General features: G+C 70.1%; 52 protein-coding genes (2 of these 52 only partly in view). 35 read left to right on the forward strand and 17 right to left on the reverse strand.

The features are described from left to right. Positions 1-420 carry the 5' portion of a peptidylprolyl isomerase gene (locus OG226_RS39420; protein WP_328684502.1) on the reverse strand. 408 nt of this gene lie to the left of the window's left edge, so the window shows 420 of its 828 coding nt (coding positions 1-420); its start codon is at positions 418-420; its stop codon lies off the left edge, out of view. A gap of 179 nt (positions 421-599) precedes the next feature. Between OG226_RS39420 and OG226_RS39425 the strand changes: the two genes are divergently transcribed. After that, the gene (locus tag OG226_RS39425; protein WP_329351615.1) at positions 600-1310 is read left to right on the forward strand and encodes an MBL fold metallo-hydrolase; all 711 of its coding nucleotides are present in this window, start codon (positions 600-602) and stop codon (positions 1308-1310) included. Positions 1311-1322: 12 nt separating this feature from the next. After that, positions 1323-2585, forward strand: coding sequence for a histidine--tRNA ligase (gene hisS / locus OG226_RS39430; RefSeq protein WP_329351616.1), 1263 nt, complete (start codon positions 1323-1325; stop codon positions 2583-2585). A 205-nt stretch (positions 2586-2790) separates the two neighbouring features. On the opposite strand, the gene OG226_RS39435 is transcribed toward hisS, so the two are convergent. From OG226_RS39435 to OG226_RS39450, 4 genes are read right to left on the reverse strand one after another with little or no spacing between them, the layout of a single operon-like run. Then, positions 2791-3414, reverse strand: a complete 624-nt coding sequence (locus tag OG226_RS39435; protein WP_328684505.1) for a response regulator transcription factor — start codon at positions 3412-3414, stop codon at positions 2791-2793. Next, positions 3411-4646 (reverse strand): sensor histidine kinase, encoded by a 1236-nt coding sequence (locus tag OG226_RS39440; protein ID WP_328684506.1) that lies wholly within the window; start codon positions 4644-4646, stop codon positions 3411-3413. Before OG226_RS39440 ends, OG226_RS39435 begins: the two co-directional genes overlap by 4 nt. Then, the gene (locus tag OG226_RS39445; RefSeq protein WP_328684507.1) at positions 4643-5494 is read right to left on the reverse strand and encodes an ABC transporter permease; all 852 of its coding nucleotides are present in this window, start codon (positions 5492-5494) and stop codon (positions 4643-4645) included. The genes OG226_RS39440 and OG226_RS39445 overlap by 4 nt, the downstream gene beginning before the upstream one ends. Next, positions 5491-6357, reverse strand: coding sequence for an ABC transporter ATP-binding protein (locus OG226_RS39450; RefSeq protein ID WP_329351619.1), 867 nt, complete (start codon positions 6355-6357; stop codon positions 5491-5493). The genes OG226_RS39445 and OG226_RS39450 overlap by 4 nt, the downstream gene beginning before the upstream one ends. 142 nt (positions 6358-6499) lie before the next feature. On the opposite strand from OG226_RS39450, the gene OG226_RS39455 reads away from it, so the two are divergent. The 3 genes from OG226_RS39455 to rpsD all read left to right on the forward strand — a co-directional run bounded on the left by OG226_RS39455 (position 6500) and on the right by rpsD (position 9473). Continuing rightward, positions 6500-7156 (forward strand): vitamin K epoxide reductase family protein, encoded by a 657-nt coding sequence (locus tag OG226_RS39455; protein ID WP_033282274.1) that lies wholly within the window; start codon positions 6500-6502, stop codon positions 7154-7156. A 46-nt stretch (positions 7157-7202) separates the two neighbouring features. Then, entirely contained in the window at positions 7203-8558 is a 1356-nt protein-coding gene (locus tag OG226_RS39460; RefSeq protein ID WP_328684509.1) for a replication-associated recombination protein A, read from the forward strand. Between the two features lie 300 nt (positions 8559-8858). After that, the gene (gene rpsD / locus OG226_RS39465) at positions 8859-9473 is read left to right on the forward strand and encodes a 30S ribosomal protein S4 (protein WP_019066381.1); all 615 of its coding nucleotides are present in this window, start codon (positions 8859-8861) and stop codon (positions 9471-9473) included. A gap of 30 nt (positions 9474-9503) precedes the next feature. Here the strand turns inward: rpsD and OG226_RS39470 are convergent, their stop codons facing one another. Next, complete coding sequence (locus tag OG226_RS39470; protein WP_328684510.1) at positions 9504-11675, reverse strand: ATP-binding protein; 2172 nt, start codon at positions 11673-11675, stop codon at positions 9504-9506. 152 nt (positions 11676-11827) lie between these two features. Here OG226_RS39470 and OG226_RS39475 point away from each other — a divergent pair, with 152 nt between their 5' ends. The 13 genes from OG226_RS39475 to nusB all read left to right on the forward strand — a co-directional run bounded on the left by OG226_RS39475 (position 11828) and on the right by nusB (position 25273). After that, positions 11828-12274 carry a DUF948 domain-containing protein gene (locus OG226_RS39475; protein WP_063739143.1) on the forward strand — a complete coding sequence of 149 codons (447 nt, stop codon included), beginning with the start codon at positions 11828-11830 and terminating at the stop codon, positions 12272-12274. A gap of 7 nt (positions 12275-12281) precedes the next feature. Continuing rightward, on the forward strand, positions 12282-12641 hold the full coding sequence (locus OG226_RS39480; RefSeq protein WP_328684511.1) for a hypothetical protein: 360 nt from the start codon (positions 12282-12284) through the stop codon (positions 12639-12641). Beyond that, positions 12641-15313 carry an alanine--tRNA ligase gene (gene alaS / locus OG226_RS39485; RefSeq protein WP_329351620.1) on the forward strand — a complete coding sequence of 891 codons (2673 nt, stop codon included), beginning with the start codon at positions 12641-12643 and terminating at the stop codon, positions 15311-15313. Before OG226_RS39480 ends, alaS begins: the two co-directional genes overlap by 1 nt. A 15-nt stretch (positions 15314-15328) precedes the next feature. Then, the gene (gene ruvX, locus OG226_RS39490) at positions 15329-15793 is read left to right on the forward strand and encodes a Holliday junction resolvase RuvX (RefSeq protein WP_328684513.1); all 465 of its coding nucleotides are present in this window, start codon (positions 15329-15331) and stop codon (positions 15791-15793) included. A gap of 122 nt (positions 15794-15915) precedes the next feature. Further along, positions 15916-17664 (forward strand): endolytic transglycosylase MltG, encoded by a 1749-nt coding sequence (mltG, locus tag OG226_RS39495; RefSeq protein WP_328684514.1) that lies wholly within the window; start codon positions 15916-15918, stop codon positions 17662-17664. Continuing rightward, entirely contained in the window at positions 17645-18484 is an 840-nt protein-coding gene (locus OG226_RS39500; protein ID WP_329351622.1) for a shikimate dehydrogenase, read from the forward strand. Before mltG ends, OG226_RS39500 begins: the two co-directional genes overlap by 20 nt. 611 nt (positions 18485-19095) lie before the next feature. Continuing rightward, positions 19096-20280 (forward strand): chorismate synthase, encoded by a 1185-nt coding sequence (aroC, locus tag OG226_RS39505; RefSeq protein ID WP_328684516.1) that lies wholly within the window; start codon positions 19096-19098, stop codon positions 20278-20280. Then, entirely contained in the window at positions 20277-20795 is a 519-nt protein-coding gene (locus OG226_RS39510) for a shikimate kinase (protein ID WP_329351624.1), read from the forward strand. Before aroC ends, OG226_RS39510 begins: the two co-directional genes overlap by 4 nt. After that, positions 20792-21883 (forward strand): 3-dehydroquinate synthase, encoded by a 1092-nt coding sequence (aroB, locus tag OG226_RS39515; protein WP_329351625.1) that lies wholly within the window; start codon positions 20792-20794, stop codon positions 21881-21883. The genes OG226_RS39510 and aroB overlap by 4 nt, the downstream gene beginning before the upstream one ends. Positions 21884-22113: 230 nt before the next feature. Continuing rightward, positions 22114-22950: a Pro-rich N-terminal domain-containing protein gene (locus OG226_RS39520; protein ID WP_328684519.1), complete on the forward strand. Its 837-nt coding sequence runs from the start codon at positions 22114-22116 to the stop codon at positions 22948-22950. A 151-nt stretch (positions 22951-23101) separates the two neighbouring features. Further along, positions 23102-24208, forward strand: a complete 1107-nt coding sequence (locus tag OG226_RS39525) for an aminopeptidase P family protein (RefSeq protein ID WP_328684520.1) — start codon at positions 23102-23104, stop codon at positions 24206-24208. 61 nt (positions 24209-24269) lie between these two features. Continuing rightward, positions 24270-24836 carry an elongation factor P gene (efp, locus tag OG226_RS39530; protein ID WP_019059745.1) on the forward strand — a complete coding sequence of 189 codons (567 nt, stop codon included), beginning with the start codon at positions 24270-24272 and terminating at the stop codon, positions 24834-24836. A gap of 2 nt (positions 24837-24838) precedes the next feature. Further along, complete coding sequence (nusB, locus tag OG226_RS39535; protein WP_328684521.1) at positions 24839-25273, forward strand: transcription antitermination factor NusB; 435 nt, start codon at positions 24839-24841, stop codon at positions 25271-25273. A 214-nt stretch (positions 25274-25487) separates the two neighbouring features. Here the strand turns inward: nusB and bldD are convergent, their stop codons facing one another. Then, on the reverse strand, positions 25488-25988 hold the full coding sequence (gene bldD / locus OG226_RS39540; protein WP_019059743.1) for a transcriptional regulator BldD: 501 nt from the start codon (positions 25986-25988) through the stop codon (positions 25488-25490). Positions 25989-26240: 252 nt separating this feature from the next. On the opposite strand from bldD, the gene pyrR reads away from it, so the two are divergent. From pyrR to metK, 13 genes are all read left to right on the forward strand, one after another. After that, positions 26241-26804, forward strand: a complete 564-nt coding sequence (pyrR, locus tag OG226_RS39545) for a bifunctional pyr operon transcriptional regulator/uracil phosphoribosyltransferase PyrR (protein ID WP_019059742.1) — start codon at positions 26241-26243, stop codon at positions 26802-26804. Between the two features lie 117 nt (positions 26805-26921). Next, on the forward strand, positions 26922-27899 hold the full coding sequence (locus OG226_RS39550; RefSeq protein WP_329351626.1) for an aspartate carbamoyltransferase catalytic subunit: 978 nt from the start codon (positions 26922-26924) through the stop codon (positions 27897-27899). A gap of 5 nt (positions 27900-27904) precedes the next feature. Then, entirely contained in the window at positions 27905-29191 is a 1287-nt protein-coding gene (locus OG226_RS39555; protein WP_329351628.1) for a dihydroorotase, read from the forward strand. After that, a complete protein-coding gene (locus tag OG226_RS39560) occupies positions 29188-29772 on the forward strand; it encodes a PH-like domain-containing protein (RefSeq protein WP_329351629.1) in 585 nt (194 codons plus the stop codon). The genes OG226_RS39555 and OG226_RS39560 overlap by 4 nt, the downstream gene beginning before the upstream one ends. Then, positions 29769-30911 carry a glutamine-hydrolyzing carbamoyl-phosphate synthase small subunit gene (gene carA, locus OG226_RS39565; protein ID WP_328684525.1) on the forward strand — a complete coding sequence of 381 codons (1143 nt, stop codon included), beginning with the start codon at positions 29769-29771 and terminating at the stop codon, positions 30909-30911. Before OG226_RS39560 ends, carA begins: the two co-directional genes overlap by 4 nt. Continuing rightward, entirely contained in the window at positions 30904-34212 is a 3309-nt protein-coding gene (gene carB, locus OG226_RS39570; RefSeq protein WP_329351630.1) for a carbamoyl-phosphate synthase large subunit, read from the forward strand. Before carA ends, carB begins: the two co-directional genes overlap by 8 nt. A 54-nt stretch (positions 34213-34266) precedes the next feature. Next, positions 34267-35373, forward strand: coding sequence for a quinone-dependent dihydroorotate dehydrogenase (locus OG226_RS39575; protein ID WP_329351631.1), 1107 nt, complete (start codon positions 34267-34269; stop codon positions 35371-35373). Then, a complete protein-coding gene (gene pyrF, locus OG226_RS39580; RefSeq protein WP_328684528.1) occupies positions 35370-36215 on the forward strand; it encodes an orotidine-5'-phosphate decarboxylase in 846 nt (281 codons plus the stop codon). The genes OG226_RS39575 and pyrF overlap by 4 nt, the downstream gene beginning before the upstream one ends. Before the next feature lie 289 nt (positions 36216-36504). Continuing rightward, positions 36505-36828, forward strand: coding sequence for an integration host factor (locus OG226_RS39585; protein ID WP_019059734.1), 324 nt, complete (start codon positions 36505-36507; stop codon positions 36826-36828). Between the two features lie 59 nt (positions 36829-36887). Next, a complete protein-coding gene (gene gmk / locus OG226_RS39590; protein WP_327405439.1) occupies positions 36888-37481 on the forward strand; it encodes a guanylate kinase in 594 nt (197 codons plus the stop codon). Between the two features lie 40 nt (positions 37482-37521). After that, positions 37522-37794: a DNA-directed RNA polymerase subunit omega gene (rpoZ, locus tag OG226_RS39595; protein ID WP_019059732.1), complete on the forward strand. Its 273-nt coding sequence runs from the start codon at positions 37522-37524 to the stop codon at positions 37792-37794. A 112-nt stretch (positions 37795-37906) separates the two neighbouring features. Beyond that, on the forward strand, positions 37907-39109 hold the full coding sequence (gene coaBC, locus OG226_RS39600; RefSeq protein ID WP_329351632.1) for a bifunctional phosphopantothenoylcysteine decarboxylase/phosphopantothenate--cysteine ligase CoaBC: 1203 nt from the start codon (positions 37907-37909) through the stop codon (positions 39107-39109). A gap of 249 nt (positions 39110-39358) precedes the next feature. After that, positions 39359-40567, forward strand: coding sequence for a methionine adenosyltransferase (gene metK, locus OG226_RS39605; RefSeq protein WP_328684530.1), 1209 nt, complete (start codon positions 39359-39361; stop codon positions 40565-40567). Between the two features lie 77 nt (positions 40568-40644). Here metK and OG226_RS39610 read toward each other — a convergent pair whose 3' ends face one another. From OG226_RS39610 to OG226_RS39635, 6 genes are all read right to left on the reverse strand, one after another. Beyond that, positions 40645-41742, reverse strand: coding sequence for a hypothetical protein (locus OG226_RS39610; protein WP_329351633.1), 1098 nt, complete (start codon positions 41740-41742; stop codon positions 40645-40647). 47 nt (positions 41743-41789) lie between these two features. Further along, the gene (locus OG226_RS39615) at positions 41790-43724 is read right to left on the reverse strand and encodes a hypothetical protein (RefSeq protein ID WP_328684532.1); all 1935 of its coding nucleotides are present in this window, start codon (positions 43722-43724) and stop codon (positions 41790-41792) included. Further along, on the reverse strand, positions 43721-44476 hold the full coding sequence (locus tag OG226_RS39620) for a TIR domain-containing protein (protein WP_328684533.1): 756 nt from the start codon (positions 44474-44476) through the stop codon (positions 43721-43723). The genes OG226_RS39615 and OG226_RS39620 overlap by 4 nt, the downstream gene beginning before the upstream one ends. Positions 44477-44489: 13 nt before the next feature. Further along, positions 44490-45779 carry a helix-turn-helix transcriptional regulator gene (locus tag OG226_RS39625; RefSeq protein ID WP_329351635.1) on the reverse strand — a complete coding sequence of 430 codons (1290 nt, stop codon included), beginning with the start codon at positions 45777-45779 and terminating at the stop codon, positions 44490-44492. A 200-nt stretch (positions 45780-45979) separates the two neighbouring features. Next, the gene (locus OG226_RS39630) at positions 45980-46732 is read right to left on the reverse strand and encodes an ABC transporter permease (protein WP_329351636.1); all 753 of its coding nucleotides are present in this window, start codon (positions 46730-46732) and stop codon (positions 45980-45982) included. After that, positions 46722-47636: an ABC transporter ATP-binding protein gene (locus OG226_RS39635; RefSeq protein ID WP_328684536.1), complete on the reverse strand. Its 915-nt coding sequence runs from the start codon at positions 47634-47636 to the stop codon at positions 46722-46724. The genes OG226_RS39630 and OG226_RS39635 overlap by 11 nt, the downstream gene beginning before the upstream one ends. A 68-nt stretch (positions 47637-47704) precedes the next feature. On the opposite strand from OG226_RS39635, the gene OG226_RS39640 reads away from it, so the two are divergent. After that, complete coding sequence (locus OG226_RS39640) at positions 47705-48235, forward strand: TetR/AcrR family transcriptional regulator (RefSeq protein WP_328684537.1); 531 nt, start codon at positions 47705-47707, stop codon at positions 48233-48235. Between the two features lie 61 nt (positions 48236-48296). Next, on the forward strand, positions 48297-50444 hold the full coding sequence (locus tag OG226_RS39645; protein WP_329351639.1) for a primosomal protein N': 2148 nt from the start codon (positions 48297-48299) through the stop codon (positions 50442-50444). A gap of 455 nt (positions 50445-50899) precedes the next feature. On the opposite strand, the gene OG226_RS39650 is transcribed toward OG226_RS39645, so the two are convergent. Further along, complete coding sequence (locus OG226_RS39650) at positions 50900-51460, reverse strand: hypothetical protein (RefSeq protein WP_328684539.1); 561 nt, start codon at positions 51458-51460, stop codon at positions 50900-50902. A 287-nt stretch (positions 51461-51747) separates the two neighbouring features. On the opposite strand from OG226_RS39650, the gene fmt reads away from it, so the two are divergent. Together fmt and OG226_RS39660 are read left to right on the forward strand one after the other, a co-directional pair. After that, positions 51748-52692: a methionyl-tRNA formyltransferase gene (gene fmt, locus OG226_RS39655; protein ID WP_328684540.1), complete on the forward strand. Its 945-nt coding sequence runs from the start codon at positions 51748-51750 to the stop codon at positions 52690-52692. 766 nt (positions 52693-53458) lie between these two features. Continuing rightward, positions 53459-54877, forward strand: a complete 1419-nt coding sequence (locus OG226_RS39660) for an RsmB/NOP family class I SAM-dependent RNA methyltransferase (protein WP_329351641.1) — start codon at positions 53459-53461, stop codon at positions 54875-54877. Positions 54878-54941: 64 nt separating this feature from the next. Here the strand turns inward: OG226_RS39660 and OG226_RS39665 are convergent, their stop codons facing one another. From OG226_RS39665 to OG226_RS39675, 3 genes are all read right to left on the reverse strand, one after another. Further along, positions 54942-55508, reverse strand: coding sequence for a dihydrofolate reductase family protein (locus tag OG226_RS39665; RefSeq protein WP_329351643.1), 567 nt, complete (start codon positions 55506-55508; stop codon positions 54942-54944). Positions 55509-55632: 124 nt separating this feature from the next. Beyond that, positions 55633-56805, reverse strand: coding sequence for an alpha-hydroxy-acid oxidizing protein (locus OG226_RS39670; RefSeq protein ID WP_329351645.1), 1173 nt, complete (start codon positions 56803-56805; stop codon positions 55633-55635). Between the two features lie 132 nt (positions 56806-56937). Next, a protein-coding gene (locus OG226_RS39675) for a cytochrome P450 family protein (RefSeq protein ID WP_329351647.1) crosses the window boundary here: on the reverse strand, positions 56938-57671 show its 3' portion. 508 nt of this gene lie beyond the right edge of the window; the window shows 734 of its 1242 coding nt (coding positions 509-1242); its start codon lies off the right edge, out of view; its stop codon occupies positions 56938-56940.

Below are 57671 nucleotides of genomic sequence, written 5' to 3' on the forward strand. Positions count from 1 at the left end.
GAACGAGTTCACGGTGTGCGGCGCGGCCGACGTCTTCAGCGCGATGTCGATGTCACCGCAGGTCGTCGCCAACTTCATCGTGTACTTCGCCGACTTGTCGATCGTGACCGCCGGCTCCTTCTTCCAGGTCTCCGTCTTGATCTTGCCCGCCGCCGGCTTCGCGCACGGGTCCGGCGCCTTCTTCGTCGCCGAGGCGCTGGGCGTGGGCGTCACGTCCGCACTCGCGTTGGACTTGTCGTCGTCGTTCTTCAGGACGCCGGTCGTGTAGAGCGCGACACTGCCGATCACGATCACGCCGAGCACCGACGCGATCACCGAGTTGCGCATGCGCGCCTTGCGTCGAGCGGACGTACGCCGCTGCTGCTGCCGCAAGAACTTCTCCCGCGCGAGCTGCCGCTTCCGCTGTTCCTGGGTGACCACCGGATTCTCTCCTCATGCGTCTCGTACGTCGACTGGGACGCGTGCGTCTTGTGAGCCGACCGCCTGCGTGTGCCCCGTACCGTATATGGGTTCGCTGAGGATTCGGCAGCGCCGGTAGGCTCTGACCACTGACGCAGGGATCCTTATCCCCACCCGTATCGACACAACGAAGGACGATCGTGCTCATTGCCGGGTTCCCCGCCGGGGCCTGGGGGACGAACTGTTATCTCGTCGCCCCCGCCGCCGGTGAGGAGTGCGTGATCATCGACCCGGGCCATCAGGCCGCCCAGGGAGTCGAGGAAGCGCTCAGGAAGCATCGGCTCAAGCCCGTCGCGGTCGTCCTCACCCATGGCCACATCGACCATGTGGCCTCGGTCGTCCCGGTGTGCGGTGCGCACGACGTGCCGGCCTGGATCCACCCCGAGGACCGCTACATGATGAGCGACCCCGAGAAGGCGCTCGGCCGCTCGATCGGGATGCCGCTGATGGGCGAGCTGACCGTGGGGGAGCCGGACGACGTCAAGGAGCTGACCGACGGAGCGCGGCTCGCGCTCGCGGGACTGGAGTTCTCGGTCGCGCACGCGCCGGGCCATACGAAGGGGTCGGTGACGTTCCGGATGCCCGAGACCACGGAGATCCCGTCCGTGTTCTTCTCCGGGGATCTGCTCTTCGCCGGCTCCATCGGACGCACCGACCTGCCCGGCGGCTCCCACGCCGAGATCCTCGACTCGCTGGCCCGTGTGTGCCTGCCGCTCGACGACTCGACCGTGGTGCTGTCCGGCCACGGCCCCCAGACGACCATCGGCCAGGAGCGCGCCACCAACCCGTATCTGCGGGAGGTTGCCTCCGGCGGCCAGGGAGCCCAGGACGCTCCCCGACGAGGAATGTGACGAGAGATTTTCGTGAGCACCTTTCAGGCCCCCAAGGGCACGTACGACCTGATTCCGCCGGAGTCGGCCAAGTACCTCGCTGTGCGCGAGGCGATCGCCGCTCCGCTGCGCAACTCCGGCTACGGCTACATCGAGACGCCCGGCTTCGAGAACGTCGAGCTCTTCGCGCGCGGTGTCGGTGAGTCCACCGACATCGTGACCAAGGAGATGTACGCCTTCGAGACCAAGGGCGGCGACCAGCTCGCCCTGCGCCCCGAGGGAACGGCCTCCGTACTGCGCGCGGCACTTGAGGCCAACCTGCACAAGCTCGGCAACCTCCCGGTGAAGCTCTGGTACTCGGGCTCCTACTACCGCTACGAGCGCCCCCAGAAGGGCCGTTACCGCCACTTCTCCCAGGTCGGCGCCGAGGCGATCGGTGCCGAGGACCCGGCGCTGGACGCCGAGTTGATCATCCTCGCGGACCAGGCGTACCGCTCCCTGGGCCTGCGGAACTTCCGCATCCTCCTCAACAGCCTGGGCGACAAGGAGTGCCGTCCGGTGTATCGGGAGGCGCTGCAGACCTTCCTCCGGGGCCTGGACCTCGACGAGGAGACCCTGCGCCGCGCGGACATCAACCCGCTCCGGGTCCTCGACGACAAGCGCCCGGACGTCCAGAAGCAGTTGACGGACGCCCCGTTGCTCCGCGACTACCTTTGCGACGCGTGCAAGGCGTACCACGAGGAGGTCCGCGAGCTGATCACGGCCGCGGGCGTCTCCTTCGAGGACGACCCGAAGCTGGTCCGCGGCCTGGACTACTACACCCGAACGACCTTCGAGTTCGTCCACGACGGTCTGGGTTCCCAGTCCGCGGTGGGCGGCGGCGGCCGTTACGACGGCCTCTCCGAGATGATCGGCGGTCCCGCGCTGCCCTCCGTGGGCTGGGCGTTGGGCGTCGACCGTACGGTGCTGGCCCTGGAGGCGGAGGGCGTCGAGCTCGAACTCCCCGCGTCCACCAGCGTGTTCGCCGTTCCGCTCGGCGACGAGGCCCGCCGCGTCCTCTTCACCAAGGTCACCGAACTCCGCAAGCTCGGTATCGCGGCGGACTTCTCCTACGGCTCCAAGGGGCTCAAGGGTGCGATGAAGAGCGCCAACCGCAGCGGGGCGCGCTACACGATCGTCGCCGGCGAGCGTGATCTCGCCGAGGGTGTCGTGCAGCTGAAGGACATGGAGTCCGGGGACCAGCGGGCGGTCGGGGTGAACGAGATCGTGGCGGAACTGGAGTCGAAGCTGGGCTGAGGCCTGGCTTCTTCGCCCCCGCCAGGGGGCTCTGCCCCCTGGACCCCCGCTCCTCAGACGCCGGAGGGGCTGAGTTTTCGCCGGCCACGCTTGATCTTCTTAGCCCGTCCGGCGTCTGAGGACGAGGCCGTTCAGGCCGAAGCGGGGGTCTGGGGGCGGCAGCCCCCAGCGATGGGTCGGGTAGGGGCGGCGGGGGCGAGAATCCTCAGTCCAGCAACCCGTACCGCATCGCACTCGTCACAGCCGCGGTCCGGTCATCCACCCCCAACTTCCCGAAGACCCGCAGCAGATGGGTCTTCACCGTCGACTCCCCGATGTACAACCGCCGCCCGATCTCCGCGTTGGTGCACCCTTCTGCCACCAACCGCAGCACTGCCGTCTCCCGCTCGGACAACCGAGGCCGCTCCGGCCTGGTCCGCAACTGGTCCACCAACCGCGCGGCCACAGACGGCGCCAACACGGTCTCGCCCCGCGCGGCGGCCCGTACCGCGTCCGCGAGCTCACCCCGCGGCAGATCCTTCAGCAGGTAACCCGCCGCCCCCGCCTCCACGGCTCGCAGAATGTCCCGGTCGGTCTCATACGTGGTGAGGACGATCACCCGGCACGCCAACCCGGCCGCACTCATCCGCACGATGGAGTCGACACCGCCACCGCCCGGCATCCGCAGGTCCATCAGCACGATGTCCGGCCTCAACTCGGCGGCCAGCGCCTCCGCCTGCGGCCCGCTCGACGCGTCGGCGACGACATCGAGGTCCGGTTCGGCGCTGAGCATGGCGCGCAGGCCCTCCCGTACGACGGGATGGTCGTCGGCCAGGATGATCCGGATCATCGGGAACTCCTCCGAGGCGATACAGGCGATACGGGCGATACCTGTGATGAGGGCGATACCGGCAGCCGTACCGTCACCGTCGTCCCCTCGCCCACCGCGCTCCGTACCACCGCCGTCCCACCCACCTCCGCCGCCCGGGTCCGCAGCCCCGCCAGACCGTAGCCACCGGACACCGCACCAGGATCGAAGCCGCACCCGTCGTCCCGTACCGACACGGTGAGTTGATCGTCGGAGTACGTAAGCGTGAGGCTCACCCGCGCCGAACTCCCCGCGTGCTTACGGGTGTTGGCGAGCGCCTCCTGGCAGGAGCGCAGGGCCACGACCTCGGGGCCGGCCGGCAACACCCGTACCGGGCCGGTGACTTGGAGGGTCGCGTCATGGCGGGCGGCGAGCCGGCGCAGGGCGTCCGAGAGGGACGCGCCCTCCAGGTCGGCCGGTGTGCCGCCGGCGACCAGGGCGCGGGCCTCGGCGAGGTTCTGCCGGGCCGTCTCGTCCATCAGGGCCAAGTGCCGCCTGGCCTGCGGGAGATCGTCGTCCAGCTCCGCCTCCACCGCCTGGGCCAGCATCAGCAGGCTGGTGAAGCCCTGGGCGAGGGTGTCGTGGATCTCGCGGGCCATACGCTCCCGTTCGGCCAACGCGCCGTGGGCCGACGACAGTCGGGAGACCTCGTGGCGACTGGCGTCCAGCTCGGCTATCAACTCCGCGCGCTCCTGGCTCTGTTCGATGACGCGGATGATCCAGGTGCCGAGGGCCATCGAGAAGACCAGAGTCACCACCGCGAAGACTGAGTTGAAGAACACGTCCTGCGCGCCCGGCCACCACAGCAGCGCCCAGCCGATCACGGGCGCGATGTTGATCACGGTCACCGCGATCAGCGCCCAGCGCAGCCGCAGCACCATGAAGCAGGGCGGGACGAGGGCGAAGGCCAGCAGCCGGGTCTCGCCGACCAGGACCGCGGAGGGCAGGAACAGCGCCATCTCCGCGATGAGGTAGCCGACGGCCCGGCGTTCGTCCGGGGGGTCGCCCTGAAGGACCGGGCGTCCGACCCAGACGTAGAGCGGGATCAGCGGGACGAGCAGTGCGGCCGCCGTGACGCGTACCGGCCACCCCGGTTGGCTCGTGCCGAGCACGAACACCAGGGTGGCCAGCCAGATCAGGGCGAAGTACGTGTCCCAGAGGCGGAACGAACGGTCCCAGGTGTACGAACCCGACGCCCCGTGCGGAGCGGTCATCCGTCGCGCCGGTTCTTCCACCGGAAGGTCAGCAGGCACAGCAGCAATCCTCCGACGCACCACGCCCCGAGCACCAGCGCGATCTTCCCGAACTCCCAGCTCCCGGCCTGCTCCAGCACCTGTGCCGACGAGGGCAGGAACACCCCGCGCAGCCCCTGGCACATCCACTTCAGCGGGAACAGGGCACCGATGTTGAGCATCCAGTCCGGGATGGTGTCGATGGAGATGTACACCCCGGAGATGAACTGCAGGACCAGGAAGGGGAGTACGACCACGGAGGTCGCGCTCTTGCCGGACTTCGGGACCGAGCTGACCGCGATGCCGAGCAGTGCGCACGCCGTCAGACCGAGCACGAAGATCCACCCGAAGTCCAGCCACTTCACGGCGGACGAGGGCAGGTCCACGTCGTAGAGCGTGGTGCCGACGAGGAGCAGGATCGCCGTCTCCATGAGGCCCGTGACCAGAACCAGCCAGATCTTGCCGAGGAAGTACGCGGCCGGTGGCATCGGCGTGCCGCGCAGCCGGCGCAGCACCTTCTCGTCGCGTTCGATCGCGATCGAGATGCCGAGGGACTGGAAACTCGTCGACATGATGCCGGCGGCCATCATCGCCGGGACGTAGAGCTGCGAGGCGTTGATGCCCGCGCCCCGGACGTCGTCCTTGAAGATCGACGCGAAGAGGAAGAGGAAGACGACCGGGAAGGCGAAGGTGAACACCACCTGGTCGCGCTGCCGGAAGAACTGCTTGAGTTCCAGCACACCTCGCTGCAGGCCGAGTCCCCAGGCACCGGGAAGTCGCTCTCCGGTGGTCTTCGTCCGGGCCTGCGCAACCGTCGTGGTCGTGGTCATCGCGCGTCCGCCTGTCCGGTCAGCCGGAGGTAGACGTCCTCCAGGGTGGGGCGGCTCACCAGCAGCCCGGGGATCTCGCCGTCGAAGCGGTGCGTGAGTTCGGCTACGACCTTGGTCGGAGTCTCCGTGTGCTCCGCGCGCGGGGTGCCGTCCAGGTCCGTCCACTCCACCGTGGCTCCGGTGCCGTGGCGTTCGCGCAGGGCGGCCGGTTCGCCCTCGGCGACCACGCGGCCCTTGGCGACGATGGCGAGGCGGTCGGCGAGGTTCTCCGCCTCCTCCAGGTAGTGCGTGGTGAGGAGGATCGTGGTGCCCTCGTCGGCGAGTTTGCGGATCAGGTCCCAGAACTGGCGCCGGGCCGCCGGGTCGAAACCGGTCGTCGGCTCGTCCAGGAGGAGGAGGTCGGGGCCACCTATCACCCCGAGGGCCACGTCGAGACGCCTGCGCTGGCCGCCCGACAGGGCCTTGATGCGGCTGTCCGCCTTGGCCTCAAGACCGACCAGGCCGATGACCTCCTCGGGGTCGCGCGGGCGGGGGTAGTAGCGCGCGAAATGCCGTACGGTCTCGCCGACCGTCAACTCGGCGGGTGCCGATTCGTCCTGCCAGACGATTCCGACCCGCGATCGCCACGCGCGCGTGCCCGTCGCCGGGTCCGAACCGAGCACCGACACCTCGCCCGCGTCCCGGCCGCGGTTGCCCTGGAGGATCTCGACCGTGGTGCTTTTGCCCGCCCCGTTGGGTCCGAGCAGGCCGAACACCTCTCCCGTGCGGATCTGGAGGTCGATTCCGTCCACGGCGGTCACGTCCCCGTACTGCTTGCGCAGCCCCCGCACATCCACTGCGAGTTCGTTCGCCTGTGTTGTCATGCGACGAGCATCGTCCGGAATCGAGCGCTCAGGGACGACCGTGCGTACTTCCTTATGTCCATCGAACGGTGGACAGAGGTGCGCGTGCGGCACAATGGCCCTGCCCGAAGAAGGTCCAACTCTCAAGTGACGGATCGGCGTGATGAGCAAGACGACAGTGAAGGACGTCTCCACCGACTCCGAGCCGGAACACACGGCCGCGGAGCCGCGCACGGTCGGCGGCAGCCGGGCCTTCGCCCTGTTGCTGGTGATCACCGGTGCGGCCGGACTGCTCGCCGCCTGGGTCATCACGATCGACAAGTTCAAGATCCTTGAAGGCAAGGTCGCCGGGAAGACGTTCACCCCGAGCTGCAGCATCAACCCGATCGTCTCCTGCGGCAGCGTCATGGAGAGCAAGCAGGCCGCAGCCTTCGGCTTCCCGAACCCGATGCTCGGCCTGGTCGCCTACGGCATCGTCATCTGCGTCGGCGTCAGCCTGCTGACCCGGGTCCAGTTCCCGCGCTGGTACTGGCTGACCTTCAACTTCGGCACGCTCTTCGGGGTGGCCTTCTGCACCTGGCTGCAGTTCCAGTCGCTGTACCGGATCAACGCGCTGTGCCTGTGGTGCTCGCTGGCCTGGGTCGCCACGATCACCATGTTCTGGTACGTCACGTCGTTCAACATCCGCAACGACTTCCTGAAGGCCCCGCGCCCGGTCAAGAACTTCCTGGGCGAGTTCACCTGGGTCCTCCCGGTCACTCACGTCGGCATCATCGCCATGCTGATCCTGACCCGCTGGGGCACCCAGCTCTGGGCGTAACCCCGCCCCGACCGGATTGTCAGTGGCGTGACATAGGGTTTTGGACGTGGAGCCCGACCTTTTCACCGCCGCAGCCGAAGAACGCCAGGAGAAGGACCCGTCCAGCAGTCCCCTGGCGGTACGGATGCGCCCGCGCACCCTCGACGAGGTCGTGGGCCAGCAGCACCTGCTGAAGCCGGGCTCACCCCTGCGCAGACTGGTCGGCGAGGGGGCGGGCGGCCCGGCCGGACCCTCCTCGGTGATCCTCTGGGGCCCGCCCGGCACCGGAAAGACGACCCTCGCGTACGTCGTCTCGAAGGCGACCAACAAGCGGTTCGTGGAGTTGTCCGCGATCACCGCAGGGGTCAAGGAGGTCCGCGCCGTCATCGACGGCGCCCGCCGCGCCACCGGGGGCTTCGGCAAGGAGACCGTCCTCTTCCTCGACGAGATCCACCGCTTCAGCAAGGCCCAGCAGGACTCCCTGCTCCCGGCCGTCGAGAACCGCTGGATCACCCTGATCGCGGCGACCACGGAGAACCCGTACTTCTCGGTGATCTCCCCGCTCCTGTCCCGCTCCCTCCTCCTCACCCTCGAACCCCTCACGGACGACGACCTGCGCGCCCTGATCCGCCGCGCGCTGTCCGACGAGCGCGGCCTGAAGGACGCGGTCACCCTCCCCGAGGACAGCGAGAACCACCTGCTGCGCATCGCCGGCGGCGACGCCCGCCGCGCGCTCACCGCCCTGGAGGCCGCCGCCGGAGCCGCCCTCGACAAGGGCGAGCCGGGCATCACCCTGCAGACCCTGGAGGAGACGGTCGACCGGGCCGCCGTGAAGTACGACCGCGACGGCGACCAGCACTACGACGTGGCCAGCGCCCTCATCAAGTCGATTCGCGGCTCCGACGTCGACGCGGCCCTGCACTACCTGGCCCGCATGATCGAGGCCGGCGAGGACCCCCGCTTCATCGCCCGCCGCCTGATGATCTCCGCGAGCGAGGACATCGGCCTCGCCGATCCCAACGCGCTGCCGATCGCGGTCGCCGCCGCCCAGGCCGTGGCGATGATCGGTTTCCCGGAGGCCGCGCTCACCCTCAGCCACGCCACCATCGCCCTCGCCCTCGCGCCCAAGTCGAACGCGGCGACCACGGCGATCGGCGCCGCCATGGAGGACGTACGCAAGGGGCACGCCGGCCCGGTGCCGATGCACCTGCGGGACGGGCACTACAAGGGCGCGGCCAAGCTCGGGCACGCGCAGGGGTACGTCTACCCGCACGACCTGCCCGAGGGCATCGCCGAGCAGCAGTACGCCCCGGAGGAGCTGAAGGACCGTACGTACTACGAACCGACCCGGCACGGCGCCGAGGCCCGGTACGCGGACGCGGTCGAGTGGACCAGGAAACGCCTCGGTCGAAAGCGGTCCTGAGCACCCTGTAGAATCCTGCGCAGTGCTGCGTCCCGTGTCCGACTCCGGTCGGCGCCTCAGGCGGGACATCCAGCCGGATCTTCGGATCCAGGAGCGTCGCGCACCTTCGTAGGTGTCGCGGGCAGCCCACCACCACCCGGGGTTCCGGGACCGGCCGGTGGGCCGTTCGTGTGCTGCACGTATGTGCCCAGATCAGGGGAACGGCTGCCTGACAAGTCCTTCGGGGCCTGTCGGGATTTCCCCGGCTGCGGATGCGACCTCCCGTAACCCTGAGGCAGCCGAAGAGAAAAAGGATAAGAAGTGGCGAATCAGTCCCGCCCCAAGGTCAAGAAGTCGCGTGCCCTCGGCATCGCGCTGACCCCGAAGGCCGTCAAGTACTTCGAGGCCCGTCCCTACCCGCCGGGTGAGCACGGTCGTGGCCGCAAGCAGAACTCGGACTACAAGGTCCGTCTGCTGGAGAAGCAGCGTCTGCGCGCGCAGTACGACGTGTCCGAGCGCCAGCTCGTCCGCGCCTACGAGCGTGCCTCCAAGGTCCAGGGCAAGACCGGTGAGGCCCTGATCATCGAGCTGGAGCGTCGTCTCGACGCGCTGGTCCTTCGTTCGGGCATCGCCCGCACGATCTACCAGGCCCGCCAGATGGTCGTCCACGGCCACATCGAGGTCAACGGCCAGAAGGTCGACAAGCCGTCCTTCCGCGTCAAGCCCGACGACGTCGTCATGGTCCGCGAGCGCAGCCGCAGCAAGACGCTGTTCGAGGTCTCCCGCGCCGGTGGCTTCGCCCCCGACGGCGAGACCCCGCGCTACCTCCAGGTGAACCTCGGCGCCCTGGCGTTCCGCCTGGACCGCGAGCCGAACCGCAAGGAGATCCCGGTGATCTGCGACGAGCAGCTCGTCGTCGAGTACTACGCCCGCTGATCATTCAACGGTCGTAGCGCCTTTTCCCTGTCAGCCCGCCGTCTCCCCGCCCTTCCGGGTGGGCGAGGCGGCGGGCTTTCGCGTGTCCACGTTGACCGTCGCGGGCCGCACCGGGCCGCGCGGCACCGGCACGGCGTCGAGCGACCGCTCCTGTCCCAGCGCCCGGGCCACGGCCGCCTCCCGGCCCAGCCGCGCTCCGTCCCGTACGCACTCCGCGTACCGCTCGTCGCCGAGGCGTTCGCGGGCCATCGCCTCGCACAGCTCGTGCGGCGCGTTGTAGTACGCCGAACCGAACAGGGGCAGCCCCACCGACGGCCACATCCCGCCCGCGGCGCCCTGCAGCAGCGCGGCCTCGGCGGCATCGCCCTCCGCCGCCGTGACCAGGGCCAGCAGCTCGACCGCGAGGACCGAGCCGAGCAGGTCGCGGAAGCCGTGCGCGCTGCCCAGGCAGTCCGCCAACAGGTCGCGCGCGAGCGGGAGTTCACCGTCGCTCCAGGCGACGTAGGCCAGGACGTACAGCGCGTACGCCCGGGTCCAGCGTTCGCCGTGGTCCTCGCACACGCGGCGGACGTCCTCGCACAGCTTCACCGCGTCCGCCAGATCGCCCTGGAACGCGCGGGTCATCGCCAGTTCGACCTGGCCCATCAGCACGTTGCTGTTCAGTTCGCCGATCTGCTGGTAGCGGTCGAGCGCCGAGCGCAGCAGGGTCTCCGCGCGCGGCATGTCGTCCGTGACCAACGCCAGGCAGCCGGTGCGGTGTTCGGCGTAGGCGACCGCCGTGGGGTTCGCGGCCTCGTCCGCCTCCTCGCGGCACTCCTGGAGCGCGGCCAGCGCGGGCACGGTGTCGCCCTGGAGGATCGCCACATAGCCGAGCACCCAGAGGGCCTTCAGGCGTGACTGGTCGTTCGCCGTGTCCTCGGCGCCCAGCCGCACGGCCTGCTCCAGCCAGTGCCGGCCCTCCGCGAGCCGCCCGCAGCCCGCCCAGTAGAACCACAGGGAACCCGCGAGGTACTGGCCCAGGTGCGTCTCGTCCGGCTCGGTCAGGCAGTACTCCAGGGCGCCGCGCAGATTCGGCAGCTCCGCCTCGACCCGCGCGGCGACCTCACCCTGGCGCGGCGAGAACCAGTCCAGCTCGCACCACGTGGCCAGCCCCAGATACCAGTCGCGGTGCCTGCGCCGCAGCCGGGCCGCGTCCCCGGTCGCCTCCAGCCAGTCGGCGCCGTAGGCCCGGATCGTGTCGAGCATCCGGTAGCGCACGCCCGTCGGCGTCTGTTCGCCGACGACCACGGACTGCGCGAGGAGTTCGGAGAGCACGTCGAGGACGCCGTCCGAGGTCAGTCCGTCGCCGCCGCACACGTACTCGGCGGCCTCCAGGTCGAAGCGCCCGGCGAACACCGACAGCCGCGCCCACAGCAACCGCTCCTCGGGCGTGCACAGTTCATGGCTCCAGCCGATCGCCGTCCGCAGCGTCTGGTGCCGGGGTAACGCGTCCCTGCGCCCGCCGGCCAGCAGCCGGAACCGGTCGTCGAACCGTGCCAGCAACTCCCCGGGCGCCAGCGCCCGCAGCCGCCCCGCCGCCAGCTCGACGGCGAGCGGAATCCCGTCGAGCCGACGGCACAACTCCCGTACGTCCGGATCGTCTTCGCCGAGGGTGACGCCCTGCTGCGCGGCCCGGTCGGCGAACAGCTCCACCGCCTCGTCCTCGCCCAACGGCGCCACCGCGACGACCCGTTCACCCGCCAGCTCCAACGGCCGCCGCCCCACCGCGAGCACCCGCAACCCCGGCACCCGCCCGAGCAGCTCGGCCACCAGCTCGGCACACATCTCCACCAGATGCTCGAACCCGTCCAGCACCAAGAGGAGTTGACGATCCGTCAGATGTACGAGCAGCGCCTCACGCGGCAACCGCGCGGTGTGATCCGTCAGCCCCAGCGCCTCCACGACCGCGAAGTCGACGAGTTCCGGGTCGCGCACCGGCGCCAGTTCCACCCGCCACACCCCGTCCGGGGGCGCGGAGAGGGCCGCCGCGTGGGCCGCGAGCCGGGACTTGCCGACCCCGCCGGGACCGGTCAGCGTGACCAGACGTGAGGCATCGAGCGCCCGGGCCAGCTCGGTGAGTTCGGCCGAGCGGCCCACGAACCGGTCGGGTTCGAGGGGCAGATTGCCGTCCGCGGTGGCGTCGCCGCCATGGGAAGCTCGCATGGAACACGGAGCGTACTGAACCGTATTCAGTCCGTACAATCGCTTCGCGCGACTCCACCGCGCGCGGGGCGGTAATGCGGTACGGAGCGCCACCCCCGGCGCGATAGGCTCGGTTCCAGTCATCAACAGGTGTTTACGAGAGCGGGTGTCAGGTGTCCGGTGGAGAGGTGGCCGGGATCCTGGTGGCCGTCTTCTGGGCGATCCTGGTCTCGTTCCTCGCCGTCGCACTGGTGAGGCTGGCCCAGACGCTCAAGGCGACCACCAAGCTGGTCGCGGACGTGACCGACCAGGCCGTGCCGCTGCTGGCCGACGCCTCCGCGGCGGTGCGCTCCGCGCAGACCCAGATCGACCGGGTCGACGCGATCGCCTCCGACGTCCAGGAAGTCACCTCGAACGCCTCCGCACTGTCCACCACCGTCGCCTCCACCTTCGGCGGGCCCCTCGTGAAGGTCGCGGCCTTCGGCTACGGCGTCCGCCGGGCTCTGGGCGGCCGTCGCGAGGACGTGCCCGCGCCGTCCGGGGCCTCCCGTCGTACGGTGATCGTGGGCCGTACCGTCCCGGCCGGACGGCGGGGCAAGCGCACCCGGAAGAAGGACTGACCGAGCGATGTTCCGCCGTACGTTCTGGTTCGGCACGGGCGTGGCCGCCGGTGTCTGGGCGACCACCAAGGTCAATCGCAAGCTGAAGCAGCTGACCCCCGAGCACCTCGCCGTCGCCGCGGCCAACAAGGCGCTCGAAGCGGGCCACAAGCTCAAGGACAGCGCGGTGCACTTCGCGCTCGACGTCCGCGCGGGCATGGCCCAGCGCGAGGCCGAACTCGGCGACGCGCTGGGGATCAACGCCCCGGTCGACCCCGAACTCCCGGCACCCCGGCAGCAGATCGCCATCGAGAACCGCAACACCCCCCTGTCCGTCGAAACAACCGACAGGACGACGTACTCGTACAACCGGAATGAGGACCACTGATGGAGTCGGCTGAAATCCGCCGCCGCTGGCTGAGCTTCTACGAGGAGCGCGGCCACACCGTCGTCCCCTCGGCGTCGCTCATCGCGGACGACCCGACTCTGCTCCTGGTCCCCGCCGGCATGGTCCCCTTCAAGCCGTACTTCCTCGGCGAGGTCAAGCCGCCGTGGCCGCGCGCCACCAGCGTGCAGAAGTGCGTGCGCACGCCCGACATCGAAGAGGTCGGCAAGACCACCCGGCACGGCACGTTCTTCCAGATGTGCGGCAACTTCTCCTTCGGCGACTACTTCAAGGAAGGCGCCATCACCTACGCCTGGGAGCTGCTCACCTCGCCCCAGGACAAGGGTGGTTACGGCCTCGACCCCGAGCGCCTGTGGATCACGGTCTACCTCGACGACGACGAGGCCGAGACCATCTGGCGGGAGAAGATCGGCGTCCCGGCCGAGCGCATCCAGCGCCTCGGCAAGAAGGACAACTACTGGTCGATGGGCGTCCCGGGTCCGTGTGGCCCGTGCTCCGAGATCAACTACGACCGTGGTCCCGAGTTCGGTGTCGAGGGCGGCCCGGCCGTCAACGACGAGCGGTACGTGGAGATCTGGAACCTCGTCTTCATGCAGTACGAGCGCGGCGAGGGGATCGGCAAGGAGGACTTCGAGATCCTCGGCGAGCTGCCCAGCAAGAACATCGACACGGGCCTCGGCCTGGAGCGCCTCGCGATGATCCTGCAGGGCGTGCAGAACATGTACGAGATCGACACCTCCATGGCCGTCATCAAGAAGGCCACCGAGCTGACCGGCGTCGAGTACGGCGAATCGCACGAGTCCGACGTCTCCCTGCGCGTGGTCACCGACCACATGCGCACGTCCGTGATGCTCATCGGCGACGGCGTGACCCCCGGCAACGAGGGCCGCGGTTACGTCCTGCGCCGGATCATGCGCCGCGCCATCCGCAACATGCGGCTGCTCGGTGCCACGGGTCTGGTCGTCAAGGACCTCATCGACACCGTCATCACGATGATGGGTCAGCAGTACCCCGAGCTCGTCACCGACCGCCGGCGCATCGAGACCGTGGCCCTCGCCGAGGAGGCCGCCTTCGTCAAGACGCTGAAGGCCGGGACCAACATCCTCGACTCGGCCATCGCCGACACCAAGCAGTCGGGCGGCAAGATCCTCGCCGGCGACAAGGCGTTCCTGCTCCACGACACCTGGGGCTTCCCGATCGACCTCACCCTCGAAATGGCCGCCGAGCAGGGCCTTTCCGTGGACGAGGACGGTTTCCGGCGCCTGATGAAGCAGCAGCGCGACCAGGCCAAGGCCGACGCGCAGGCCAAGAAGACCGGCCACGCGGGCGTCGGTGCCTACCGCGAGATCGCCGACAAGGCCGGCGAGACCGAGTTCATCGGCTACTCGGACACCCAGGGCGAGTCCACCGTCGTCGGCATCCTCGTCGACGGCGTCTCCTCCCCGGCCGCGACCGAGGGCGACGAGGTCGAGATCGTCCTCGACCGCACCCCCTTCTACGCCGAGGGCGGCGGCCAGATCGGCGACACCGGCCGCATCAAGGTCGAGTCCGGCGCCGTGATCGAGATCCGCGACTGCCAGAAGCCGGTGCCCGGGGTCTACGTGCACAAGGGCGTCGTCCAGTACGGCGAGGTCACCGTCGGCGCCAAGGCCGAGGCCGCGATCGACATCCGCCGCCGCACCGCCATCGCCCGCGCCCACTCCGCCACCCACCTCACCCACCAGGCGCTGCGTGACGCCCTCGGTCCGACGGCCGCGCAGGCCGGTTCCGAGAACCAGCCGGGCCGTTTCCGCTTCGACTTCGGATCGCCGTCCGCGGTTCCCACGACCGTGATGAGCGACGTCGAGCAGAAGATCAACGAGGTGCTCGCCCGCGACCTGGACGTGCACGCCGAGATCCTCAGCCTGGACGAGGCCAAGAAGCAGGGCGCCATCGCCGAGTTCGGCGAGAAGTACGGCGAGCGGGTCCGGGTCGTCACCATCGGCGACTTCTCCAAGGAGCTGTGCGGCGGCACCCACGTCCACAACACCTCCCAGCTCGGCCTGGTGAAGCTGCTCGGCGAGTCGTCGATCGGCTCCGGAGTGCGCCGTATCGAAGCGCTCGTCGGTGTCGACGCCTACAACTTCCTGGCCCGTGAGCACACGGTCGTCGCCCAGCTCCAGGAGCTGATCAAGGGGCGCCCGGAGGAGCTGCCGGAGAAGGTCTCCGCCATGCTCGGCAAGCTGAAGGACGCCGAGAAGGAGATCGAGAAGTTCCGGGGCGAGAAGGTGCTGCAGGCCGCGGCCGGTCTCGTCGAGTCCGCCAAGGACGTGCACGGCGTCGCGCTGGTCACCGGCCAGGTGCCGGACGGCACGAGCGCCGACGACCTGCGCAAGCTGGTCCTCGACGTGCGCGGCCGCATCCAGGGCGGCCGGGCCGCCGTAGTCGCCCTCTTCACGGTCAACAACGGCAAGCCGCTCACGGTCATCGCCACCAACGAAGCCGCCCGCGAGCGCGGTCTCAAGGCCGGCGACCTGGTCCGCGCGGCCGCCAAGACCCTCGGCGGCGGCGGTGGCGGCAAGCCGGACGTGGCCCAGGGCGGTGGCCAGAACCCGACCGCCGTCGGCGAGGCCGTGGACGCCGTCGAACGCCTCGTCGCCGACACGGCCAAGTAAGAAACGGCCGCGAACATGCGAAGAGGACGTCGACTCGCGATCGACGTCGGGGACGCCCGGATCGGGGTCGCCTCGTGCGACCCCGACGGGATCCTCGCCACTCCCGTCGAGACCGTCCCCGGCCGCGACATCCCGGCAGCACACCGCCGGCTGCAGCAGCTCGCCGAGGAGTACGAACCGATCGAAGTCGTCGTCGGTCTGCCACGCTCCCTCAAGGGGGGCGAGGGACCGGCCGCGGTGAAGGTCCGGGCCTTCGCGCAGGAACTCGCGAAGGGCATCGCACCGGTACCGATCAGACTGTTGGACGAACGGATGACCACGGTGACGGCCAGTCAGGGACTGCGCGCCTCAGGGGTGAAGTCCAAGAAGGGCCGGTCGGTCATCGACCAGGCGGCCGCGGTCATCATCCTCCAGCAGGCGCTGGAATCCGAACGGGTGTCAGGTAAACCACCCGGCGAGGGCGTCGAAGTGGTCATCTGATCGCGATACGGTAACGTTCCGCGCGATGCGATGGTGTTCGAACAGCCATGGCACAGCAAGAGGCGGGACGGGAGCCGGAGCCGCAAGCGCCGCGACCGCCGCCTCGCGGCTCTAGGGGATCGATGACTGAGTATGGCCGGGGCCCAGGCTCCGAACCGTGGCATCCGGAGGACCCGTTGTTCGGGGACGTCGGATGGGAAGGGCAGCAGGCCCAGCCGGGCCAGCAGTCCTCCTACGGCGGCCAGCCGCAGCACTATCCGGAACAGCCGCAGCAGCCGCAGTACGGCGACTGGGGCCATGGCCAGCAGGCCGATTACGGTCAGGCGCCGCAGCAGTACCAGGTCTACGACGAGCAGGGCAACCCGCAGTACCCCGACCAGCAGCAGTGGGCTGACCAACAGCAGTACGCCGATCAGAGCCATCAGCAGTACGCCGGTCAGCAGCAGCAATATCAGCAGGGCGGCTGGGACGGCACCGGCGCGCCCGCGCAGGTCCCGTACGCCGCGGACCCTGTCGACCCCTACGGGCAACAGGCCGCCGCCTATGGCGAACAGCAGCCCGATTTCTACGGCACGCCCGACGCGTTCCCGCCGCCGGAGCCGCCGAGCAGGCGACGCACCGAGCCGGAACCGGAGCAGGCCGACTGGGACCCGGGACCCGATCAGGGCGAACACGCGTTCTTCGCGGGCGGCGGTGACGATGACGATGACGACGAGGCCGACGACGAGCCGGACGGGCGCCGGCGGGCCAAGGGCGGCAAAGGCAAGGGCAAGGACAAAGGCGGCAAGGAGCGGAAGCGCCGCAACGGCTGCGCCTGCCTCGTGGTCGTCATGGTGTTCGGCGGCGGCCTGGCCACGGTCGGCTACTTCGGCTGGCAGTTCTACCAGAACCGTTTCGGCTCGGCGCCGGACTACGCGGGCGACGGCACCGGTTCGGTGAGTGTCAGCATCCCGAAGGGGGCGGGCGGCTACACCATCGGTCAGGAGCTGAAGAAACAGGGCGTCGTGAAGAGCGTCGACGCGTTCGTCGCCGCCCAGTCCCAGAATCCCGACGGGAAGAAGATCCAGGCCGGGGTCTTTCTGCTGAAGAAGGAAATGTCCGCGGCGAGCGCCGTCAAGCTGATGCTCGACCCCAAGAGCCAGGACAACTTGATCGTCCCCACGGGCTGGCGGAATTCCAAGATCTACGCGGCGATCGACAAGAAACTCCAGCTTTCCGACGGCACGACCAAGGCCGTCGCCAAGAAGGACTACAAGTCGCTCGGACTCCCCAGCTGGGCGAACAACAACAAGGACATCAAGGACCCGCTGGAGGGCTTCCTCTACCCCGGCACATACGGCGCCGCAAAGGGTATGAAACCCGAAGCGGTCCTCAAGCAGATGGTCGCCCAGGCCAGCGACAAATACGGCGCGATCGACCTCGAAGCGAAGGCGAAAGCGCTCAATCTGGACGACCCGTTGCAGGTCATCACGGTCGCGAGCCTCGTCCAGGCCGAAGGCAAGACGCACGAGGACTTCCGCAAGATGGCGGAAGTCGTCTATAACCGTCTCAAGACCACGAACACCGAGACGAACCGGTACCTGCAATTCGACTCGACCTTCAATTACCTGAAGGGTCAGAGCAACATCCACATCAGCGAGTCCGAGATCAACAGCAACAAGGACCCGTACAACACCTACACGCAAAAGGGCCTGCCGCCCGGTCCCATCGACAACCCCGGTGACGAGGCGCTCGCCGCCGCGCTGAATCCGACGCACGACGGCTGGATCTACTTCGTGGCGACCGACGGCGAGAACAAGACCGAATTCGCCAAGACGTATGCCGAGTTCCAGGCACTCAAGGATAAATTCAATGCCAGTTCGGGCAACTGACGCCCGCCGTGCCGCCGTGCTCGGTTCCCCCATCGCCCACTCCCTCTCCCCGGTGCTGCATCGCGCGGCATACGGGGAGCTGGGGCTGGACGGTTGGTCCTACGACCGCTTCGATGTGGACGAGGCGGCCCTGCCGGGGTTCTTCAAGGACCTCGGCCCGGAGTGGGCGGGCCTGTCCCTGACCATGCCGCTCAAGCGGGCGGTGATACCGCTGCTCGACGAGATCAGCGAGACGGCGGCGTCGGTGGACGCGGTCAATACGGTCGTCGTCACGGAGGACGGCCGCCGAGTCGGCGACAACACGGACATCCCCGGCATGGTGGCCGCCCTGCGCGAACACGGCATCGAACAGGTCGACTCGGCCGCGATCCTGGGCGCCGGCGCGACCGCCTCCTCCGCCCTCGCCGCCCTCGCCCGCATCTGTACGGGTGAGGTCGTCGCGTACGTCCGCAGCGAGGCGCGCGCGGCGGAGATGCGGCAGTGGGGCAAGCGGCTGGACGTAGAGGTCCGCACCGCGGACTGGGCGGACGCGGCGGAAGGCCTGCGCGCGCCCCTGGTCTTCGCGACCACCCCGGCCGGCACGACAGACGCCCTTTCGTCCACGGTGCCGGAACGCCCCGCCACCCTCTTCGACGTCCTCTACGACCCCTGGCCCACGGACCTCGCGGCCCGCTGGTCCGGCTATGGGGGTGCGGTCGTGAGCGGCCTCGATCTGTTGGTGCACCAGGCGGTGCTTCAGGTGGAACAGATGACGGGGTGTCGTCCGGCGCCGGTGGACGCGATGCGGAGGGCGGGGGAGAGGGCGTTGGCGGGGCGGTGAGGTGGGTTCGGGCGCGGCCGGCTGCTTGCTGGTCCTGGGGCGGCGGGGATGGAGCGGGCTGGATGGCGTTGGCTGGGTGTCTGCGTGGACCTCGTGGGGTGGGCGAGCAAGCGATCGTCGGCCGATTCCTGACGTCGACCTGGTACGGCTGCCGAGGAGGCGCAGGCGGACCGCCGATCCGGACCTGGGCAGGTGCGCGAGCGATCGTCTGCAGACTCCTGACGTCGACCCGGTAAGGCTCCCGAGGGGGCGCCGACATGCCGCTGGCCCGGGCTCGTCAGGGCGGGCAAGTGGGCGTCGGCAGACTCCCGACCCGCCCCGGCAAGGCTCTCAAGAAGCCGCCGTCCGACTGCTGACCCCGCCCCCGCAAGGCGGCTGAGCGGTGCGTCGGTCGACCTCTGACCTCGGCCCAACCGAGCGGGGAGAGAAGGCGTCCCCCGGTCGTCACGCCCACCACCACCCGTCCGCCCCCTGGACCGTAGGCCAGGTCCGTGTCCCGGACGTGGGAGGATCGGGGGCGGCGGGCCAGGGCCGCGCACCCGGTCGCGCCGTTGGCGTATGCGAGGACGCGCGTACGCAGCAGTACCAGGGCGCGAGCATGAGGAGCACCGTTGAGCAGGTTGCGCTGGCTGACCGCGGGGGAGTCCCACGGTCCCGCACTCGTGGCGACGCTGGAGGGTCTTCCCGCCGGTGTGCCGATCACCACGGACATGGTGGCGGACCACCTGGCCCGGCGCCGGCTCGGCTATGGACGCGGCGCGCGCATGAAGTTCGAGCGCGACGAGGTCACCTTCCTCGGCGGTGTGCGGCACGGTCTGACCCTCGGTTCGCCGGTCGCCATCATGGTCGGCAACACGGAGTGGCCCAAGTGGGAGCAGGTCATGGCGGCCGACCCGGTCGACCCCGAGATCCTGGCGGGGCTCGCCCGTAACGCGCCGCTGACCCGGCCCCGTCCCGGCCACGCCGACCTCGCCGGTATGCAGAAGTACGGCTTCGACGAGGCCCGGCCGATCCTGGAGCGCGCCTCCGCGCGGGAGACAGCCGCCCGTGTCGCGCTGGGCGCGGTCGCCCGGTCGTACATCAAGGAGACGGCCGGGATCGAGATCGTCTCGCACGTCGTCGAGCTGGCCTCCGCCAAGGCGCCGCAGGGTGTGCTGCCCACGCCGGCCGATGTCGAGAAGCTGGACGCCGACCCCGTGCGCTGCCTGGACGCGGACGCGTCGAAGGCGATGGTCGCGGAGATCGACCAGGCCCACAAGGACGGCGACACGCTCGGCGGGGTCGTCGAGATCCTTGCCTACGGCGTTCCCGTCGGCCTCGGTTCGCACGTGCACTGGGACCGCAAGCTGGACGCCCGCCTCGCCGGTGCCCTCATGGGTATCCAGGCGATCAAGGGTGTCGAGATCGGTGACGGGTTCGAGCTGGCGCGGGTGCCCGGTTCGCAGGCGCACGACGAGATCGTGAACACCGATGAGGGTATTCGGCGCGTCTCCGGGCGCTCCGGTGGCACCGAAGGCGGGCTGTCCACGGGCGAGTTGCTGCGCGTGCGTGCTGCCATGAAGCCGATCGCGACCGTGCCGCGCGCCCTGCAGACCGTCGACGTGGTCACCGGTGAGGCCACGCAGGCCCACCACCAGCGTTCCGACGTCTCCGCGGTCCCGGCCGCCGGCATCGTCGCCGAGGCGATGGTCGCGCTCGTCCTCGCGGACGCCGTGGCCGAGAAGTTCGGCGGCGACTCGGTGCCCGAGACCCGCCGCAACGTCCGTTCGTACCTTGAGAACCTGGTCGTCCGGTGACCGCGACCCCGCTCGTCGTCCTGGTCGGTCCCATGGGCGTCGGCAAGTCCACCGTCGGACAGCAGCTCGCCGAGCGGCTCGGCGTCGCCTACCGGGACACCGACGACGACATCGTGACCACCGAGGGCCGCACCATCGCCGAGATCTTCGTCGACGAGGGCGAGCCGGTCTTCCGCGCGATCGAGAAGCGCGCCGTGCACCAGGCACTCGCCGGACACGACGGCGTCCTCGCGCTCGGCGGCGGCTCGATCCTCGACGAGGACACGCGCACGCTGCTCGCCGGACACCGGGTCGTCTACCTCTCCATGGACGTGGACGAAGCGGTCAAGCGCACCGGCCTCAACGCGGCCCGCCCGCTGCTCACGATCAACCCGCGCAAGCAGTGGCGCGAACTGATGGAAGCCAGGCGGCACTTGTACGCCGAGGTCGCGCAGGCCGTCGTACCCACGGACGGCCGCACCCCCGAGGACGTCACCCAAGCCGTCCTGGACGCACTGGAGTTGAAGGAAGCATGAGCGAGTCAGTGACGCGGATCCAGGTCGGCGGCACGGCGGGCAGCGACCCGTACGAAGTCCTGGTGGGCCGTCAACTCCTGGGCGAACTGGGCGGGTTGGTCGGCGACAAGGCCAAGCGGGTCGCCATCATCCACCCCGAGGCGCTCGACGAGACGGGTGAGGCGCTGCGCGCCGACCTGGCCGGGCAGGGTTTCGAGGCCGTCGCCATCCAGGTGCCCAACGCGGAGGAGGCCAAGACCGCCGAGGTCGCCGCCTACTGCTGGAAGGCCCTGGGCCAGTCCGGCTTCACCCGCTCCGACGTCATCGTCGGTGTCGGCGGCGGCTCCACCACCGACCTGGCCGGCTTCGTCGCCGCGACCTGGCTGCGCGGGGTCCGCTGGATCGCCGTACCGACGACCGTGCTCGCCATGGTCGACGCGGCCGTCGGCGGCAAGACCGGCATCAACACCGTCGAGGGCAAGAACCTGGTCGGCTCCTTCCACCCGCCGGCCGGCGTGCTCTGCGACCTCGCCGCGCTGGACTCCCTCCCGGTCAACGACTACGTCTCCGGGCTCGCCGAGATCATCAAGGCCGGCTTCATCGCCGACCCGGTGATCCTCGACCTCATCGAGTCCGACCCGGAGTCCGCCCGCACCCCGGCGGGCCCGCACACCGCCGAGCTCATCGAGCGCTCCATCAAGGTCAAGGCCGAGGTCGTCTCGGCCGACCTCAAGGAGTCGGGTCTGCGCGAGATCCTCAACTACGGCCACACCCTCGCGCACGCCATCGAGAAGAACGAGCGCTACAAGTGGCGGCACGGCGCCGCGGTGGCCGTAGGCATGCACTTCGCGGCCGAACTCGGCCGTCTCGCGGGCCGGTTGGACGACGCGACGGCGGACCGGCACCGCACGGTCCTCGAATCGGTCGGCCTGCCGCTCAGCTACCGCTACGACCAGTGGCCCAAGCTGCTGGAGACCATGAAGGTCGACAAGAAGTCCCGCGGCGACATGCTGCGCTTCATCGTCCTCGACGGCCTCGCCAAGCCGACGGTCCTGGAGGGCCCCGACCCGGCCGTCCTGCTCGCCGCGTACGGCGAAGTGGGCGAGTAAGTACCGCCAAGGCCCTTCCGCCCGAATCGCCTTGCGCGGACGGGCACTTCGGCCTCTCCCCGGCCGTTCACCAAATGGCGGCCGGGGAAGGTACCGTTCGGTAGGCAGCGGGCTCGGGCCCGCTGCCAGCGCCCATTGCCTTCTGCGAGCGAGCCGAAGGGACGCGCCGGTACCGGCTTCAGCGCCCCGGAGGTGACCGAGCCGGAAAAGACGAGACGGAGTGGCACCGGATGCAGCACGCAGTGGGGTCTCCGCTGCCGCCGCCCCACCAGCCGGGGCAGGGACCGACCACCGGTTGGTCCCCGGCCGGACAACACTCGGGACCGCCCCAACCGGGCCCGGCCCCCGTGCCACCCCCGCCACCGGCCCCGGGCTTCGCGCCCACCCCGCCGCTGCCGCACGCGGTCCCGCGCCGCGCCCCGGACACCACCGGCCACGTCCAGCTCCCGCCGGGCGGCCCCGTGCCCATGCCCAGCACGCCACCGGCGCAGGCCGCGGCCGACCCGACCTCCACGACCCTCGCGGTGCTGCTCATCGGCCCCGCCGGCGCGGGCAAGACGAGCGTCGCCAAGTACTGGGCGGACCACCGCCGGGTCCCCACGGCCCACATCAGCCTGGACGACGTCCGCGAATGGGTCCGCTCCGGCTTCGCCGACCCCCAGTCCGGCTGGAACGACCACTCCGAGGCCCAGTACCGCCTGGCCCGCCGCACCTGCGGCTTCTCCGCCCGCAACTTCCTCGCCAACGGCATCTCCTGCATCCTCGACGACGCGGTCTTCCCCGACCGCCCCGTCGTAGGCCTGGGTGGCTGGAAACGACACGTCGGCCCCGGCCTCCTCCCGGTGGTCCTGTTGCCCGGCCTGGAGATCGTCCTGGAACGCAACGCCAAACGCGCCGGCAACCGCCGCCTCACCGACGAGGAGGTCGCCCGCATCCACGGCCGCATGGCGGGTTGGTACGGCTCGGGCCTCCCGATCATCGACAACTCCCAGATGGACGTACAGCAGACGGCCCAGGTCCTCAACGACGTCCTGGCACGATCCATAGCGAGCCCGCCGAGCTGGTGACCAACGGGACTTGTGTCTTTTAGGGGCGCGGGGAACTGAGCGCCCAGCCCCCACCGGCGCGCACTCGGCACACGACCTTCGAACCCGCCCCGTCCCCCGAACGGCACTCTCCCAACCAGCACAATCCAGCCACCGCTCCTACGCTCGTCTCATGTCAGAGGTCTACGCAGCCCGCCGAGCAAGGCTCAGGGACCGAGCCCAAGCCGGCGGCAGCCAATCCGCGCTGGTCACCAACCCAGCCAACGTGCGCTACTTGGCCGGTCCAGCCCCGCAGGGCACCGTCCTGCTCCTGGGCAAGCGCGAGGACCTGCTGGTCTGCACGGTCCCGCTGGACGAGCGGCCGGCGGAGGGCCGTCCCGACGAGACCCTGCGCGTCCACACACTCCCCGGCCCCGACGGCGACCCCGCCGTATCCGCCGCGGACCTCGCGGCAGCGCACGGCGCCGACTCCATGGCCGTAGAGGAGCATCACCTCACGGTGGCCCGCCACCGCGCCCTCCGCTCGGTCGCCCCCACGCTCCGCCTCACCGACATCGGCGGCGCGGTCGAACAGCTGCGGGTGGTCAAGGACGAGGAGGAGATCTCCTGTCTGAGAATCGCCGCCGAGATCGCCGACCAGGCCCTCGGAGAGCTGCTGGAGTCGATCCTCGTCGGCCGCACCGAACGCCATCTCGCCCTCGAACTGGAGCGACGGCTCGTCGACCACGGGGCGGACGGCCCCGCGTTCGCGACCTCCGTCGCCACCGGCCCGCACTCCGGCCGACGCGGTCACCGGCCGACCGATCGCAGGGTCGAGGAGGGAGATTTCCTTTCTGTCTGCCTCGGTGCCATGTATCGCGGATACCGCTGTGAGATCGGCCGTACGTTCGTCATCGGGACCTCTCCCGCCGACTGGCAGATCGAGCTCTACGACCTCGTCTTCGCCGCCCAGAGGGCCGCACGGGAGTCCCTGACCCCCGGCGCCGCCTACCGCGACGTGGACCGCGCGGCCCGCCAGGTACTGGACTCCGCGGGGCACTCAGAAGGCCTCGCAGCGCTCACCGGGCATGGTGTCGGGCTCGAAATCGACGAGGAGCCGCAGCTGGCCCCCGCGGCCATGGGTAAACTGGACGCTTGCGTGCCGGTCACCGTCGAACCGGGGGTTCACCTCCCGGGCCGGGGCGGTGTCCGGATCGATGACACGCTCGTCGTACGCCCTGAGGCGGACGGCGGACCCGAGCTACTCACCATCACGACCAAGGAGCTGCTCGCGCTCTAGCTTTTCCGAGCTGTGCGCGTGTCCCGTGGTCGTCCACGTCAGTCCAGGAGATTCCGCAACCGTGGCTTCCACGAACGACCTCAAGAACGGCCTGGTGCTCAAGCTCGACGGGGGCCAGCTCTGGTCCGTCGTCGAGTTCCAGCACGTCAAGCCCGGCAAGGGCCCTGCCTTCGTGCGCACCAAGCTCAAGAACGTGCTCTCCGGCAAGGTCGTCGACAAGACGTTCAACGCCGGCGTCAAGGTCGAGACGGCCACTGTCGACAAGCGCGACATGCAGTTCTCGTACATGGACGGCGAGTACTTCGTCTTCATGGACATGGAGACCTACGACCAGCTCATGGTCGACCGCAAGGCCGTCGGCGACGCCGCCAACTTCCTGATCGAGGGCTTCACCGCCACGGTCGCGCAGCACGAGGGCGAGGTGCTCTTCGTCGAGCTGCCGGCCGCCGTCGAGCTCGTCATCCAGGAGACCGAGCCCGGCGTCCAGGGCGACCGCTCCACCGGTGGCACCAAGCCCGCCACCCTGGAGACCGGTTACCAGATCCAGGTCCCGCTCTTCATCACCACCGGTGAGAAGATCAAGGTCGACACCCGCTCCAGCGACTACCTCGGCCGGGTGAACAGCTAACCGTGGCTGCCCGCAATACGGCCCGCAAGCGCGCCTTCCAGATCCTCTTCGAGGGCGACCAGCGCGGAGTCGGCGTCACCACGGTCCTCGCGGACTGGATCCGGCTCTCCCGGGACGACACCCGGCAGCCCCCGGTCAGCGAGTACACGATGGAGCTGGTCGAGGGGTACGCGCAGCACGCGCGCCGCATCGACGAGCTGATCGCGCAGTACTCGGTCGGCTGGACGCTCGACCGCATGCCCGTGGTGGACCGCAACATCCTGCGCCTCGGCGCCTACGAGCTGATCTGGGCCGACGAGACCCCGGACGCCGTCGTCCTCGACGAGATGGTGCAGCTGGCGAAGGAGTTCTCCACGGACGAGTCGCCCTCGTTCGTGAACGGCCTGCTGGGCCGTTTCAAGGACCTGAAGCCCACACTGCGCCGCGACGAGGCGTAAGCAGTACGCGAGAGCGATACGCGAGCGAAACGCCGGAGGGCCCGCAGCACGACCGCTGCGGGCCCTCCGGCGTTCCCGTGGGCATGAGGGCGTTCCCGTACGCATGAGGCTCCTGAGGCCCGCAGAAAGCCGCCGGGGTGGCCGGAACGGTGAAGTTCCGGCCACCCCGGCGGCACGTTTCTGCTGAGACGGGAAGCGGCTCGGCGGGGGCGGCTCAGTTCTCCTCGTGGGAGACCGCGCGACGCGCGTCCGCGTCCAGTACGCCCCAGCTGATGAGCTGCTCGGTCAGGACCGAGGGGGACTGGTCGTAGATGACGGCGAGTGTGCGCAGGTCGTCCTGGCGGATCGAGAGCACCTTGCCGTTGTAGTCGCCGCGCTGGGACTGGATCGTCGCCGCGTAGCGCTGCAGCGGGCCGGCCTTCTCGGCGGGCACGTGGGCCAGCCGCTCCAGGTCCAGCACCAGCTTCGGCGGCGGCTCGGCGGCCCCGCCCGGCGTGGTGCCCGGCAGCAGCTCCTGCACCGGAACCCCGTAGAAGTCAGCCAACTCGGCGAGGCGCTGCACGGTGACGGCGCGGTCGCCGCGCTCGTACGACCCGACCACGACCGCCTTCCAGCGTCCCTGTGACTTCTCCTCGACACCGTGGAGGGAAAGGCCCTGCTGGGTGCGGATGGCCCGGAGCTTGGCCCCGAGCTGCTTGGCGTATTCGCTGGACATATAGCTCCCGGACACTGTGTCGACGCGGCTGCAGTGTTTCCGCGCCGCGCGGCTGGTAACTCACTGTGAGGTTACGCAGCGTTACGCTGCTGCGTCAAGCCGAATGGTCCGCACCGGCTCTTCCGTGGTAGCGGTGTCCGATTACTCCATAGGGGTGATCAGGGGTGTCGTCCCGGCCTGCTACCGTGGATGGCGCAAATCCGACGTCCTTTAAGGTCCGTCCCGTGAGGCGGAGAAGGAGGTCCGTTTCTTATGGACACCCAGCAGTACGAGTCCGATGCCCGGCCGGTTCTCGAAGCCCCCGACATCGCGCGGGTCCTGACCCGCATCGCCCACGAGATCGTCGAGCGCGCCAAGGGCGCCGACGACGTGGTGCTCCTCGGCATCCCGACCCGGGGCGTCTTCCTCGCCCAGCGGCTCGCCGTCAAGCTCGAAGAGATCACCGACCGCAAGATCCCGGTCGGCTCCCTCGACATCACCATGTACCGCGACGACCTGCGCATGCACCCGCCCCGCGCGCTGGCCCGCACCGACATCCCCGGTGACGGCATCGACGGCCGCCTGGTCGTCCTCGTCGACGACGTGCTCTTCTCCGGCCGCACCATCCGCGCCGCCCTCGACGCCCTGAACGACATCGGGCGCCCCCGCGCGGTGCAGCTCGCGGTCCTGGTCGACAGAGGCCACCGCGAACTGCCCATCCGCGCCGACTACGTCGGCAAGAACCTCCCCACGTCGCTGCGGGAGACGGTCAAGGTCCAGCTCGCCGAGGAGGACGGTCGCGACACCGTGCTGCTCGGCGTCAAGCAGACCCCTTAGCGGCCGGACGCCGTGCCCCTGTGGCACGCCGCGCCCCCGCATGCCCGGCCGCGCCTTCTGGGGGACCTCCCCCAGACCCCCGGATCCCGACCTGAACTGCCTTACGGAGCCTGACAGATGCAGCGTCATCTCATCTCGGCCGCCGACCTCACCCGCGACGACGCCGTCCTGATCCTCGACACCGCCGAGGAGATGGCCAGGGTCGCCGACCGGCCGATCAAGAAACTGCCGACCCTGCGCGGCCGTACCGTCGTCAACCTCTTCTTCGAGGACTCCACGCGCACGCGTATCTCCTTCGAAGCCGCCGAGAAGCGCCTCTCCGCCGACGTCATCAACTTCACCGCCAAGGGGTCGAGCGTCTCCAAGGGCGAGTCCCTGAAGGACACCGTGCAGACCCTGGAGGCCATGGGCGTCGACGCGGTCGTCATCCGGCACGGCGCCTCCGGAGCGCCGTACCGGCTCGCCACCTCCGGGTGGATCGACGCGGCCGTCATCAACGCCGGTGACGGCACCCACCAGCACCCGACGCAGGCCCTGCTGGACGCGTTCACCATGCGGCGCCGGCTGGTCGGCCGGGACGCCGGGCTCGGGCAGGACCTGGACGGCAAGCGGATCACGCTCGTCGGCGACATCCTGCACAGCCGGGTGGCCCGCTCGAACGTCGACCTGCTGCACACCCTCGGCGCCGAGGTCACCCTCGTCGCCCCGCCGACCCTGGTGCCGGTCGGCGTCGAGGCCTGGCCCTGCGAGGTCTCCTACGACCTCGACAGCACGCTCTCCAAGTCCGACGCGGTGATGCTCCTGCGCGTCCAGCGCGAGCGCATGAACGCGGCGTTCTTCCCGACCGAGCGCGAGTACTCGCGGCGCTACGGCCTCGACGGCGAGCGGATGGCGAAGATGCCGGAGCACGCCATCGTGATGCACCCGGGGCCGATGGTCCGGGGCATGGAGATCACCGCCGAGGTCGCCGACTCGGACCGCTGCACCGTCGTCGAGCAGGTCGCAAACGGAGTGTCCATCCGGATGGCCGTGCTCTATCTGCTTCTGGGCGGCAACGAACCCGCCGTCAGCCACGCCCGTATCGAGGAGAAGTAAGTCACATGAGCAAGATCCTGATCCGCGGTGCGAAGGTCCTCGGCGGCGAGCCGCAGGACGTGCTGATCGACGGGGACACCATCGCCGAGGTCGGCAGCGGACTGTCCGCCGAAGGCGCCGAGGTCGTCGAGGCCGAGGGCAAGGTGCTGCTGCCGGGCCTCGTCGACCTGCACACCCACCTGCGCGAGCCCGGCCGCGAGGACTCCGAGACCGTCCTGACCGGCACCCGAGCGGCAGCCAGCGGTGGCTACACGGCCGTGTTCGCCATGGCCAACACCTTCCCGGTCGCCGACACCGCCGGTGTCGTCGAGCAGGTCTACCGGCTCGGCCAGGAGCACGGCTACTGCGATGTGCAGCCCATCGGCGCCGTCACCGTCGGCCTGGAGGGCAAGAAGCTCGCCGAGCTGGGCGCGATGCACGAGTCGGCCGCCGGGGTCACCGTCTTCTCCGACGACGGCAAGTGCGTCGACGACGCGGTGATCATGCGCCGGGCGCTGGAGTACGTGAAGGCCTTCGGGGGAGTCGTCGCCCAGCACGCGCAGGAGCCGAGGCTGACCGAGGGCGCCCAGATGAACGAGGGTGTCGTCTCCGCCGAACTCGGGCTCGGGGGCTGGCCGGCGGTGGCCGAGGAATCGATCATCGCCCGCGATGTTCTGCTCGCCGAGCACGTCGGTTCCCGCGTCCACATCTGCCACCTGTCGACCGCCGGGTCCGTCGAGATCGTCCGCTGGGCCAAGTCCCGGGGCATCGACGTGACCGCCGAGGTCACCCCGCACCATCTCCTCCTCACGGATGAGCTGGTGCGCTCCTACAACCCCGTCTTCAAGGTCAACCCGCCGCTGCGCACCGAGCGCGATGTGCTGGCCCTGCGCGAGGCGCTCGCCGACGGCACGATCGACATCGTCGCCACCGACCACGCCCCGCACCCGCACGAGGACAAGGACTGCGAGTGGGCCGCCGCCGCCATGGGGATGGTCGGCCTGGAGACCGCGTTGTCAGTGGTGCAGGAGACCATGGTGGACACCGGGCTCCTCACCTGGACCGGGGTCGCCGAGCGCATGTCCGTCAAGCCCGCCGAGATCGGGCGGGCGGTGGGGCACGGCCGTCCTGTCTCGGCTGGTGAGCCCGCCAACCTCACGCTCGTCGACACGGAATACCGTGGGTCGGTGGACCCCGCGGGCTTCGCTTCGCGCAGTCGCAACACCCCGTACGAGGGGCGTGAGCTGCCGGGCCGTGTGACGCACACCTGGCTCCGGGGCAAGGCCACGCTCGTCGACGGGAAGCTCACGTGACACCTCTGGAACTGACCCACCTCGCGGCCGGGGAGAAGTCCGCCCCGGTGACCGACTGGGCCGCTCGTATCGGCTGGCTCGTCGGCCTCGCCCTCTTCATCGCGCTCGTCTACTGGCTGATGCGCGAGGGCTGGAAGTGGCGCGGCACGCTCCAGGGCGACGTCCCCGAGCTCCCCACCGCGCCGGACGAGCCCGGCGAGGCGAAACTAACGATGAGTGGCCGCTACCACGGCTCCACCACCGCCGGGCAGTGGCTCGACCGCATCGTGGCGCACGGCCTGGGCACCCGCAGCCGGGTCGAGCTGACCCTGACGGAGGCCGGCCTGGATGTCGTACGACCGGGAGCCACCGACTTCTTCATCCCGGCCGGGGCGCTGCGCGAGGCCCTGCTCGGCAAGGGCATCGCCGGGAAGGTCCTCAGCGAGGGCGGCCTGCTGGTCGTGACATGGGCGCACGGGGACCGGCTGATCGACTCCGGGTTCCGCTCCGACCACGCGGCCGAGCACACGGAGTGGGTCGACACCCTGAACAGCATGATCAACAAGAGTCTTGAGACGACCGACACGGAAGGCGCACGATGACCACCTCCACCAGGGGAGCCGCCAAGGTTCCCGCCGTACTCGTCCTGGAGGACGGCCGGATCTTCCGCGGCCGTGCCTACGGGTCCGTGGGGGTGACCTTCGGCGAGGCCGTGTTCTCCACCGGCATGACCGGCTACCAGGAGACCCTGACCGACCCGTCGTACCACCGCCAGGTCGTCGTGATGACCGCCCCGCACATCGGCAACACCGGTGTGAACGACGAGGACCCCGAGTCGCAGCGCATCTGGGTCGCCGGTTACGTGGTGCGCGACCCCGCGCGCGTGCCGTCCAACTGGCGCTCCCGCCGCTCCCTGGACGAGGAGCTGCGCAACCAGGGCGTCGTCGGGATCTCCGGCATCGACACGCGCGCGTTGACCCGCCATCTGCGCGAGCGCGGCGCCATGCGCGTCGGCATCTTCTCCGGGCCCACGCTGCCCGACGACGACACCATGCTCGCCGAGGTGCGCGAGGCCCCCGAGATGACGGGCGCGAACCTCTCCGCCGAGGTCGCCACCAAGGAGGCGTACGTCGTCCCCGCGATCGGTGAGAAGAAGTTCACCGTCGCCGCCGTCGACCTCGGCATCAAGGGCATGACCCCGCACCGCATGGCCGAGCGCGGCATCGAGGTGCACGTGCTCCCGGCCACCGCGACCGTCGAGGACGTCTACGCCGTACAGCCCGACGGGGTCTTCTTCTCCAACGGACCCGGCGACCCCGCCACCGCCGACCACCCGGTCGCCGTCATGCGGGCCGTCCTGGAGCGCGGCACCCCGCTCTTCGGCATCTGCTTCGGCAACCAGATCCTGGGCCGCGCGCTCGGCTTCGGCACGTACAAGCTGAAGTACGGCCACCGCGGCATCAACCAGCCCGTGCAGGACCGTACGACCGGCAAGGTCGAGGTCACCGCGCACAACCACGGCTTCGCCGTGGACGCGCCCCTCGACAAGGTCTCCGACACGCCGTACGGCCGCGCCGAGGTCTCGCACGTCTGCCTGAACGACCAGGTCGTCGAGGGGCTGCGGCTGCTCGACCGGCCGGCGTTCAGCGTCCAGTACCACCCCGAGGCGGCGGCCGGCCCGCACGACGCCGCCTACCTGTTCGACCGCTTCACGTCTTTGATGGAGGGCCAGCGTGCCTAAGCGCACCGATATCCAGTCCGTCCTGGTCATCGGCTCCGGCCCGATCGTCATCGGCCAGGCCGCCGAGTTCGACTACTCCGGCACCCAGGCCTGCCGCATCCTGCGCGCCGAGGGCCTCCGCGTCATCCTGGTCAACTCCAACCCGGCGACGATCATGACCGACCCGGAGATCGCCGACGCCACCTACGTCGAGCCGATCACCCCGGACTTCGTCGAGAAGATCATCGCCAAGGAGCGCCCCGACGCCCTCCTGCCCACCCTGGGCGGTCAGACGGCGCTCAACACCGCCATCTCGCTGCACGAGGCGGGCACCCTGGAGAAATACGGCGTCGAACTGATCGGCGCCAATGTCGAGGCCATCCACAAGGGTGAGGACCGCAACCTCTTCAAGGACGTCGTCGAGGCCGTCCGCCAGAAGATCGGCTACGGCGAGTCCGCCCGCTCGGTCATCTGCCACACCATGGACGACGTGATCGCCGGCGTCGACACCCTCGGCGGCTACCCGGTCGTCGTCCGCCCCTCCTTCACCATGGGCGGCGCCGGTTCCGGCTTCGCGCACGACGAGGAGGAACTGCGCCGCATCGCCGGCCAGGGCCTCACCCTGTCTCCCACCACCGAGGTCCTCCTGGAGGAGTCCATCCTCGGCTGGAAGGAGTACGAACTGGAGCTGATGCGCGACAAGAACGACAACGTGGTCGTCGTCTGCTCCATCGAGAACTTCGACCCCATGGGCGTGCACACCGGCGACTCGATCACCGTCGCCCCGGCGATGACGCTGACCGACCGCGAGTACCAGGTGCTGCGTGACGTGGGCATCGCGATCATCCGCGAGGTCGGCGTCGACACCGGCGGCTGCAACATCCAGTTCGCGATCGACCCGGTCGACGGCCGCGTCATCGTCATCGAGATGAACCCGCGCGTGTCCCGCTCCTCGGCCCTCGCCTCCAAGGCGACCGGCTTCCCGATCGCCAAGATCGCCGCCAAGCTGGCCGTCGGCTACACGCTCGACGAGATCCCGAACGACATCACGCGCGAGACCCCGGCCTCCTTCGAGCCGACCCTCGACTACGTCGTCGTGAAGGCCCCGCGTTTCGCCTTCGAGAAGTTCCCGAGCGCCGACTCGACCCTCACGACCACCATGAAGTCGGTCGGCGAGGCCATGGCCATCGGCCGCAACTTCACCGAGGCCTTCCAGAAGGCGCTGCGCTCCCTGGAGAAGAAGGGCAGCCAGTTCACCTTCGTCGGTGAGCCCGGCGACAGGGTCCAGCTCCTCGAAGAGGCCGTACGGCCCACCGACGGCCGGATCAACACCGTCATGGAGGCCATCCGCGCGGGCGCCACCCAGGAGGAGGTCTTCGAGTACACGAAGATCGACCCCTGGTTCGTCGACCAGCTCTTCCTCATCAAGGAGATCGCCGACGAGCTGGCCGCCGCCGACAAGCTGGACCCGGAGCTGCTCGCCGAGGCCAAGCGGCACGGCTTCTCCGACCAGCAGATCGGCGAGATCCGCGGCCTGCGCGAGGACGTCGTCCGCGAGGTCCGGCACGCGCTCGGCATCCGCCCGGTCTACAAGACGGTCGACACCTGCGCCGCCGAGTTCGCCGCGAAGACGCCGTACTTCTACTCGTCCTACGACGAGGAGAACGAGGTCGCCCCGCGAGAGAAGCCCGCGGTCATCATCCTGGGATCGGGCCCCAACCGCATCGGTCAGGGCATCGAGTTCGACTACTCCTGCGTCCACGCCTCCTTCGCGCTCAGCGACGCGGGCTACGAGACCGTGATGGTCAACTGCAACCCCGAGACCGTCTCCACGGACTACGACACCTCCGACCGCCTGTACTTCGAGCCGCTCACGCTCGAAGACGTGCTGGAGATCGTCCACGCCGAACAGCAGGCGGGCCCGGTCGCGGGCGTGATCGTGCAGCTCGGCGGCCAGACCCCGCTGGGCCTGGCGCAGGCTCTCAAGGACAACGGCGTCCCGATCGTCGGCACCCCGCCCGAGGCGATCCACGCCGCCGAGGACCGCGGCGCCTTCGGCCAGGTCCTCGCGGAGGCGGGCCTCCCCGCCCCCAAGCACGGCACCGCGACGACCTTCGTGGGCGCCAAGGCCATCGCCGACGAGATCGGCTACCCGGTCCTCGTCCGCCCGTCGTACGTCCTCGGCGGCCGGGGCATGGAGATCGTCTACGACGAGACCCGCCTGGAGTCGTACATCGCCGAGTCCACCGAGATCAGCCCCTCCCGGCCGGTCCTGGTCGACCGCTTCCTCGACGACGCCATCGAGATCGACGTCGACGCGCTCTACGACGGCCAGGAGCTGTACCTCGGCGGCGTCATGGAGCACATCGAGGAGGCCGGCATCCACTCCGGCGACTCGGCCTGCGCCCTGCCGCCGATCACCCTGGGCGGCTTCGACATCAAGCGCCTGCGGGCCTCAACCGAAGCCATCGCCAAGGGAGTCGGCGTCCGCGGACTGATCAACATCCAGTTCGCGATGGCCGGCGACATCCTCTACGTCCTGGAGGCCAACCCGCGCGCGTCCCGTACGGTCCCCTTCACCTCGAAGGCGACCGCGGTACCGCTCGCGAAGGCCGCCGCCCGCATCTCGCTGGGCGCGACCGTCGCCGAACTGCGCGCCGAGGGGCTGCTCCCGGCCCACGGCGACGGCGGCGAACTCCCGCTGGACGCGCCGATCTCCGTCAAGGAGGCCGTCATGCCGTGGTCGCGCTTCCGCGACATCCACGGGCGGGGCGTCGACACGGTGCTGGGCCCGGAGATGCGCTCCACCGGCGAGGTCATGGGCATCGACTCCGTCTTCGGCACGGCGTACGCCAAGTCCCAGGCGGGCGCCTACGGCCCGCTGCCCACCAAGGGCCGCGCGTTCATCTCGGTCGCCAACCGCGACAAGCGCTCGATGATCTTCCCGGCGCGTGAACTGGTCGCCCACGGCTTCGAGTTGCTCGCCACCTCCGGCACCGCCGAGGTCCTCCGCCGCAACGGCCTGAACGCGACGGTCGTCCGCAAGCAGTCCGAGGGCGTCGGCCCGAACGGCGAGAAGACCATCGTCCAGCTCATCCACGACGGCGAGGTCGACCTCATCGTCAACACGCCCTACGGCACCGGCGGCCGGCTCGACGGCTACGAGATCCGTACGGCGGCCGTGGCCCGGTCCGTGCCCTGCCTCACGACGGTCCAGGCGCTCGCCGCCGCCGTCCAGGGCATCGACGCCCTCAACCACGGTGACGTGGGAGTGCGTTCACTCCAGGAACACGCTCAACACCTGACCGCGGCCCGCGACTAGCAGCCCCGAGGGGGACACCGGAAACGGTGTCCCCCTTCTCGTGAGGACACTGAGATGTACAAGCTTTTCTTCCGTCTGGTCTTCAAACGGATGGACCCGGAGCAGGCCCACCACCTCGCCTTCCGCTGGATCCGGCTCGCCGTCCGCATCCCCGTACTGCGGACGTTCGTCGCGGCCGCCCTCGCGCCCCGGTACGAGGAGCTGCGCACGGAGGCCTTCGGGCTGCGGATGCACGGCCCGTTCGGGCTCGCCGCCGGCTTCGACAAGAACGCCGTCGCCATCGACGGCATGTCGATGCTCGGCTTCGACCACGTCGAGATCGGCACGGTCACGGGGGAGCCGCAGCCCGGCAACCCCAAGAAGCGGCTGTTCCGCCTGGTGCCGGACCGGGCGCTCATCAACCGCATGGGCTTCAACAACGAGGGCTCCGTGGCCGTGGCGGCCCGTCTGGAGGCGCGTGAGGCGGTCTTCCGGACCGTCGTCGGCGTCAACATCGGCAAGACCAAGGTTGTACCCGAGGAGGAGGCCGTCGGCGACTACGTGAAGTCGACCGAGCGGCTCGCCCGGCACGCCGACTACCTCGTCGTCAACGTGTCGTCGCCCAACACGCCCGGGCTGCGCAACCTCCAGGCGACCGAGGCGCTGCGCCCGCTGCTGAGCGCCGTCCGCGAGGCCGCCGACCGCGCGGTGACCGACCGCCGGGTGCCGCTCCTGGTGAAGATCGCCCCGGACCTCGCCGACGAGGACGTGGACGCCGTCGCCGACCTCGCCGTCGAACTCGGCCTGGACGGCATCATCGCCACGAACACGACCATCGCGCGCGAGGGCCTCGGTCTGACATCCGAACCCGAACTCGTCAAGGAGACCGGCGGACTGTCCGGGGCCCCGTTGAAGGCTCGTTCCCTGGAGGTACTGCGCCGCCTCCACGCGCGCGTGGGCGACCGCATCACCCTCGTGGGCGTCGGCGGCATCGAGGACGCCGAGGACGCCTGGCAGCGCATCCTCGCCGGCGCCACGCTCGTGCAGGGCTACAGCGCCTTCATCTACGAAGGGCCCTTCTGGGGCCGCGCCGTCCACAAGGGTCTCGCCGCACGCCTGCGGACGAGCCCGTACGCCACCCTCGCCGACGCGGTCGGTGCCGACGCAAGGAAGCCGGTATGAGCCCTCTCGAACCCTTCGGCGCACGTCTCCGCCGGGCCATGGACGAACGCGGCCCGCTCTGCGTCGGCATCGACCCGCACGCCTCGCTGCTCACCGAGTGGGGCCTGAACGACGACGTCGCCGGCCTGGAGCGGTTCAGCCGCACGGTCGTCGAGGCACTCGCCGACCGGGTCGCCGTCCTGAAGCCGCAGAGCGCCTTCTTCGAGCGCTTCGGCTCGCGCGGGATCGCCGTCCTGGAGAAGTCCGTCGAGGAGGCGCGGGCGGCCGGCGCGCTGGTCGTGATGGACGCCAAGCGCGGCGACATCGGCTCGACCATGGCCGCGTACGCCGAGTCCTTCCTCCGGAAGGACTCCCCGCTCTTCTCCGACGCCCTGACCGTCTCGCCGTATCTCGGCTACGGCTCGCTCGCCCCGGCGATCGAACTGGCGCGGGAGAGCGGAGCAGGCCTCTTCGTGCTCGCGCTGACCTCCAACCCGGAGGGCGGCGAGGTGCAGCACGCGGTCCGCGCGGACGGCCGGAACATCGGAGCGACCATGCTGGCCCACCTTGCCGCCGAGAACACGGGGGAGGAGCCGCTGGGCTCCTTCGGGGCCGTCGTCGGCGCCACCCTGGGCGACCTGTCGTCGTACGACCTCGCCGTCAACGGTCCGATCCTCGCGCCCGGGATCGGTGCGCAGGGGGCCACTCCGGCCGATCTTCCCGGAGTCTTCGGAGCGGTCCTGCGCAACGTCGTCCCGAACGTGAGCCGGAGTGTTCTACGTCACGGTCCCGACGTGGGAGCCCTGCGGACGGCCTCGGACGGCTTCGCGGAGGAGATTCGCGTCGCCTTTGCGACCGTCTGAGGTGTTCGAACGGGTCGATCGAGTCCTCCGATGAGTGGCTCGACGGGCGACTCCGGAGCGACTTGAGTCTGAATACATCCTCAAATCAGGGGCATTATGTCGGGAATGTCCGGCCTGGCGCAGGCTGACCAGGACTTTTCCTCTGTTCTCGCTGACTCTGGCGTCCCTGGCCGCTAGTCTCCGAGCAGAGTTAACGGGCAAGCGTGTTGCTCGTAGCTCCCCAGGTGTGGGGCGACTAGGTTCCTCACCGGTCCGTATCCGACAGTTCGACATCCGAGGTGACGTAGGCGTGGCTCTTCCGCCCCTTACCCCTGAACAGCGCGCAGCCGCGCTCGAAAAGGCCGCCGCGGCTCGCCGGGAGCGGGCCGAGGTCAAGAATCGACTCAAGCACTCCGGCGCCTCCCTGCATGACGTCATCAAGCAGGGCCAGGAGAACGACGTCATCGGCAAGATGAAGGTCTCCGCCCTGCTTGAGTCCCTGCCCGGCGTGGGCAAGGTCCGCGCCAAGCAGATCATGGAGCGACTCGGTATCTCCGAGAGCCGCCGTGTCCGTGGCCTTGGTTCCAACCAGATCGCCTCCCTGGAGCGTGAGTTCGGCAGCACTGGTTCCTGAGTCCGGTCACTCCGGACCAGGAGTCCCGGGCACACCGGGATTGCTGGAATAATCGCTGCATGGCTGCAACATTCCGGGGGACGACCCCCGAGCCCCCGGACGTACGTCCGCGGCTGACCGTGCTCTCCGGCCCCTCTGGGGTCGGCAAGAGCACGGTCGTCGCCCATATGCGCAAGCAACACCCCGAGGTGTGGCTCTCGGTGTCGGCGACGACCCGCAGGCCCCGCCCCGGCGAGAAGCACGGCGTCCACTACTTCTTCGTCTCCGACGAGGAGATGGACAAGCTGATCGCCAACGGCGAGCTGCTGGAGTGGGCCGAGTTCGCCGGCAACCGCTACGGCACGCCGCGTACGGCCGTGCTCGAACACCTGGAGTCCGGCGTGCCGGTCCTCCTGGAGATCGATCTCCAGGGCGCCCGGCAGGTCCGCGAGTCCATGTCCGAGGCGCACTCGGTGTTCCTGGCTCCTCCCTCCTGGGAGGAACTGGTGCGCCGGCTCACCGGACGGGGCACCGAGCCGCCCGAGGTGATCGAGCGCCGCCTGGACGCGGCCAAGATCGAGCTCGCGGCGGAGCCCGAGTTCGACGCGACCCTGGTCAACACCTCCGTCGAGGACGTAGCGCGCGAGCTGCTAGCCTTGATGGAAGTTGTGTGATCGTTTTTCCGATCTCATCCCATCTTTCGGAAGGCAGAGCGTGTCCTCTTCCATCACCGCTCCCGAGGGCATCATCAACCCTCCGATCGACGAGCTTCTTGAGGCCACCGATTCGAAGTACAGCCTCGTGATCTACGCCGCCAAGCGTGCCCGTCAGATCAACGCGTACTACTCGCAGCTCGGCGAGGGCCTGCTTGAGTACGTCGGTCCGCTCGTCGACACCCACGTCCACGAGAAGCCGCTCTCCATCGCCCTGCGCGAGATCAACGCGGGTCTGCTGACCTCCGAGGCCGTCGAGGGCCCCGCGACCTGAGACGCAGCAGCTTTATCCACAGGCCCGGCAGCGACTGTCGGGCCTGTGGTGTGTCATGGAGTCGTACAGGTCGTACGAGTCGCACGCAGGTTTCCGAGCTCGGGGAGAGACGGTGGACAAGCCCAAGGTCGTTCTGGGGGTCAGCGGTGGCATCGCCGCGTACAAGGCCTGTGAGCTGCTGCGCAGACTGACGGAGTCGGGCCATGACGTCCGTGTCGTCCCCACCGCGTCCGCCCTGCACTTCGTCGGTGCGGCCACCTGGTCCGCGCTCTCCGGGCATCCCGTCTCGACCGAGGTGTGGGACGACGTCCACGAGGTCCCGCACGTGCGCATCGGCCAGAGCGCCGACCTGGTGATCGTGGCACCGGCGACGACCGACATGCTGGCGAAGGCGGCCCACGGCCTGGCCGACGACCTCCTCACCAACACCCTTCTCACCGCCCGCTGTCCGGTCGTCTTCGCGCCCGCCATGCACACGGAGATGTGGGAACACCCGGCCACCCAGGAGAACGTGGCGACACTGCGTCGCCGCGGCGCCGTCGTCATCGAGCCCGCCGTCGGCCGCCTCACCGGCGTCGACACCGGCAAGGGGCGGCTGCCCGACCCCGCCGAGATCTTCGAGGTCTGCCGCCGGGTGCTCGCGCGGGGCGTCACCGAGCCCGACCTCAGGGGCCGGCACGTCGTCGTCAGCGCCGGCGGCACCCGCGAGCCCCTCGACCCGGTCCGCTTCCTCGGCAACCGCTCCTCCGGCAAGCAGGGTTACGCCCTCGCGCGCACCGCCGCCGCCCGGGGCGCCCGGGTCACGCTGATCGCCGCGAACACGGGACTGCCGGATCCGGCGGGCGTGGACGTCGTCCCGGTCGGGACCGCCGTACAACTGCGGGAAGCGGTGCTGAAGGCCGCCGCGGACGCGGACGCGGTCGTCATGGCCGCGGCGGTCGCGGACTTCCGACCGGCGGAGTACGCGACCGGGAAGATCAAGAAGAAGGACGACAAGGAACCCGACCCGATCGTCCTGGTGCGGAATCCGGACATCCTCGCGGAGATCTCCGCCGACCGGACCCGCCCCGGCCAGGTGGTCGTCGGGTTCGCCGCCGAGACGGACGACGTCCTCGCCAACGGCCGTACCAAACTGGCCCGCAAAGGGTGCGATCTGCTGGTGGTGAACGAGGTGGGGGAGCGCAAGACGTTCGGCTCCGAGGAGAACGAGGCGGTTGTACTGGGCGTCGACGGAAGCGAGACCGCCATTCCGTACGGTCCGAAGGAAGCCCTGGCCGAGACCGTGTGGGACCTGGTCGCACACCGTCTCGCCTGAATTGTTTCAGCCATCTGTCAGTCGTCTGTCGGTTCGCCGAAATCTGACATTGGTGCGTGGCGGCTCTGGCCAACAGCACCAGGCATTCGGCAAAATGCGCGTGCCGCAGGTCACAGCGTTTCCCGAGAAGCGAGACAGGTGGACCGTCTGTCGACCGCGACCGATAAACTGTTCTCGGACGATGTCGGGCGCAGCTCCCGTCCGTCCGCCAATGATCAGCCAGCAGCCGCTGCAACCTCAGGGAGCGTTGTGTCCCGTCGCCTTTTCACCTCGGAGTCCGTGACCGAAGGTCACCCCGACAAGATCGCTGACCAGATCAGCGACACCATTCTCGACGCGCTTCTGCGGGAGGACCCGAAGTCCCGGGTCGCCGTCGAGACGCTGATCACGACCGGCCTGGTGCACGTGGCAGGGGAGGTCACCACCAAGACCTACGCGCCCATCGCGCAGCTCGTCCGCGACAAGATCCTGGAGATCGGCTACGACTCCTCCAAGAAGGGCTTCGACGGCGCCTCCTGTGGCGTGTCGGTGTCCATCGGCGCGCAGTCCCCGGACATCGCGCAGGGTGTCGACACGGCGTACGAGAACCGTGTCGAGGGCGACGACGACGAGCTCGACAAGCAGGGCGCGGGCGACCAGGGCCTGATGTTCGGCTACGCGACGGACGAGACGCCGACGCTGATGCCCCTCCCGATCTTCCTGGCGCACCGCCTGTCGAAGCGCCTCTCGGAGGTCCGCAAGAACGGGACCATCCCGTACCTGCGCCCCGACGGCAAGACCCAGGTCACCATCGAGTACGACGGCGACAAGGCCGTCCGCCTCGACACCGTGGTCGTCTCCTCGCAGCACGCGTCGGACATCGACCTGGAGTCCCTCCTCGCCCCCGACATCCGCGAGTTCGTGGTCGAGGCCGAGCTGAAGGCGCTCGTCGAAGAGGGCATCAAGCTCGACACCGACGGCTACCGCCTCCTCGTGAACCCCACCGGCCGCTTCGAGATCGGCGGCCCGATGGGTGACGCGGGTCTGACCGGCCGCAAGATCATCATCGACACGTACGGCGGCATGGCCCGTCACGGTGGCGGCGCGTTCTCGGGCAAGGACCCGTCCAAGGTGGACCGTTCGGCGGCATACGCGATGCGCTGGGTCGCCAAGAACGTCGTCGCCGCGGGCCTCGCCTCGCGCTGCGAGGTGCAGGTGGCGTACGCGATCGGCAAGGCCGAGCCGGTGGGTCTGTTCGTCGAGACGTTCGGCACGGAGAAGGTCGACACGGACCGGATCGAGAAGGCGATCGACGAGGTCTTCGACCTGCGTCCGGCCGCCATCATCCGCGACCTGGACCTGCTGCGCCCGATCTACGCCCAGACCGCGGCCTACGGCCACTTCGGCCGCGAGATCCCCGACTTCACGTGGGAGCGCACCGACCGCGTGGACGCGCTGCGCAAGGCTGCTGGACTGTAGGTTCCGCGTCGTTCGTCAGGCTCTGCGAGGCCCGGTTTCCCTTGGGGGGAGCCGGGCCTCGGTGGTGCGTCAGAGAGTCAGGTCGAGGTTTCGTCGTCCGGGGGCGAAGCCGAGCCGTCCGGTCCGTCGTCCGTCTGTTCCGCTGGCTCGGGTTCGAAGCGGCGCTTGATCTCGTCCACGGCCTCGGTCTTGCCGTGTGCCGAGGCGAGGTTGATCAGACGTTCCGCGAACAGGTCCACATCCGCGTCGTCGGTGGAGAAGCCGAACCACTCCAGCAGTGAGTCAACGGTGAGACCGTCCCGGGTGCCGTTGTCGGACGCCGTCAAGTCCCCCGTCTCGTATGGCTGTTGCCAGTCGGCCGATGTCCCGGCGTCCGTGGTGCCGTCGGGGAAAACGGGCCTCGGCGGGGGCACCAAGTGCTCGAACGGTGGCGCGACCGTCTCGTTCTTGGCCGCGGCGGAGAGCCGGGCGAGCAGGCCGATGCGGTCGACCGCGCCTTCCACTTCCCTTTCGTTCCGGGAAAGCCACCACACCACGGCGCTGCCCGTGTCCTTGAGCACGTCCTCGCCGAGATAGGCGCGCTTGCTGCGCTCGTAGTTGCGTTCGTGCTCCCAGACGTCCTCGTCCTTGCGTACGTCGGAGAGCTTGGCGAGCCGCTCACGGTCGTGTTCCGGAAGGCTCAGCGAGACGTCCAGCGCCATCGCCAGGACCCGGCCGGTGGCATCGACGCGCATGGTGGCCAGAGCGCCGTCGAGTTGATGCTGTGCGAACGCGCCGCGGTGGGGCGGCTGTTGGGCCGCCACCCCACGAGCGCGCTGGAGTACGGCGTCGATCGCCAGGCCGGCGGGATTGATGTAGGGCGCGTCAGAGGGTGCGTCCAGCACCAGCCAGCGCACCGTCGCGCAGAACGAGAAGTCGTAGTCGGCCACCGAACTGGGCAGTGCCACATGGGTCACGCGCTGATCCTGCCGCGCGGCGTCCGGCAACGGGAGATCCGGTTCCGGAAGCAGCTCACGGGGGAACGGCTCGCGCTTCGGAGTGAGGACTCTGTTCGTCACCACCCCGATCACCACCAACAGCCCGGCGGACGCGGCCCAGGCCCAGCGCGGCCAGTCGGCGCACAGCCCGAGGATGACAAGGAGCAGGCCGAGGATGACGGTGACGAACAACGTCATCGCTTTGTGTCCAGAACTCATGGAAGGCCCCCGATGGGTGCTCGCGATCAGACGGCGAGTGGGTAGGACTCGATGCCCTGTGCGGTGTTGATCTTCCGCAGCAGGACGGAGACGGTCTCGGTACGGGTCGCGCTCGGGTCGGCGTACTGCCAGTGCAGGGCGGCGCGGTAGAGGCATCCGGAGACCCGGACGTCCGTGTCGCAGGCGGCGGATAGCACCCTGAGCACGAGGTCGCGGTGACGGAGGTTCTCGCAGGCGGTCAGCCAGCGTGCCAGAAGGGTGGTCCAGGATTCGACGGGGTGGCGCAGTACGCCGTTCCAGCAGACGATCAGCGACTCGCGGACGCTTCGGTGTCCCACGAGCCGTACGGGGTCCGCGAGTTCGAGGAAGAGGGCGCGGTCCTCGCCCCACTGGCCCTGGGCGATCCCGGCACCGAGCCGGTCCAGCATCCGCCGGTACAGACGGTGGTCCGACCGCGCCAGGTCCAGCAGCGCCTGGCGGGCGCCCGCGGCACCGTTCGTCCGCCGCGCCAGATGGTGCAGCCGGACGAGCGCCTGGTCCGGATGCGAGCGGGCCATCGTCCGGGAGCACACCAGGACGAGCACCCGCCTCAGCCCGTTGCCCGTCTCCGTCGACGTGCTCCAGTCGTAGACCTGCTGTCGGAAGTGACGGCCGTGCTGCTCGTCGTCCAGGCCGAGCGCGAGGACCTGGGCCGCGTCCGGGACGAGATGCGCCGGTGCCTTCTCCGACGTCCACCGGTGTGCCAGCCAGGACAGATCCTCGGGGCGCGCGGTGCGCAGGCTCTGGGCGGCGAACCTGGCTACGGCCTCCTTACGGTCGGACTGAGCGAGCGAGGGCTCGGCCAGGCATACGTCGAACCAGTCGCGCAACTGCCTGCGGATGTCCGGGAGGAACGTCCAGAAGTGGTCCCTCACAGCGAGGTCGTATCCCACGATGCGAAACCGCACCCGACCGTCCGACCGCACCTCCGCGCCGATGTCGGAGAGTTCGGCGTGCAGGTCCGCCCGGTTCAGCCGGGGACGCGGGTCCGGCGGATGGCTGAGGATGCCCAACAGGGCGTTCGCGCCCCGCAGTACCGTCCCCGGAGTCGTCCCGTGGAACAGGGCCACGGACAACAGCAGTGCTCTGCGCCGCCCGTCGCGCTGGGAGGCGAGATCCGCCGCCACCCGGGCGGTCTGGTCGTGCTCGTCGACCAGCGACTCGGCCAGCCAGTCGGAGAAACCCCGGTCGGCCGGCGAGACGTCCCGGCGGCGTCGGATCCGGTGGGCGAGTCCGGCGATGTCGCGCATCGGAGCCTGGGGCAGGTAGGACGTGAGCTGGGTGCCGCCCAGTTCGGACTGCGACGGCTCGATGGCTTCGTGCCGGAGATGGGTGATCAGCACACGCTGCGCCGAGGGACGGCCGATCTCTATCGTCAGGCGCTTCAGTTCGGCTCGGAGCAGATAGCCGAGGCGGTGGGGGAGGACCACGGCGAGATGGGCACCGTGGCGGACGAGGCTGTCGCGGAAGTCGGAGAGCGCGGTCTGGACCGCGATGTAACGGGACTCGTCCACCTCCGACAGGTCCAGCAGCAGCCGGTCGCCGTCGCCGATGTCCTGTGCGTCGAGAGCCAGTGTGGACGTGTCGTCGGAGGTGTCCGGCAGCTCGTGCAGACTGCCTCGGGCCTCGGACAGTTCGTGCAGCAGCATGAGCGCGGCGGTGCGCCGGCCGCTGCCCGGCAGCCCGTCGATCAGTACCGTGTTCGTTTCCTCCAGCCGGTTGCGTGCGTGCTGCATGCCGCGCGGCGGCACGAAGCGTCTGGCCAGATGCGCGCGATCCTCCTTCGCGACCGCCCATGGACGCCTGCTCGCCTGTTCGCGCAGCCGGGCCTCGGCCGCGTAGTAGATGTTGAACTGGGGCCCGTGGCCGCTGTTGACGGATCCGTGGGCTTCGTGGACGTACGAACCGAAGGTCTCGGTCACCGTTCCTCGCCCCCGCGCGGCGTCCGGCTGCCGAAACCTTGACGTATCCCGCCGTTGTTGTCGCCGGAGATGACGTTCGTGCCGTCGCCGTTGACCTGAGGCCCGTTGAACTGGCCACCGCTGCCCGTGTGCAGCGGACCGCGGGCGTCGTGCACATACGTTCCGACGGTGCCGCTCACCTGGCCTATCCCGCCGCTCTGGTGGTCGTTGCGGACGGTCGGGTCGGGTTCGGCGCGGGTGGATTCATCGGGCGGGGTGCCACTGCTGTCCAGTGCGGCGAGGGCCGGCACCAGCCGTACGAGACGGTCGCCGAGCCGACTGAGATCGGTCTCCAGGCTGTGCAGATCCACCCGCGTGTACTGGCATTCCGCCAATTCCGCCAACGACCTGGGGAGGCGTCGGGGATCGAGCTGCTCCACCCGGCGGCCGATGAACAGCGGCACGATCAACACCCCGGAGGCCAGCGCCTCCTCGATCTCACGCCGTACCCAGTCCTGGGGGTTGTCGAGGGCTCGCTTGCCCGGCCTGTTCCGGTCGGGTGCGTCGATCCACTCCTCGTCGACAAGGGCGAGCAGCACGTGACTGCGGCGGGCGGCCCGGACCAGGACGTCGATGTAGTTGTTGCCGGGCTCGATCGACTTCCGGGCGAGGAAGACGCTGTCGGGGCCGAACCTGGCCGACAGCACGCGGTCGCACGAATAGGCGACCTCTTTGCCGCCCCTGGTGCGGTAGTTGACGAAGATCTCATGCATGGTCGAAGCCCCTCTAGAAGGCGTTGGGGTGGGCGAGTGCGCCGGACAGGTCCGGGATCAGCGCTCGTACGGAGGCGTTGCGGGGGTGTCTGCCGAGGGTGTGGCTGAGGCGGCGCAGGTCGGCGGTGATGGTGGCGGAGTGGGTGAGCCGCACGGACGGCAGGACGTCGGTGGTGATGCGGCAGGCGTGGTCGATCTCGCCCGCCGCCGCGTGGGCCAGTGCGCGCCGGACGCCGTAGCGGGCCCGCGTCCGGAAGGCGTGCTCCGGGATGCGGGCGGTCTCCTGGTCCAGCAGGGCGGCGGCCTGCTTCGGGCGGCCCAGGTCGTAAAGGCACCAGCCGGTGAACATCGATACGACGTCGGGTACGTGGGAGGCGCCGAGGATCGGTTCGGCGGGGTCGGCCGCGTCCTGTTCGAGGAGTCCGCGCGCCCGGTCGAGGCTGTTCATGCAGGTGGCGTGGTCGCCGTCGGCGGCGGCGCCCTGGGCCAGATGCTGGGCGGCCAGGCCGCGGATGCGGAGGGGCGCGTCACTCTCCAGGGCGTGCGTGGCCAGTTGCACGGCCTCCGCGATGTCTCCGCGGTACAGACTGATCAGGGAGCGCCGGACCTGGGCGTAGGTGGCCAACCCGGTGTCGGCAGCGGCCGCCGCGAGGTGCACGGCGCGGTCCGTCCACCAGATCGCGGCCGTGTCGTCGCCGCATTCCTGGGCCATCCAGCCCGCGTACTCGGCGTAGCGGGAGGCGAGGAGCAGCAGGGCGTGCCGTTCGCGCGGGCCGCTGCGTGCAGCGAGCTGTTCCAGGCTGTGCGTCTGGGCGATGAGCGGCGGCAGCACACTCGCGGGGCCCGATGTCTGACCGAGCCGCCGGAACTGGTCGAACAGCAACCGTGAGGCGTCCACGAAGGTCTCGGCCCCTTCGAGGGGGAGCGAGCACGGATCGCCCGTGTTCATGATCAGCACCGATGCGGCGCCGGCGGTGATGAGCCCGCGGCGGCTCACCGGTTGGAAGGAACTCGAACCGTCCTTGCGCAGTTGCATCAGCCACACCTCGTCGTCGTTTCCAGGAACGGGCAGAGGCGGTTCGGAGGGCCGGACGGTCACGAGCCCGCTGAGCGCACCCCTGGCACGTAGTTCGGTGTCACAGAGGCGTGCCAGTTCGGGCGTCGGGCGCTTGATTCCCCGTTCCACCTTGCTCAGTTGGCTCTTGCTGTAGTGCACGCGCTGTCCCAGTTGGTGCAGAGAGAGCCGGGCGGCGAGGCGCCTTCGACGCAGCTCCGGCCCGAATTCGTGCGATTGATCCAGCACTTCGACCTCCGTCGCTCCTCGACCGACAGCCGATGAGCGCCGCGTTTCAGCGTGGGCCGGCCGACTGGGCCGAACAAGGCGGAACGGGCGTTTCCCGTTTCCTCCTCCGGAGCGAAGCCGACGTGAACTGCCGTGTCGAGCAAGTGGTTTCGGCCAGGTCCGGTCGTAGGGCGACGGTTGTCGGGGCCTGTTCGGGCGGGTCAGCGGCGGATGCCGCGGGACGAGATGAGCAGTGCTGCCGCTGTGATGGCCGTGATGACCGCTGTCGAGTGTGCGTAGGCCCGGGTGTCGCCGGTGACGGCTGACTGGAAGCCGTGGAGGGCCCAGTAGCCCGGGGTCGCGGGGGCCACCGTGGAGACCCAGTGGGGGAGGACGGTGAGGGGGACCAGGCAGCCGCTGAGGCAGGTGATGGTGAGGGCGCCGATGTCGGAGGCGGCGGCCAACTGGCCCTGGGTGCGGGTGTGGACGCCGAGTGCCAGGCCGCAGGAGGTGACGCAGGCCGCCCAGAGGAGGGCCAGCAGGGGGACGCGCCAGGTGCCGGCGGCGAGGGGGAAGCCGAAGGCCGCGGTCGCGAAGAGGAAGAGGACGGCCTGCTGGATCAGGAAGAGCGTGATCAAGGGGGCGGCTTTGCCGGCCAGGATCGTCGAAGGGGACGCCGGGCCGGAGCGCAGACGATCCCAGGTGTGCCAAGTGCGTTCGGAGAGCAGGAGTTGGCCTGCCACGTCCAGGGCCAGCAGGGTGAACATCACCGCGATGCCCGGAGCGGCCTGCACGATGCCCGGTGTGCCGGGGGTGGCCAGGCGGTCGTACACCGGGTGGAGGACGCTCAGCAGGACCAGGGACATGACGGTGTAGGCGAGCGGGGTTCCCGGGTCCCGGACGAGGAGGACGAGGGTGTGGCGGGTCATGACCCAGGTGCGGCGGGCCGTGGGTGACATGAGTTCAGGCCGCATCGTGGGTCTCCGTGGGGAGTTGGCCGGTGGCCAGGCTGCGGTAGAGGTCGTCCAGTGAGGGTTCGCGGATCGTGGCCGAGCGGACCCGGGTGGTGTCGGGGCCCAGGTCCCGGAGGATTCGGGCCAGTTCCCGTGCCGGGTCCGTCGTGCTGAAGCGCAGTTCGTCGGGGGCTGCCGAGGGCTGTGCCAGGTGCCCGGGTACGGGGCCGTGGAACGTCATGGTGACCTCGCCGGGCAGGCCGTCGAGGAGGTCGGCGCGGTTGCCGCGGGCGATCACGCGGCCGGACGCGGCGACCGCGAGGGTGGCGTCCAGGTGCTCCAACTCCGGTAGGTAGTGCGTGGTGTAGCAGATCGCGGCGCCTTCGTCGGCGCGGGTCCTGACGAGTCGTAGCAGCGCTTCGCGGGTGGTGGGGTCGGCGCCGACGGTGGGTTCGTCGAGGAGCAGGACGCGGGGGCGGGGGAGGAGGACCGTGGCCGCCTGGGCGCGGCGCTGCTGGCCGCCGGAGAGGGTCGCGATCGGGCGGTCGAGTACGTCGGTGAGGAGCAACTCCTCGGCTACGGCGGCCACTTCGGTGCGGAGTTCGGTGCGGCGCAGGCCCGCGAGACCGCCGTGGAGGCGCAGGTTCTGGCGGAGGGTGGCGGTGGGGTAGAGGGCCAGTTCCTGGGGGGCCAGGCCGATCAGGGTGCGGGCGGAGCGTGGGGCTGTGGCCAGGTCCACTCCGGCTGCGTGGACTGTGCCCGCGTCGGGGCGCTCCAGGCCGGCGACCGTGCGGGCGAAGGTGGTTTTGCCGGCGCCGTTGTGGCCGATCAGGCCGCAGATCTCGCCGGGTTCGATGTGGAGGTCGAAGCCGTCGAGGGCTTGGACGGGACCCCACCGTTTACGCAGGCCGCTGACGGTCAGCATGAGCACTCCCTCGATATATACAACGTATACGTATACTGTGTATACGTAGCTTCGAGGGAGGATGTCAAGTGACGCCACGGCGGATCAGTCGTGATCAAGTGCTGGACGTGACATGGGAGTTGGCGACCCGGAAGGGGCTGGCGGCCGTCACGATGCGGGCCGTCGCGCAGGAACTCGACGTCAACCCGATGACGCTCTACCGGCACGTCGGCGACAAGCAGGGACTCCTCGACGGCCTCGTGGAGCGACTGCTGCTGGAGATCGAGGTGCCCGAACCCGGGCTCGACTGGCGTGAGCAACTGCGCCTGCTCGCCCGCAGCATGCGGGCCACGGCCCGCCGCCACCCCGACCTGTTCCTGCTGCTCTTCCAACGGCCGGCGGTCACACCGGAGGCCGTCGGGCCTCGGAACGCGGTCTACGGTGCCCTGCGCGCCGCCGGTCTTCAGGAGGAGCGGATTCCGCGGGCCGAGCGGCTGCTGTCCACGTTCATGCTCGGGTTCGCCGCCTCGGAGGCCGGGGGGCGGTTCCGGGACAGTGACCCGGACGCGGACATGGCCTTCGCGGAGGACCTCGTCGTTCGGGTCCTCGCCGGGGAGTAGAAGATCATGCGCGGGCGGCGGGCTGCGGCCGTTGTCAGTCGGGTTTGGTAAGAATGCAAGGGTGAGCAGCGCTGATGGGGAACGGGACGGTGGGGCGGAGGGTGCGCCGCCTGAGCAGCTTGCGCTGATTCGGGAGAGTGTGCGGCAGGCGAAGGGGCCGAAGGCCAAGCCGCGGACGTGGCGGGGGGCCGCGCTGGCCAAGGAGTTGCCCGTTGCGCGGGTGCTTGTCGACAAGGGGGTGCTGCATCTTGACCGGTACTTCGACTATGCGGTGCCCGAGGAGCTTGACGCCGACGCGCAGCCCGGGGTGCGGGTTCGGGTCAGGTTCGGGGCCGGGCGGCATCGGGTGCGGGACGGGCGGCGCGAGGGCGGGGGGCTGATCGACGGCTTTCTTGTCGAGCGGCTGGCCGGGTCCGACTACTCCGGGCCGCTTGCCGCGCTGGCTCAGGTCGTGTCGCCCGAGCCTGTGCTGAGTGAAGAGTTGCTGGGGCTCGCTCGGGCCGTTGCCGATCGGTATGCCGGGAGTCTTGCCGATGTGCTGCAGCTCGCCGTGCCGCCGCGTAGTGCTCGGGCCGAGCAGAAGGCGTCACCGGCGCCGTTGCCGCCGCCCGAGGTGCCCGAGGCGGGGTCCTGGACGCGGTACGAGCGGGGGGCCGGGTTTCTGGCGGCGCTTGCCTCGGGGGGCGCGCCGCGGGCTGTGTGGAACGCGCTGCCGGGGCCCGAGTGGAGCGAGGAGATCGCGCGGGCCGTCGCCGCGACACTCGCCTCTGGGCGCGGGGCGCTCGTCGTCGTACCGGACGGGCGGGCCGCCGGGCGGGTCGATGCCGCGTTGACCGCGCTGCTGGGGGAGGGGCGGCATGCGCTGCTCACCGCCGACGCCGGGCCCGAGAAGCGGTATCGGCAGTGGCTGGCCGTGCGGCGCGGGTCTGTGCGCGCGGTCGTCGGGACGCGGGCCGCGATGTTCGCGCCCGTTCAGGATCTGGGGCTTGTCGCGATCTGGGACGACGGGGACGGGAGTCACAGCGAGCCGCACGCGCCGCAGCCGCATGCGCGGGATGTGCTGCTGTTGCGGGCCGCGTTGGACAAGTGCGGCTTCTTGCTGGGGAGTTGGAGTTGCACGGTGGAGGCCGCGCAGCTTGTGGAGAGCGGGTGGGCTGGGCCGTTGGTCGCGTCGCGCGAGCAGGTGCGGGGGGCCGCTCCGCTCGTACGGACCGTGGGGGACGGGGACTTGGCACGGGACGAGGCCGCTCGCGCCGCGCGGTTGCCTACGTTGGCTTGGCAGGCGGTGCGGGAGGGGCTGAAGCACGGGCCCGTGCTGGTGCAGGTGCCTCGGCGGGGGTATGTGCCGCGGATGGCGTGTGCCCAGTGTCGGGCCGCCGCGCGGTGTCGGCACTGTGCGGGGCCGTTGGAGGGGCAGGACGGGGGCGTGCTGCGGTGCGGGTGGTGCGGGGTCGAGGAGAACTCCTGGCACTGTCCCGAGTGCGGGGGATTCCGGTTGCGGGCTCAAGTGGTGGGCGCGCGGCGGACCGCGGAGGAGTTGGGGCGGGCGTTTCCCGCGGTGCCGGTGCGGACGTCCGGGCGGGAGCAGGTGCTCGACACGGTGCCGGGGACGCCTGCGTTGGTCGTGAGTACGCCGGGGGCCGAGCCGGTCGCCGACGGGGGGTATGCGGCGGCGTTGTTGCTGGACGGGTGGGCGATGCTCGGGCGGCCTGATCTGCGGGCCGGGGAGGATGCGTTGCGGCGGTGGATCGCGGCGAGTTCGTTGGTGCGGGCGCAGGGGGTCGGGGGAACCGTTGTCGTGGTCGCGGAACCTACCTTGAGGCCTGTGCAGGCGCTGGTGCGGTGGGATCCCGTCGGGCATGCGGTGCGGGAGCTTGCGGAGCGGGGGGAGTTGGGGTTTCCGCCGGTTTCTCGGATGGCTGCGGTGGCGGGGGTCGCGGGGGCTGTCACGGAGTTTCTTGCCGCTGTTGAACTGCCTTCTGATGCTGAGGTGTTGGGGCCTGTGGCGGTGCCGGTTGTTTTGGGTGGGGGGGCTCGGCGGGTGGGGGGGCCGGCTGTGGGGGAGGAGTGGGTGCGGGCGTTGATCCGGGTGCGGCCGGGGAGTGGGGGGGCGTTGGCCGCGGCGTTGAAGGCTGCGCAGGCTGCTCGGATGGCTCGGGGTGGGGGGGATGCGGTGCGGGTGCGTGTTGATCCCCCGGATATCGGATGAGCCACCTCGGCCTTCGGCCTCGGTTCGTCTCCCACCCGTGCACCGCCCGTTCGCCGTTCGCCGTTCGTCGAGAGGTGGACGTTTCCTGTGGGGGTTCTCGCCGTTGGCGGGTAGCGGGTAGCGGGTAGCGGGTAGCGGGTAGCGGGTAGCGGGCCAGGGCCAGGGCCAGGGGTCAACGGCTGTCGAGGGGTGGGCCTTTGGCGTCGGGGGTCTCGCCGTTGGCGGCTGGCGGCTGGCGGCTGGCGGCTGGCGGCTGGCGGGTGTCGGGTGTGGGGGCGCTCGCGTTCCCGGTGTTTATGGCTGGCCGAGGCATGGACCTTTGCCGTGGGGTACTTGCCGGTGGCGGCAGGCCGTGCGCGGCTGTGGCGTGCGGGTGTTGGCTGTGGGTGAGCGGGTTTTGGCATGGCGCTGCCTCCCGGGTTTTGGCCGGGAGGCAGGTGGGGGTCGTTGTGGGGTCAGCCGTTGCGGGGGCTCGGGAAAGCCGTGGGCCTGGCCTCTTCGCGGAGGGTGGGGCTGCCCGCTGTGGGCTGGGTCGGCATGGAGCGGGCCGCGGGGACCGTGGGGAGGACGGGCATCGTGGGCATGGTCGGGAGGCCCGTGTTGACGGCCACCGGGCGGGTCGTCGCGGCCTCCGTCGTGCGCTCGGCGTCGGCCACGGCCTGGGTCGCGGCGCGGCGGGCGCCGTAGCGGCGGTGGACCGCCTGCTTGGTGACACCCAGGGCCGAGCCGACCGCGTCCCAGGAGAAGCCGAGTGAGCGGTCGAAGTCCACGGCGGCCGTGACCAGGGTCTCGACACTGTCCCGCAGTTCCTGCGCGAGACGGACCGTCGGGGCGGGAGCGCGTCCGTAGACGACGAAGCCCGTGGACGGGCCGGAGCGGCGCGGGCGGTAGACGTTGCCCAGCTGGGCGGTGAGCGTGCGCAGTGCGTCCACCTGCCGGCGGACCCGCTCGATGTCCCGCACCAGCAAGTGCAGGCTGGCCCGAGCCTGGGCGTCGTGGGTTGCGTGGTCGGCCATGAACAAGCCTCTCGAACCGGCGTTGAAAAGGATCGGGCCGCGCGAATGCGGCCCAAGGAGGTCAACTCTTTCTTGACCAACGCCTGTGCGCTCCGCTGGTCACGCGGAGGGGGCGTAGGGGCATATGCGTACGCCCCCGGTGAATCGGTGTGCGCTGCGGGCGCCGGTGAGTCGTCGCTGAGTTGGCGGCGAGTTGACGGATGTGAGCCGCCGGGCGCTCGTGCCGGGACGCGCCATAGACTGGTGCGCTGCCCGCCCACCTCCGCCCGAGAGGCCCGAACCCTCCCATGAAGCTCGTCTTCGCCGGTACCCCCGAGGTCGCCGTTCCCGCCCTGGACGCCCTGATCGCCTCCGGGCGGCACGAGGTGGCCGCCGTCGTCACGCGGCCCGACGCGCCGGCCGGGCGTGGGCGCAGGCTGGTGGCGAGTCCCGTCGCCGAACGGGCCGAGGAGGCGGGCATCGAGGTGCTGAAGCCCGGCAAACCGCGCGACCCGGAGTTCCTGGAGCGGTTGCGGGAGATCGCGCCCGACTGCTGTCCCGTCGTCGCCTACGGCGCCCTGCTGCCCCGAGTCGCCCTCGACATCCCCGCCCACGGCTGGGTCAACCTGCACTTCTCGCTGCTCCCCGCCTGGCGCGGCGCCGCCCCCGTGCAGCACTCCGTCATGTCCGGCGACGAGATCACCGGCGCCTCCACCTTCCTCATCGAGGAGGGTCTCGACTCCGGCCCCGTCTACGGCACCGTCACCGAGGAGATCCGTCCCACCGACACCAGCGGCGACCTGCTCACCCGGCTCGCGTTCGCCGGCTCGGGGCTGCTCGCCGCGACCATGGACGGCATCGAGGACGGCACCTTGAAGGCCGTACCGCAGCCGAACGAGGGCATCACCCTCGCCCCGAAGATCAACGTCGAGGACGCGCAGGTGGATTGGGCGGCTCCCGCGCTCAGGGTGGACCGGGTGGTGCGCGGGTGCACGCCCGCGCCCGGCGCCTGGACCGTGTTCCGCGGTGAGCGGCTCAAGCTCATCCAGGCGGTGCCCGTGCCGGAGCGGACCGACCTCGCGCCCGGTGCGCTGGCCGTCGGCAAGAACAATGTCTACGTGGGCACCGGTTCGTACGCCGTCGAGCTGCTGTGGGTCCAGGCGCAGGGCAAGAAGCCGATGCGGGCGGCGGACTGGGCGCGCGGGGCGCGGATCGGTGCGGGGGAGAGCGTCGGGGCGCTCGGGACTTCCTAGATCCCGGGATCCCTGGCACCCCGGCCAGTTCGGGGCCTCGGGCTCCCCCTGCACTCCGGGCACCTCCTGCACCCCGGGGGCCCTGGCACGCCGGATCCCTAGCGCTCGGGGACCTAGGGCGCTCCGGGCAGGCACCGCAGGACCCTCGGCACCCTGGCACCTCGGGTACTCCGGGACCTGAAGCACCGCAGGGCCTTCCCCCCAGGACCCCCGGGTACTGCAAGCCTTCGGTACCCCAGCACCCGGAGTACCCCAGGACCCCGGGATCGCTGGCACCCCGGGACCTTGGCGCTCTGGGCACTCCGGGCATCCCCTGCACTCCGGGACCTAGGGCGCTTCGGGCACTGTAGGACCCTCGGTACCCGGGCACCTCGGGCACTCCGGGGGGACCTCAGGCACCGCAGGGCCTCCCCCCCCAGGACCCCCGTGCACCGCAGAGCCTTCGGCATCCCGGCGCCCCGGACACCTCAGGACCCCGGACACCCCAGGACCCCGGGACCCCCAGGACCCCGGGACCCCTGGCACCCCGGGACCCCTGGCACCCCGGGACCTCGGCACCGCGGCACTTCGGGCACCCCGGAATCCAGGGACCCCTGGCACCCCGGGCCCCGCCGCATCCCCGGAACCTCCAAGCCCCCGGAACCGGCGGCATCCCCAGGCCCTTCACGCCCCCCGCATCCCCCTGCCCCGACGCCCCGCGCGCAGGCACCCCCGTGCGACGTACTCTGGGCACACATCTCGGCCAGAAATCCGGAGCACCTTTTTCGTGAGTGAGCAGTCCCCGCGCCCCCGTAAGCCCGGCAAGCCCTATCGCCGGCCGCAGAAGGACCCTGTCCGTTTCCTCGCGTTCGAGGCGTTGCGGGCCGTGGACGAGCGGGACGCGTACGCCAACCTCGTGCTGCCGCCGCTGCTGCGGAAGGCGCGCGAGAAGGGCGACTTCGACGCCCGGGACGCGGCGCTCGCGACCGAGCTGGTGTACGGGACGCTGCGCAAGCAGGGGACCTACGACGCGATCATCGCCTCGTGTGTGGACCGGCCGCTGCGCGAGGTGGACCCGCCGGTGCTGGATGTGCTCAGTCTTGGCGTGCATCAACTGCTCGGGACGCGGATTCCGACGCACGCAGCGGTGTCCGCCTCCGTCGAACTCGCCCGGGTCGTCCTCGGCGACGGGCGGGCCAAATTTGTCAACGCCGTGCTGCGGAAGGTCGCGCAGGACGACCTCGACACCTGGATCGAGCGGGTCGCGCCGCCCTACGACGACGACCCCGAGGACAACCTCGCGATCGTGCACTCGCACCCGCGCTGGATCGTCTCAGCGTTGTGGGACTCGCTCGGCGGCGGTCGCGCCGGTATCGAGGACCTGCTGGAGGCCGACAACGAACGGCCCGAGGTGACCCTGGTCGCCCGGCCCGGCCGCTCCACCACCGAGGAACTGCTCCGCGAGGAGGCCGCGGTGCCGGGGCGCTGGTCGCCGTACGCCGTGCGGCTCAGCGAGGGCGGCGAGCCCGGGGCCGTGGCAGCGGTGAAGGAAGGGCGTGCGGGGGTGCAGGACGAGGGCAGTCAGCTGGTCGCCCTCGCGCTGGCCAACGCGCCCCTCGACGGGCCCGACGAGAAGTGGCTCGACGGGTGCGCCGGGCCCGGTGGCAAGGCCGCGCTGCTCGCCGCCGTAGCCGCCGAGCGCGGGGCGATGCTGCTCGCCTCCGAGAAGGCACCGCACCGGGCGGGACTCGTGGCGAAGTCCCTCGCCGGGAACCCGGGGCCGTACCAGGTCATCACCGCCGACGGGACCCGGCCGCCGTGGCGTCCCGGCAGCTTCGACCGCGTGCTGATGGACGTGCCGTGCACCGGGCTCGGCGCGCTGCGCCGCCGCCCCGAGTCCCGTTGGCGCCGCCGTCCGGAGGACCTCGAAGCATTCGCGCCCCTGCAACGCGATCTGCTGGGCACCGCGCTCGAATCCGTGCGCGTCGGCGGTGTCGTCGGCTACGCGACCTGCTCACCGCACCTCGCCGAGACCCGGGCCGTCGTCGACGACATCCTCAAGCAGTACCCGCACACCGAACTGATCGACGCCCGCCCGCTCCTGCCGGACGTCCCGGCACTCGGCGCGGGCCCCGACGTACAACTGTGGCCGCATCTGCACGGCACCGACGCGATGTACCTGGCGCTCATCCGCCGGACCGGGTGACCCGCCGGCCGCATGTGGGGTCTCACGGCTGATTGCCGTGAGACCGGCGCGTGGGTGCCGTTGCTCAACGCCTCGTCTCGTACCTGGTCAGGATCACGCCGCCGGGAAGCGTCCGCGTCTCCACCAGGTTCAGGTTCACCCAGCTGTCCAGCGCGGCGAAGAACGGCGTGCCCCCGCCCAGCAGGACCGGGTGGGTGGCGATCGCGTACTCGTCGACCAGCCCGGCGCGCATGGCCGCCCCGGCGAGCGTCGCGCCGCCGATGTTCATCGGGCCGCCGTCCTCGGCCTTGAGCCGGGTGATCTCGGCGATCGCGTCGCCGGTGACCAGACGGGTGTTCCAGTCGACCTTGTCGATCGTCGAGGAGAACACCACCTTCGGCGTGTCCCGCCAGTTCCGAGCGAACTCGATCTCCGCCGGGGTGGCGTTCGGCTGCTGGTCGCCGGTCGGCCAGTAGGAACTCATCGTCTCCCACAGCTTGCGCCCGTACAGCGACAGGCCGCTCGCCCGCTCGTGTTCGAGCCACCACTGGAACAGCTCGTCGCTCGGCGGTCCGCTCCAGCCGATGTCGTCGCCGGCCGCGGCGATGTAGCCGTCCAGGGTCAGGTTCATGCCGTAGATCAGTTTCCGCATGGCGCCAGCCTTCCGTGAGTCGGACTCCGGCGTACAGACCGGCGCTGTGCGGGAAACTCATCGGTGCGCGATCCGGGCTCGCCGACAGCCCTCGTGCCGGGGGCTCCGCGTCTGGCGCGGGTGGTCACACCACGCGCTGAAGTGCCTCCCGTGTGAGGTCGGCGAGTGTCGGATAGCCGTCCACGGCCATGATCAGGTCGGCCTCGGCGAGGAGTGAGCGGAGGACGTGGACGATGCCGTCGGTGCCGCCGAGGGCGAGGCCGTAGGCGTACGGGCGGCCGATGCCCACGGCGGTGGCGCCCAGGGCGATGGCCTTCACGATGTCGGCGCCGCTGCGGATGCCGGAGTCGAACAGGACCGGGAGGCCGTCCGCCGCCTCGACCACGGCGGGCAGCGCGTCCAGCGCGGGAAGGCCGCCGTTGGCCTGGCGGCCGCCGTGGTTGGAACAGTAGATGCCGTCCACGCCTCCGTCCTTCGCGCGGCGTACGTCCTCGGGGTGGCAGACGCCCTTCACGATCAGGGGGAGGTCGGTGAGGGACCGTAGCCAGGGGAGGTCGTCCCAGGTGAGGGGGTTGCCGAAGAGCTGGGTCCAGAGGAGGACCGCGGACTGGGGGTCCTCCTCCGGGGTGCGAGGGAGGCGGGCGCGGAAGACCGGGTCGCTGGTGTAGTTGGCGAGGCAATGGCCGCGCAGCTGGGGGAAGTTGGCGGTGGACAGGTCGCGGGGGCGCCAGCCGGTGACCCAGGTGTCCAGGGTGACGACGATGACCTTGTAGCCCGCCTGCTCGGCTCGGTGGACGAGGCTCGCGGCGAGATCCTTGTCGGTGGGGGTGTAGAGCTGGAAGAGGCCCTGTGTGTCACCGAACTCGCCTGCCACCTCCTCCAGCGGGTCGACCGTCAGCGTGGAGGCGACCATCGGAACTCCCGTGCGCGCGGCGGCCCTTGCGGTCGCCAGGTCGCCGTGGCCGTCCTGGGCGCACAGGCCGATGACGCCGATCGGTGCCATGAAGACGGGGGAGGGCAGCTTCATCCCGAACAGGTCTACGGACAGGTCGCGTTCGGCCGCGCCGACGAACATGCGGGGGACCAGGCCCCAGTGGTCGAAGGCGGTGGTGTTGGCCCGCTGGGTGCGTTCGTCGCCGGCGCCGCCCGCGACGTACGACCACACGGAGGGCGACAGCGCGGAGCTCGCCCGGTCCTCCAACTCCGCGAAGGCCATGGGGTAGGACGGCACGATGCCGCCGAGCCCGTTCAGGTAGATCTCGTTCTGGTAGGAGCCGAACGGCTGTCCCGTGCCCATGCCATCTCCCTCTCCGCTGAGGTGCCCTGCCCGCTGCTGAAGGCCGGTGAAGTGCAGGATTCTCGCACCTCGGGTGGGACATCGCCGAGCGGGGTGTGCGGAGGGAGGGGCCGCTGTCGTGTCGACTCCCGGTCAGGCGGAGGGAGTTGCGGGAGTGAGCCGGACGGGCAGTTCGCGCCAGCCCTGGGCGATGAACGAGGGGACCTGTTCCAGGTCGTCGTCATCCACGGCGAGTGAGATGCCCGGGAAGCGGGCGAAGAGTGCGGGCAGTGCCGTGAGCGCTTCCATGCGGGCCAGCGGGGCGCCGACGCAGCGGTGCACGCCGATGCCCAGGGCGAGATGGCCGTCCGCGTTCCTGGCCACGTCGAAGAGGTGGGCGTCGGGGCCGAAGCGCTCCGGGTCGTGGCCCGCCGCGGCGATGGTCGTGAGGATGGCCTCCCCGGCGCGGATCGTCGTACCGTCGGCGGTCGTGATGTCGGAAACCGCGTAGCGCAACGGCACGTTGGCGATCGACGGGGCCCAGCGCAGCGTCTCCTGGATCACCTGGTCCCAGGTCGACCGCCCGGCCAGCACCCGCTTCAGCTGGTCGGGGTGGCGGAGCAGGGCGTGCACGGCGTTGCCGATCAGGTTGACGGTCGTCTCGAAACCGGCGCCGATGACGAGGAGAAGCGTGTGGATCAGCTCCTCCTCGGAGAGCCGGTCGCCCTGGTCGCGGACCGTGATCAGCTCGGTCGTCAGGTCGTCGCCGGGGTGTTCGCTCTTCTCCGCTATCAGCTCCGGCAGTACCGTCACGATCTGTTCGAGGACGTCCGCGGCCTGCTCCGGAGTGCCGGTGGTGTCCATGATTCCCTCGATGAGCCGCGCCA

The organism is Streptomyces sp. NBC_01261, assembly GCF_036226385.1.
Classification (GTDB): domain Bacteria; phylum Actinomycetota; class Actinomycetes; order Streptomycetales; family Streptomycetaceae; genus Streptomyces.

Excerpts from the sequence above, each read along its gene's own strand:
- OG226_RS39435 (WP_328684505.1), bottom strand. The coding sequence starts at position 3,414 with ATGATCCGGATCATCCTGGCCGACGACCATCCCGTCGTACGGGAGGGC.
- OG226_RS39440 (WP_328684506.1), bottom strand. The coding sequence starts at position 4,646 with ATGACCGCTCCGCACGGGGCGTCGGGTTCGTACACCTGGGACCGTTCG.
- OG226_RS39445 (WP_328684507.1), bottom strand. The coding sequence starts at position 5,494 with ATGACCACGACCACGACGGTTGCGCAGGCCCGGACGAAGACCACCGGA.
- OG226_RS39450 (WP_329351619.1), bottom strand. The coding sequence starts at position 6,357 with ATGACAACACAGGCGAACGAACTCGCAGTGGATGTGCGGGGGCTGCGC.
- OG226_RS39455 (WP_033282274.1), top strand. The coding sequence starts at position 6,500 with ATGAGCAAGACGACAGTGAAGGACGTCTCCACCGACTCCGAGCCGGAA.
- OG226_RS39470 (WP_328684510.1), bottom strand. The coding sequence starts at position 11,675 with ATGCGAGCTTCCCATGGCGGCGACGCCACCGCGGACGGCAATCTGCCC.
- OG226_RS39480 (WP_328684511.1), top strand. The coding sequence starts at position 12,282 with ATGTTCCGCCGTACGTTCTGGTTCGGCACGGGCGTGGCCGCCGGTGTC.
- alaS (WP_329351620.1), top strand. The coding sequence starts at position 12,641 with ATGGAGTCGGCTGAAATCCGCCGCCGCTGGCTGAGCTTCTACGAGGAG.
- ruvX (WP_328684513.1), top strand. The coding sequence starts at position 15,329 with ATGCGAAGAGGACGTCGACTCGCGATCGACGTCGGGGACGCCCGGATC.
- mltG (WP_328684514.1), top strand. The coding sequence starts at position 15,916 with ATGACTGAGTATGGCCGGGGCCCAGGCTCCGAACCGTGGCATCCGGAG.
- OG226_RS39500 (WP_329351622.1), top strand. The coding sequence starts at position 17,645 with ATGCCAGTTCGGGCAACTGACGCCCGCCGTGCCGCCGTGCTCGGTTCC.
- aroB (WP_329351625.1), top strand. The coding sequence starts at position 20,792 with ATGAGCGAGTCAGTGACGCGGATCCAGGTCGGCGGCACGGCGGGCAGC.
- OG226_RS39520 (WP_328684519.1), top strand. The coding sequence starts at position 22,114 with ATGCAGCACGCAGTGGGGTCTCCGCTGCCGCCGCCCCACCAGCCGGGG.
- OG226_RS39525 (WP_328684520.1), top strand. The coding sequence starts at position 23,102 with ATGTCAGAGGTCTACGCAGCCCGCCGAGCAAGGCTCAGGGACCGAGCC.
- bldD (WP_019059743.1), bottom strand. The coding sequence starts at position 25,988 with ATGTCCAGCGAATACGCCAAGCAGCTCGGGGCCAAGCTCCGGGCCATC.
- pyrR (WP_019059742.1), top strand. The coding sequence starts at position 26,241 with ATGGACACCCAGCAGTACGAGTCCGATGCCCGGCCGGTTCTCGAAGCC.
- OG226_RS39550 (WP_329351626.1), top strand. The coding sequence starts at position 26,922 with ATGCAGCGTCATCTCATCTCGGCCGCCGACCTCACCCGCGACGACGCC.
- OG226_RS39555 (WP_329351628.1), top strand. The coding sequence starts at position 27,905 with ATGAGCAAGATCCTGATCCGCGGTGCGAAGGTCCTCGGCGGCGAGCCG.
- carA (WP_328684525.1), top strand. The coding sequence starts at position 29,769 with ATGACCACCTCCACCAGGGGAGCCGCCAAGGTTCCCGCCGTACTCGTC.
- OG226_RS39575 (WP_329351631.1), top strand. The coding sequence starts at position 34,267 with ATGTACAAGCTTTTCTTCCGTCTGGTCTTCAAACGGATGGACCCGGAG.
- pyrF (WP_328684528.1), top strand. The coding sequence starts at position 35,370 with ATGAGCCCTCTCGAACCCTTCGGCGCACGTCTCCGCCGGGCCATGGAC.
- gmk (WP_327405439.1), top strand. The coding sequence starts at position 36,888 with ATGGCTGCAACATTCCGGGGGACGACCCCCGAGCCCCCGGACGTACGT.
- OG226_RS39610 (WP_329351633.1), bottom strand. The coding sequence starts at position 41,742 with ATGACGTTGTTCGTCACCGTCATCCTCGGCCTGCTCCTTGTCATCCTC.
- OG226_RS39620 (WP_328684533.1), bottom strand. The coding sequence starts at position 44,476 with ATGCATGAGATCTTCGTCAACTACCGCACCAGGGGCGGCAAAGAGGTC.
- OG226_RS39630 (WP_329351636.1), bottom strand. The coding sequence starts at position 46,732 with ATGCGGCCTGAACTCATGTCACCCACGGCCCGCCGCACCTGGGTCATG.
- OG226_RS39635 (WP_328684536.1), bottom strand. The coding sequence starts at position 47,636 with ATGCTGACCGTCAGCGGCCTGCGTAAACGGTGGGGTCCCGTCCAAGCC.
- OG226_RS39650 (WP_328684539.1), bottom strand. The coding sequence starts at position 51,460 with ATGGCCGACCACGCAACCCACGACGCCCAGGCTCGGGCCAGCCTGCAC.
- fmt (WP_328684540.1), top strand. The coding sequence starts at position 51,748 with ATGAAGCTCGTCTTCGCCGGTACCCCCGAGGTCGCCGTTCCCGCCCTG.
- OG226_RS39665 (WP_329351643.1), bottom strand. The coding sequence starts at position 55,508 with ATGCGGAAACTGATCTACGGCATGAACCTGACCCTGGACGGCTACATC.
- OG226_RS39670 (WP_329351645.1), bottom strand. The coding sequence starts at position 56,805 with ATGGGCACGGGACAGCCGTTCGGCTCCTACCAGAACGAGATCTACCTG.